Source organism: Desulfovibrio sp. Huiquan2017 (assembly GCF_017351175.1).
GTDB lineage: Bacteria > Desulfobacterota > Desulfovibrionia > Desulfovibrionales > Desulfovibrionaceae > Pseudodesulfovibrio.
In genome coordinates this window covers 115,344-165,429 of the sequence record NZ_JAFMPN010000012.1, presented here as the reverse complement: position 1 = coordinate 165,429, position 50,086 = coordinate 115,344, and the positions used below count along the sequence as shown (strand labels likewise).

The 50,086-nt window shown below is 63.1% G+C and carries 51 protein-coding genes (1 of these 51 running past the window's edge); 26 read left to right on the top strand and 25 right to left on the bottom strand.

The features are described 5' to 3' along the window. Positions 1-165 precede the first annotated feature (165 nt). On the top strand, positions 166-627 hold the full coding sequence (locus J0909_RS12125) for a DUF6790 family protein (protein WP_207263194.1): 462 nt from the start codon (positions 166-168) through the stop codon (positions 625-627). A 58-nt stretch (positions 628-685) separates the two neighbouring features. Beyond that, a complete protein-coding gene (locus J0909_RS12120) occupies positions 686-1,426 on the top strand; it encodes an NYN domain-containing protein (protein ID WP_207263193.1) in 741 nt (246 codons plus the stop codon). A 268-nt stretch (positions 1,427-1,694) separates the two neighbouring features. On the opposite strand, the gene J0909_RS12115 is transcribed toward J0909_RS12120, so the two are convergent. Next, a complete protein-coding gene (locus J0909_RS12115; RefSeq protein WP_207263192.1) occupies positions 1,695-1,877 on the bottom strand; it encodes a hypothetical protein in 183 nt (60 codons plus the stop codon). A gap of 100 nt (positions 1,878-1,977) precedes the next feature. Next, positions 1,978-4,257 (bottom strand): cysteine synthase, encoded by a 2,280-nt coding sequence (locus tag J0909_RS12110; RefSeq protein WP_207263191.1) that lies wholly within the window; start codon positions 4,255-4,257, stop codon positions 1,978-1,980. A 138-nt stretch (positions 4,258-4,395) separates the two neighbouring features. On the opposite strand from J0909_RS12110, the gene J0909_RS12105 reads away from it, so the two are divergent. The 5 genes from J0909_RS12105 to J0909_RS12085 all read left to right on the top strand — a co-directional run bounded on the left by J0909_RS12105 (position 4,396) and on the right by J0909_RS12085 (position 9,474). Then, positions 4,396-6,165: a motility associated factor glycosyltransferase family protein gene (locus J0909_RS12105; RefSeq protein ID WP_207263190.1), complete on the top strand. Its 1,770-nt coding sequence runs from the start codon at positions 4,396-4,398 to the stop codon at positions 6,163-6,165. A gap of 98 nt (positions 6,166-6,263) precedes the next feature. Further along, complete coding sequence (locus J0909_RS12100) at positions 6,264-6,461, top strand: hypothetical protein (RefSeq protein WP_207263189.1); 198 nt, start codon at positions 6,264-6,266, stop codon at positions 6,459-6,461. 52 nt (positions 6,462-6,513) lie between these two features. Continuing rightward, positions 6,514-7,134 (top strand): phosphatase PAP2 family protein, encoded by a 621-nt coding sequence (locus J0909_RS12095; protein WP_207263188.1) that lies wholly within the window; start codon positions 6,514-6,516, stop codon positions 7,132-7,134. Between the two features lies 1 nt (position 7,135). Next, complete coding sequence (locus J0909_RS12090) at positions 7,136-8,755, top strand: ArnT family glycosyltransferase (protein WP_207263186.1); 1,620 nt, start codon at positions 7,136-7,138, stop codon at positions 8,753-8,755. Positions 8,756-8,823: 68 nt separating this feature from the next. Beyond that, positions 8,824-9,474, top strand: coding sequence for a BON domain-containing protein (locus J0909_RS12085; protein ID WP_353616765.1), 651 nt, complete (start codon positions 8,824-8,826; stop codon positions 9,472-9,474). A 181-nt stretch (positions 9,475-9,655) separates the two neighbouring features. Here J0909_RS12085 and J0909_RS12080 read toward each other — a convergent pair whose 3' ends face one another. Further along, the gene (locus J0909_RS12080; protein WP_207263182.1) at positions 9,656-10,579 is read right to left on the bottom strand and encodes a Gfo/Idh/MocA family protein; all 924 of its coding nucleotides are present in this window, start codon (positions 10,577-10,579) and stop codon (positions 9,656-9,658) included. Between the two features lie 131 nt (positions 10,580-10,710). On the opposite strand from J0909_RS12080, the gene lpxB reads away from it, so the two are divergent. Genes lpxB through J0909_RS12065 form a run of 3 tightly spaced genes read left to right on the top strand, consistent with a single transcriptional unit; the run spans position 10,711 to position 13,958 of the window. Then, positions 10,711-11,859: a lipid-A-disaccharide synthase gene (gene lpxB / locus J0909_RS12075; protein WP_207263180.1), complete on the top strand. Its 1,149-nt coding sequence runs from the start codon at positions 10,711-10,713 to the stop codon at positions 11,857-11,859. 38 nt (positions 11,860-11,897) lie between these two features. Beyond that, the gene (locus J0909_RS12070) at positions 11,898-13,592 is read left to right on the top strand and encodes a glycosyltransferase family 2 protein (protein ID WP_207263178.1); all 1,695 of its coding nucleotides are present in this window, start codon (positions 11,898-11,900) and stop codon (positions 13,590-13,592) included. Between the two features lie 42 nt (positions 13,593-13,634). Beyond that, positions 13,635-13,958: a hypothetical protein gene (locus J0909_RS12065; protein WP_207263176.1), complete on the top strand. Its 324-nt coding sequence runs from the start codon at positions 13,635-13,637 to the stop codon at positions 13,956-13,958. Between the two features lie 104 nt (positions 13,959-14,062). Here J0909_RS12065 and J0909_RS12060 read toward each other — a convergent pair whose 3' ends face one another. The 3 genes from J0909_RS12060 to J0909_RS12050 are packed head-to-tail and all read right to left on the bottom strand — an operon-like array spanning position 14,063 to position 16,610. Beyond that, a complete protein-coding gene (locus tag J0909_RS12060) occupies positions 14,063-14,863 on the bottom strand; it encodes a sulfite exporter TauE/SafE family protein (protein ID WP_207263175.1) in 801 nt (266 codons plus the stop codon). Positions 14,864-14,877: 14 nt separating this feature from the next. Continuing rightward, positions 14,878-15,894 (bottom strand): alpha-hydroxy-acid oxidizing protein, encoded by a 1,017-nt coding sequence (locus J0909_RS12055; protein ID WP_207263174.1) that lies wholly within the window; start codon positions 15,892-15,894, stop codon positions 14,878-14,880. A gap of 2 nt (positions 15,895-15,896) precedes the next feature. Then, complete coding sequence (locus J0909_RS12050) at positions 15,897-16,610, bottom strand: FadR/GntR family transcriptional regulator (protein ID WP_207263173.1); 714 nt, start codon at positions 16,608-16,610, stop codon at positions 15,897-15,899. A 264-nt stretch (positions 16,611-16,874) separates the two neighbouring features. Here J0909_RS12050 and J0909_RS12045 point away from each other — a divergent pair, with 264 nt between their 5' ends. After that, positions 16,875-18,224 carry an APC family permease gene (locus J0909_RS12045; RefSeq protein WP_207263172.1) on the top strand — a complete coding sequence of 450 codons (1,350 nt, stop codon included), beginning with the start codon at positions 16,875-16,877 and terminating at the stop codon, positions 18,222-18,224. Between the two features lie 77 nt (positions 18,225-18,301). On the opposite strand, the gene J0909_RS12040 is transcribed toward J0909_RS12045, so the two are convergent. Beyond that, positions 18,302-19,495: a metallophosphoesterase gene (locus tag J0909_RS12040; protein ID WP_207263171.1), complete on the bottom strand. Its 1,194-nt coding sequence runs from the start codon at positions 19,493-19,495 to the stop codon at positions 18,302-18,304. A 143-nt stretch (positions 19,496-19,638) separates the two neighbouring features. Between J0909_RS12040 and J0909_RS12035 the strand changes: the two genes are divergently transcribed. Next, on the top strand, positions 19,639-20,865 hold the full coding sequence (locus J0909_RS12035) for a mechanosensitive ion channel family protein (RefSeq protein WP_207263170.1): 1,227 nt from the start codon (positions 19,639-19,641) through the stop codon (positions 20,863-20,865). Between the two features lie 15 nt (positions 20,866-20,880). Here the strand turns inward: J0909_RS12035 and J0909_RS12030 are convergent, their stop codons facing one another. Beyond that, positions 20,881-21,951 (bottom strand): DUF6765 family protein, encoded by a 1,071-nt coding sequence (locus J0909_RS12030; protein WP_207263169.1) that lies wholly within the window; start codon positions 21,949-21,951, stop codon positions 20,881-20,883. Between the two features lie 684 nt (positions 21,952-22,635). Here J0909_RS12030 and J0909_RS12025 point away from each other — a divergent pair. Further along, entirely contained in the window at positions 22,636-23,319 is a 684-nt protein-coding gene (locus tag J0909_RS12025) for an anaerobic ribonucleoside-triphosphate reductase activating protein (protein WP_207263167.1), read from the top strand. Continuing rightward, positions 23,267-25,324, top strand: a complete 2,058-nt coding sequence (locus J0909_RS12020; protein WP_207263165.1) for a ribonucleoside triphosphate reductase — start codon at positions 23,267-23,269, stop codon at positions 25,322-25,324. The genes J0909_RS12025 and J0909_RS12020 overlap by 53 nt, the downstream gene beginning before the upstream one ends. 112 nt (positions 25,325-25,436) lie before the next feature. Here the strand turns inward: J0909_RS12020 and J0909_RS12015 are convergent, their stop codons facing one another. Further along, complete coding sequence (locus tag J0909_RS12015; protein WP_207263163.1) at positions 25,437-25,748, bottom strand: zinc-ribbon domain-containing protein; 312 nt, start codon at positions 25,746-25,748, stop codon at positions 25,437-25,439. A 149-nt stretch (positions 25,749-25,897) separates the two neighbouring features. Here J0909_RS12015 and J0909_RS12010 point away from each other — a divergent pair, with 149 nt between their 5' ends. Continuing rightward, entirely contained in the window at positions 25,898-27,439 is a 1,542-nt protein-coding gene (locus tag J0909_RS12010; protein WP_207263162.1) for a hypothetical protein, read from the top strand. A 48-nt stretch (positions 27,440-27,487) separates the two neighbouring features. On the opposite strand, the gene purU is transcribed toward J0909_RS12010, so the two are convergent. Continuing rightward, on the bottom strand, positions 27,488-28,369 hold the full coding sequence (gene purU / locus J0909_RS12005) for a formyltetrahydrofolate deformylase (RefSeq protein ID WP_207263160.1): 882 nt from the start codon (positions 28,367-28,369) through the stop codon (positions 27,488-27,490). Between the two features lie 207 nt (positions 28,370-28,576). Between purU and J0909_RS12000 the strand changes: the two genes are divergently transcribed. After that, positions 28,577-29,200 (top strand): D-sedoheptulose 7-phosphate isomerase, encoded by a 624-nt coding sequence (locus J0909_RS12000; RefSeq protein ID WP_207263158.1) that lies wholly within the window; start codon positions 28,577-28,579, stop codon positions 29,198-29,200. Between the two features lie 107 nt (positions 29,201-29,307). Here the strand turns inward: J0909_RS12000 and J0909_RS11995 are convergent, their stop codons facing one another. Further along, positions 29,308-29,646, bottom strand: a complete 339-nt coding sequence (locus J0909_RS11995; protein ID WP_286181973.1) for a hypothetical protein — start codon at positions 29,644-29,646, stop codon at positions 29,308-29,310. A gap of 189 nt (positions 29,647-29,835) precedes the next feature. On the opposite strand from J0909_RS11995, the gene J0909_RS11990 reads away from it, so the two are divergent. Continuing rightward, a complete protein-coding gene (locus tag J0909_RS11990; RefSeq protein WP_207263154.1) occupies positions 29,836-30,258 on the top strand; it encodes a hypothetical protein in 423 nt (140 codons plus the stop codon). 9 nt (positions 30,259-30,267) lie between these two features. On the opposite strand, the gene J0909_RS11985 is transcribed toward J0909_RS11990, so the two are convergent. The 6 genes from J0909_RS11985 to J0909_RS11960 form a co-directional block, all read right to left on the bottom strand. Further along, positions 30,268-30,864 carry a hypothetical protein gene (locus J0909_RS11985; protein WP_207263152.1) on the bottom strand — a complete coding sequence of 199 codons (597 nt, stop codon included), beginning with the start codon at positions 30,862-30,864 and terminating at the stop codon, positions 30,268-30,270. A gap of 121 nt (positions 30,865-30,985) precedes the next feature. Beyond that, complete coding sequence (locus tag J0909_RS11980; RefSeq protein ID WP_207263150.1) at positions 30,986-31,528, bottom strand: hypothetical protein; 543 nt, start codon at positions 31,526-31,528, stop codon at positions 30,986-30,988. A gap of 13 nt (positions 31,529-31,541) precedes the next feature. Further along, complete coding sequence (locus J0909_RS11975) at positions 31,542-31,754, bottom strand: DNA-binding protein (protein ID WP_207263148.1); 213 nt, start codon at positions 31,752-31,754, stop codon at positions 31,542-31,544. 88 nt (positions 31,755-31,842) lie between these two features. Continuing rightward, positions 31,843-32,646, bottom strand: a complete 804-nt coding sequence (locus tag J0909_RS11970; protein ID WP_207263146.1) for a metal ABC transporter permease — start codon at positions 32,644-32,646, stop codon at positions 31,843-31,845. Continuing rightward, positions 32,643-33,467 carry a metal ABC transporter ATP-binding protein gene (locus tag J0909_RS11965; RefSeq protein WP_207263144.1) on the bottom strand — a complete coding sequence of 275 codons (825 nt, stop codon included), beginning with the start codon at positions 33,465-33,467 and terminating at the stop codon, positions 32,643-32,645. Before J0909_RS11965 ends, J0909_RS11970 begins: the two co-directional genes overlap by 4 nt. A gap of 72 nt (positions 33,468-33,539) precedes the next feature. Beyond that, entirely contained in the window at positions 33,540-34,565 is a 1,026-nt protein-coding gene (locus J0909_RS11960) for a rhomboid family intramembrane serine protease (protein ID WP_207263142.1), read from the bottom strand. A 114-nt stretch (positions 34,566-34,679) separates the two neighbouring features. Here J0909_RS11960 and J0909_RS11955 point away from each other — a divergent pair, with 114 nt between their 5' ends. Then, positions 34,680-35,777 carry a glycoside hydrolase family 3 protein gene (locus J0909_RS11955; protein ID WP_286181972.1) on the top strand — a complete coding sequence of 366 codons (1,098 nt, stop codon included), beginning with the start codon at positions 34,680-34,682 and terminating at the stop codon, positions 35,775-35,777. A 124-nt stretch (positions 35,778-35,901) separates the two neighbouring features. On the opposite strand, the gene J0909_RS11950 is transcribed toward J0909_RS11955, so the two are convergent. From J0909_RS11950 to J0909_RS11940, 3 genes are all read right to left on the bottom strand, one after another. After that, on the bottom strand, positions 35,902-36,375 hold the full coding sequence (locus tag J0909_RS11950) for an META domain-containing protein (protein ID WP_207263141.1): 474 nt from the start codon (positions 36,373-36,375) through the stop codon (positions 35,902-35,904). A 116-nt stretch (positions 36,376-36,491) separates the two neighbouring features. After that, entirely contained in the window at positions 36,492-36,983 is a 492-nt protein-coding gene (locus J0909_RS11945) for a GNAT family N-acetyltransferase (RefSeq protein ID WP_207263140.1), read from the bottom strand. A gap of 4 nt (positions 36,984-36,987) precedes the next feature. Beyond that, positions 36,988-37,719, bottom strand: a complete 732-nt coding sequence (locus J0909_RS11940) for an SIR2 family NAD-dependent protein deacylase (protein ID WP_207263139.1) — start codon at positions 37,717-37,719, stop codon at positions 36,988-36,990. Between the two features lie 157 nt (positions 37,720-37,876). Between J0909_RS11940 and icd the strand changes: the two genes are divergently transcribed. The 4 genes from icd to J0909_RS11920 all read left to right on the top strand — a co-directional run bounded on the left by icd (position 37,877) and on the right by J0909_RS11920 (position 41,792). Beyond that, the gene (icd, locus tag J0909_RS11935; protein ID WP_207263138.1) at positions 37,877-39,019 is read left to right on the top strand and encodes an NADP-dependent isocitrate dehydrogenase; all 1,143 of its coding nucleotides are present in this window, start codon (positions 37,877-37,879) and stop codon (positions 39,017-39,019) included. A gap of 297 nt (positions 39,020-39,316) precedes the next feature. Continuing rightward, positions 39,317-40,909, top strand: a complete 1,593-nt coding sequence (locus J0909_RS11930; protein WP_207263137.1) for an acetolactate synthase large subunit — start codon at positions 39,317-39,319, stop codon at positions 40,907-40,909. 102 nt (positions 40,910-41,011) lie between these two features. Continuing rightward, positions 41,012-41,566 carry a HyaD/HybD family hydrogenase maturation endopeptidase gene (locus J0909_RS11925; RefSeq protein ID WP_207263136.1) on the top strand — a complete coding sequence of 185 codons (555 nt, stop codon included), beginning with the start codon at positions 41,012-41,014 and terminating at the stop codon, positions 41,564-41,566. Continuing rightward, positions 41,535-41,792, top strand: a complete 258-nt coding sequence (locus tag J0909_RS11920; RefSeq protein WP_207263135.1) for a HypC/HybG/HupF family hydrogenase formation chaperone — start codon at positions 41,535-41,537, stop codon at positions 41,790-41,792. The genes J0909_RS11925 and J0909_RS11920 overlap by 32 nt, the downstream gene beginning before the upstream one ends. A 73-nt stretch (positions 41,793-41,865) precedes the next feature. On the opposite strand, the gene J0909_RS11915 is transcribed toward J0909_RS11920, so the two are convergent. The 4 genes from J0909_RS11915 to J0909_RS11900 form a co-directional block, all read right to left on the bottom strand. Then, positions 41,866-42,198, bottom strand: a complete 333-nt coding sequence (locus J0909_RS11915) for a DMT family transporter (RefSeq protein ID WP_207263203.1) — start codon at positions 42,196-42,198, stop codon at positions 41,866-41,868. A gap of 17 nt (positions 42,199-42,215) precedes the next feature. Continuing rightward, entirely contained in the window at positions 42,216-42,722 is a 507-nt protein-coding gene (locus J0909_RS11910) for a hypothetical protein (RefSeq protein ID WP_286181969.1), read from the bottom strand. A 400-nt stretch (positions 42,723-43,122) separates the two neighbouring features. Then, complete coding sequence (locus tag J0909_RS11905; RefSeq protein WP_207263133.1) at positions 43,123-44,841, bottom strand: nickel-dependent hydrogenase large subunit; 1,719 nt, start codon at positions 44,839-44,841, stop codon at positions 43,123-43,125. Between the two features lie 65 nt (positions 44,842-44,906). After that, the gene (locus tag J0909_RS11900; protein WP_207263131.1) at positions 44,907-45,893 is read right to left on the bottom strand and encodes a hydrogenase small subunit; all 987 of its coding nucleotides are present in this window, start codon (positions 45,891-45,893) and stop codon (positions 44,907-44,909) included. Between the two features lie 449 nt (positions 45,894-46,342). Here J0909_RS11900 and J0909_RS11895 point away from each other — a divergent pair, with 449 nt between their 5' ends. From J0909_RS11895 to J0909_RS11880, 4 genes are read left to right on the top strand one after another with little or no spacing between them, the layout of a single operon-like run. Next, on the top strand, positions 46,343-46,642 hold the full coding sequence (locus J0909_RS11895) for an MTH1187 family thiamine-binding protein (protein ID WP_207263129.1): 300 nt from the start codon (positions 46,343-46,345) through the stop codon (positions 46,640-46,642). Between the two features lie 12 nt (positions 46,643-46,654). Next, a complete protein-coding gene (locus tag J0909_RS11890; protein WP_207263127.1) occupies positions 46,655-48,619 on the top strand; it encodes a diguanylate cyclase in 1,965 nt (654 codons plus the stop codon). A gap of 55 nt (positions 48,620-48,674) precedes the next feature. Next, positions 48,675-49,331: a cyclic nucleotide-binding domain-containing protein gene (locus tag J0909_RS11885; protein WP_286181980.1), complete on the top strand. Its 657-nt coding sequence runs from the start codon at positions 48,675-48,677 to the stop codon at positions 49,329-49,331. Continuing rightward, positions 49,328-49,864: a GNAT family N-acetyltransferase gene (locus tag J0909_RS11880; RefSeq protein WP_207263124.1), complete on the top strand. Its 537-nt coding sequence runs from the start codon at positions 49,328-49,330 to the stop codon at positions 49,862-49,864. Before J0909_RS11885 ends, J0909_RS11880 begins: the two co-directional genes overlap by 4 nt. Before the next feature lie 16 nt (positions 49,865-49,880). Here the strand turns inward: J0909_RS11880 and J0909_RS11875 are convergent, their stop codons facing one another. Further along, positions 49,881-50,086, bottom strand: partial view of a UPF0280 family protein gene (locus J0909_RS11875; protein ID WP_207263122.1) — the final stretch only. Its footprint extends 541 nt past the window's final position; only the last 206 of its 747 coding nucleotides appear in the window; its start codon lies beyond the right edge, outside the window; it ends in the stop codon at positions 49,881-49,883.

Genomic DNA, 50,086 nt, shown 5'->3' with positions numbered 1-50,086 from the left:
CAAGGGTTCGCACCCTTGCATCCCATGTTGCGCCTGCGGCGCGGAGCGTTTTCGCTTCGCGGGAGAGTAGCCGCTGAGGTTGGTGCGGGCTTTGACGATTCGCGTTTTTCGATATAGCGTGAGGTAAGGCCCAGAAACCCACCATCCGAACCAAGGGAGCGAAACATGTACGTCGTCTACCTGGCCGTCATCGCCGTGGTCTGCGCTATCCTGAACTACATTTTAACTGACGCGACTTTCTTCGCCACCCTCCTGGCCTGGCTCCTCGGGGTCCAGGTCGGCCTGGGCGCGCTCTGGGCCTTCCTCGGCCATTACTTCAAATCCGACGAGGTGGCGGACTACATCGGCTGGCGGCCCGGCAGCCCGTTCCAGAAGGAAGTCGCCTTCGCCAACCTCGCCCTGGGCGTCTGCGGCGTGGTTGCTTTCCTGGTTCGCAATTCCCCGTCCCGCGACGGCTTCTGGCTGGCCACCATCCTCTTCGCCACCTGCTTCCTGGTCGGCGCCTTCACCGTCCACTTCGCCGACCTCCGGGGAAGCGGCAACCAAAGACCCGGCAACGCCGGGCCCGTATTCTTCGCGGACATCGGAATGCCCGTGGTGCTGTGGGTGTTGTATTGGCTGCGGTAAGCTAAACCCTTGCCCTATCAGATTAGAGACAATTAAGCTTTCACTCTGGAGATATCTTATGTCGAGTCCTAACGTATACCTCTTCTGGGATAATTCTAATATTTTCATTTCGGCAAAACATGTTGCGGCAAGACAAGAGGGCCTTAACGCTGAAAACTTCGTCAGAATCCATTTTGAAAATCTCTACCGACTTGCAATTGCGAATAGACCTGTTGCTAAAGCAATTGCCGTAGGCTCAATTCCCCGAGAACATGAAAAATTATGGCAGAGTCTCAAAAGAGACACCGGTATTGAGATTGAGTTATATGAGCGAGGAAGTATAAGTGGAGGAGAGCAAGGAGTTGATCAATGTCTACAAACTCATATGCTACGAGCCATAGCAGATGAACAATCCCCACAGATTGCTGTATTATTAACCGGTGATGGGAAGGGCTATGACGATGGCGTCGGATTTCATGCCGATCTCGAAAGAATGCATAAAAATCAATGGGGAATCGAAGTAGTATCTTGGGAATTATCGTGCAAAAGGACTCTTAGAGAGTGGGCATCGAGTATTGGTGAATTCGTCAGGCTAGAAGACTACTACAACGCAGTAACATTTCTTGAAGGGACAAGATATTCGACCCCTTTGAATCTCGTCCGTAGGAAATGTGCGCATATAACAGAAATTAAAAGAGAACGAGCTCCTGAGCAAGAACTCATCGCACTAAAAAAACAAATTAAAAAGCTAAAATACGGCCAAAAAATAAACAACAAAGCCTCTCGCTCAAACAAGAAAAAAAGGAAGAGGGGCTTCTAACCAACAATACAGATGCCGCCTATCCGCGCAGCCTTTTCTTTCTTATATTGGTAATGATCCCTATGTGTTGACCACCTTCAGAGGGCTACCAAAGTCTCCCACACGGTAACCCGCTGGCGATCCTATTGCGCCGCTCCTCGGACAGAGACTCCCCACTAGGAGAGGGCCAAATCAGTCTGGACGATGTCCATGACTTCAAACTCGTTCGACTGGCAAGTCCACCCGCTACCAAGGTAACTGACAATCCAAAACGGCCCAGGGCTCTCCCCTACGAGGACGGCTTGGCCTCATCCAACGCCCGGAGCATGGTGTTGAAGACGCTGGAGGGGTTTTCGTTTCCGGCTCCGGCGGATTCCAGGGCCACGATGTAGGCCAGGATGTAGTCTTGCGAAACGCCTTTCTGTTTCAAGTACGTCAATGCCGCCTGGATGCTGTCCGTGTTGACTGCCATGGGATGAAGACCTCCGTATCTTTACCGCCACCGTACCGGCAAAACAGAAAAAGGGCCACCTTTCGGGCGGCCCTTTTTTTTCACGTATCGTAAATGATTCCTATATGTTGAAGACTCGCGGTACGCCGCCGGTGTCTTCCACCCGGAAGCCCGCCGTCGCGATCCGGTCGCGCAGTTCGTCGGATCGGGCGAAGTCCTTGGCCTCGCGGGCCTTCTGGCGGTCGGCCACCAGGCCCTGGACCTCGGCCGGGAGATCGGACAGGAGCACGGGCATCTGGGCCGGGTCGAGGATGGCCAGGATGGCGTCGATGGCCTTAAGTTCGTCCAGGCAGACCCGGGCGGCCGCGCCGGTGAGCCGGTCGTCCCCAGTCCAGAGATTGACCTGTTTGATGAATTTGAACAGCGCGGGCCAGAAATGGTGCAGCTTGAGGCCGTCGTCCATGGCCGCCCTGAAGGCCGCCTTGAGGTCGAAGACAGCCTGCTCGACGTCGGTGGAAACCGTATCGCCGCGCGCGTCCAGGGCCAGTGTCAGGGCCACCGCGCATTCCTGAATGCGCCGCCAGTTGCGCGCCCACATGGCCAGATTGTCGGCGGAGGCGCAAAGCTGCTTGCGGGCGGCCACGGACAGGAGCCACAGCCGGGCCGCGCGCCAGCCGCCCAGGGTTTCGGCCACCGAGGCCAGGGTCTCGCCCTCGGCGTCAGAGGTCTGCTGGCAGGCCATCCACGCCTGAACCTCGCGCCCGGCCGTGGACCAGATGGCCCGCAGGTTCTCCAGATGCGGAAAGCGGTGCTTGTCCGAGCCGATCATGACGTCCGTGCGGCCCGCCTCGTCCAGGGCCATGGCCGCGTGCTGCAGGAACCAACTCGGGCGCACGTTGCCCCATTGGGTCTCCAACACCTCGCCGCGCTTCAGGTCCATGAGCGACGCGCGCTTGAGGAGCGTGAAGTCCAGCGGGTTGTCCTTGACGTAGGCGTCCAGATCCACGGTGCGGCCGCCCGACACCTTGTCCATGTCCACGGTGCCGATCTCGCCGTATCGCTTGTCGCGGAACACATCGAAATAGACGCTGCGCAGCTTCTCGTAGGCCAGCCCCTTGCCCAGGAGCTTCCGGCACAGATTGAGCGCGGTCTCGTTGCTGGCCGACGACAGGGGAAATTTCAGGTCGGCGGACAACCCCATGGCCCGACCACGCGCCAGGACGGCCTCGCGCCGCGCCTCGGCCAGGGAGGTTCGATCCGTTCCCGCTTCGCGGGCTGCCGCCAGAGTACGGTCGTCCATGTCCGTCAGCCCGGCCACGCCCACGGCCTCCACGCCGCGCCCGGCCAGATGGCGGATGAACACGTCGAGCAGCACAAGCCGCCGCCAGGAATCCAGACCGTCCGGGTTGTCCAGGCTCGGGCCCATGGTGTACGCGCCCAGGCCCGCCCCGGTGTGGAGCATCTTGTCCGCGCCCGTGGCCATATCGAAAATCGTCACCCCGCTGCCGGACTGCCGCCGATAGAGGTGGGTGGAAAGGTAACGCTCACCCGAATCCGGGAAAATGACCACGACGAGTCCCTTGTCCAACCGCTCGGCCAGTTGCAGGGCCCCGCCCAGGGCCGCGCCCGAGCTCATGCCCGCGAAGATGCCCTCCATGCGGGCCAGCCTGCGGCAGTTCTCGAAGGCGTCCTCGTCCTCCACGCGCAGGACTTCGTCCAGGGCGGTCTTGTCGTAAATACCCGGCGGGTAGGATTCGAGCATGTTTTTGAGCCCCTGGATCTTGTGCCCCGCGTAGGGCTCCACGGCGGCCACGTACACATCGCCCATCTCATGCAACCTTTTCGCGATGCCCATGGCCGTGCCCGAGGTGCCCAGCGTCATGACGCAGTGGGTCACCGCGCCGCCGGTCTGGTTCCAGATCTCCAGCCCGGTCCCCATGTAGTGCGCCCGGATGGATGCCGGGTTGTTGTATTGGTCCATGAGCACATACTTGTCCGGCTCCTCGCGGGCGTAGCGATAGGCCTGTTCGATGGCCCCGTCCGTGGCCAGATGGCCCGGGGTCAGCTCCAGCTCCGCCCCGTAGGCGGCCATGATCATCTTGCGCTCCTCGCTCGCCGTTTCGGGCATGAGCAGCTTGATGCGGTATCCCTTGATGGCCGCGACCATGGCCAGCCCCACACCGGTATTGCCCGAGGTGGCCTCAATGATGATCTTGTCCTTCGTCAGCTCGCCCGAGGCCTCGGCGGCCTCGATCATGGCGGCAGCCACACGGTCCTTGATGGACCCCCCGGGATTTTGACTCTCGATCTTGGCCAAAATCCTGACGTTCGGATTGGGGTTGAGGTGGCGTATCTCCACCAGCGGCGTATCGCCAATCAGCTCAAGGAGGTTCTTGTTCATCGTAGCGCCTTGAAATCATGCGGGTTGAGTTCGGAATTAATGCCCGCACCCTATGGCAAAAAGGGGTTTGGCGCAACTGGCATACAATCTGCATTTCTTCGTCGAACCGTCCATTTTTTGAGCATGCGAGGATGCGCCATGAATCCGTACCCGTTCCTGAAAGACAACATCGAATACCTGCAACGCACCGGGAATCCCATTTTCCAGTGGCTGTCCACCCGCCCGTTCAACGAGGACAAGCTCAAGACCCGGCTGTTCGTCAACCACGGCGGACTGCTCGACTGGAAGATGGACAACGACCAGGGGCTGCTCGCTTCCCTGCCCCCCCAGGGGCTGTACGGCAACTGGATTCATCCCGACAAGGCCGAGTCCTCGGCCACTTTCGTGGTCGGCTGCAACCTCGGCTACGGCATCAATCACGTGCTGTCCAACACCCCGGACACCCACAAGGTCATGCTCCTGGAACCGCGTTCCGAGATGCTGCTGGCCTGCCTGGGCCAGACCGACTACCGGCCTTTCTTCGAATGCAAGAAGTTCCACCTGCTGGTCCCGGACGAACGGTTCCTGTCCGAAGTGATCCGCAACCTCGACCTGCAATTCATCTACGGCCAGATCCACCTGAAGCGGGACATCCCCAGTAGCCAGCTCGGACCCGAATACGCCCAGTGGTCCACCTGGCTGAAGAACAAGCTCGAAAACTTCTCCCTGGAGCTGTCCACCCTGCGCCACCGCCAGGACGTCATGGTCAAGAACGAAATCGACAACTTCGCCAAGGCCATGCGCGACGGCAGCCTCAAGTCCGTGGCGGGCAAGGCCGCAGGCGTGGGCGCGGTCATCCTCGGCGCGGGCCCGTCGCTGGAAACCATGGCGCCGCTGCTCAAGGAGAAAATGGGCCACGTGCTCTACACCTGCGCCCTCCAGACCATTCCGTCCCTTCAGACGCTCGGCATCAAACCGCACCTGTGCGCGGCCATCGACTACGACAAGTCCATGCTCAAGGTCTTCGAACGGCTGGACCCCGACTTCGTCCAGGACGTGCCCCTGATCTACTCCACCAAGATCGACCCCATGATCCTCAAGCGCTACCCCGGACCGACCCTGCCCATGTGGACCGTGGGCGGCGTGGGCACCTATGTGCTCAAGGAGCGGGACCTGGTCCTGGACGCGGGCGGCAACGTCTCGGTCACCCTGTCGCGCTTCCTGCGCTACTGCGGGGTCTCCCACTTGCTTCTGGCCGGGCAGGACTACGCCTGGATCAACGGAAAGTCCCATTCGGGCGGACACCACAACCTCACCACCTCGCAGAAACGGCATCCCTGGCATCAGACCACGCGCAACATGGACGGCGAGGAAATCCTGACCACGGTCCAGTACATGACCGCCAAACGAGAGCTGGAAGCGGACCTCAAGCAGTCCGAATTCCCCGTCTTCAACCTCTACGGCGGCGGCGTGCCCATCGAGGGCACCAAAGTGGTGGACGTGGACACGGCCTACGGCAAGGGCATCCTGGCCTCGGCTCCCGGCGCGGTGGAGGGATTCCTGCGGGATCTCGCGGCTTGTCGGCGCAACGTCCCGCCCCTGCGCATGGAGCCCCGCTCCCCCATGTGGACCACCTCCATGCACAACCTGGAAAAACACCTCGGCAAGTTGTTCCGAAACATCAAGGCCAACCAGCAGGACGTCCACGCGGCCCTGAGCCGGATGGAGCAGTTCGTCAAGCAGGACCCGCTCTATTCCCCGTATCTGTTCAACGAGATCATCGACCTGGCCGGATTGACCCGGGCCAAATTCGCCTACGAGGCCAAAGACCTGGGCGAGTTCAAGCGCATCGCCAAAAACGTCTTGAAAAAAGTCCGCGAGATCGACCGCAAAGTCTGCCTGTCGCAGGACGAGCAGGCCGTGGCCTGATCCCGGGCGCGGGGCGTCAACATCCCGTCGGCACGGCCGATTCACCCGGAACAACCGGCACTTGTCTTTGCCTCGGTTCCGTGAAATAGTCCCCCGCCATGGACGAAAAGAAACCTTTCCTGACCGAGGACGGCACCTTGGTCATCCCTTTCGAATGTTCGGACAACGCCGACAAGTACTGGAAACAGGAAGGCAAGGCCCTGACCGACATCCTCAAGGAACTGAAGGCGACCCCCGAGATCTGGGCCCGCTACACCCACGAACCTTATCCCGCCAATGGAGACGGCGAGTCCTGAGACGCGCCGCGCCCCGGCTTGCCTGGGCTCTCCCGATGGCTTATAAACCCGCATGCGTTGCACTTCCCTGAAACATTGGGCGCTCTACTCCGCGCCCCTGCTTGTCGTTCTGGCCCTGCTCTGGTTCGGATTCGACAACGAGCGGGCGGTCGCCCTGTTCTTCAAGGACCACCGCGCGGCCCACACCGGGCTCAAGGTGTTCCTAACGATCGTCACCGACTGGTGCAATCCCCTGTTCTATCTCTTCTATGCGGGCATGCTCCTGGCCTCCTGGCGATCCGGCAACCGCGAACGGCTGCGCTTCGTCCTCGTCCTGCTGGTGGTCCAGGGAGTGGTGGCGGGACTGGCCTTGCACTTCACCAAATATCTCATCGGCAGGCCCCGGCCCGGTCAGGGCAACTGGTACGAGCCGCTGTCCGGCCGCGCCGCCCAGGAAGCCCTGCCTTCGGGGCACACCACTGAAATCACCGGCTGGACCCTGCCCCTGGCCCTGCGCGCCCGGCGCTTCGCCGTCAGCCTGCTGCTCGGACTGTTCCTCGGCCTGGTGGGCTTTTCGCGCGTATACCTCGGCTGGCATCACCCTTCGGACGTCTTTTTCGGCTGGCTGCTCGGCAGCGTGGGCGGCTTCGCCGCCGTGATCATCGCCGAGTCCTCGCTTTTCAGGAGATCATGACATGACCGCCCTCCGCACCCTTTGGACCCGCCTGGAAAATCACCCTTGGCTGACCATGACCGTGGCCGTATTGGCTCAGACCTGGTTCACCTTGAACAACCGCGCCCTGTGGTTCTCGGATGAGGTCCGCTACGCCGACGCCTACCGGAATCTGGCCGAGGGCGGAAAATGGATGGTCCTGGCCCTGAACGGCCAGGCCTACCCGGACAAACCGCCGGTCTATTTCTGGTTTCTCTGGCTAATCGACAAGCTGACCCCGCTCGACCCGCCGGCGGTCTTCTTCGCGGGCGCGGCGTGCTCCGGCCTGTTCTTCCTGTTCGCGGCCCACACCCTGGCCCGGACCCTCAAGTTCGACCGCACCACGTCCCTGGCCTCCTCCCTGATCCTGATCTCCTCCTTCATGGTCGCGGCCCTGCTGCACTACTCGCGCATGGACCTGCTGTTCGCGGCCCTGATCATCCTGAGCCACGCCGCCTTCTATCGGGCCTACACCGACAAGACGGAGGGCTGGTGGCCGGTCTGGGGATTCGCCCTGGCCGGGGCCGCCACCCTGGTCAAGGGGCCCCTCGGTTTCCTCTTCCCCCTGATCAACATCGCCCTGTTCCTGCTCTTCAAGGGCGAAATCAAACGCCTTTTTTCCCGGCGCACGGGACTGGGGCTGCTGGTCATGCTCGGCATGCTCGCCGCCTGGGTGGCCGGCGTGATCGTGGCCGAAGGCCCGAATTTCCTGATCAACACCGTGCTCGGCAAGCAGATCCTGGAGCGGGCCACGCACACCTTCCACCATCGGGAGCCGTTCTGGTGGTATTTCGCGGCCTTCCCCCTGGCCTGGCTGCCGTGGAGCCTGGCCGTGTTCGCGGCCCCGGTGCAAAAACTCCTCTCCCCGTTTTTCTGGGGCGACCTGTGGGGCAATCGCCGTCAGGCCGGGCCCAAAACCCTGCTCTGGATCATGTTCGCGGCCACCTTCGCCTTCCTTTCGAGCCTGTCCGGCAAGGTCTTCATTTACGTTCTGCCCATGTTCCCGCCCCTGGCCGTCCTCATCGCCGACGCCCTGCGAACCATGAACGAAACCCGCGCCCGGCGGCTGTGGACGCTGGTGGGCGGTCTGTGGATCGTCATCGGCGCAACCCTGCTGCTGGTCGGCGACCTCATCCCGGTCCCGGTACCCGTGCATGGCATGGGCCTCTGCGCGGCCGTGCTGCTCCTCGGCGGGGGGGCCGTCGTCATGGTCCGCGCCAAGGGGTTCCGCACCGCGCTCCTGACCTGCGCCCTGTCCATGATCCTCTGGATATACCCGGTGGGATTGCTGGCCGTCCCCTCCCTGGACGACGCCATGAGCCCCCGGCGCCAGGCCCTGATCCTCAAGGACTACATCGAACGCGGCTACGCGCCCTTCGCGGCTCGTGTCTACTCCGGCATCTACACATGGTACGCCGGGCACGACTATCCAGAATACGACAACTATTCGAAACTCATCGAGGAAATGGCCAAGCACGACAAGGCCGTTCTGGTCATCCGCGCCAGCCGCTGGGAGGACGTCAGGGACCGGCTGCCCGAATTCCACGTCGTGGACCGACAGTCCATCGCGGGGCTCGTCCATGTCCTGGCCGTCAAAGGATGATCACTTCGATAGTATTAGACAAGTTCTAGACATTCCACTATAGTCTCTAGTCAATGATGTCCGAAAACGTGTGCAAGACGGCATTGGCCGTCATCCTTTCCGCACTCCTCGCCGGGTGCGCACTCTACCCAGCAGTGCAGGTGGCGGGCGGAGCCATGACCGGATACGACGCCATGGTCATGGCCGACGACTACCTGCCGCGCGACAAGGTGGAGGGCGGCGGGCTGAGCGTCGTCCGCGACACCCAGTTGGAACGCCGTCTGCGCGAGCGGTTCACTCTGAACGATATTCGCCTGTCGGCCCACGTCATTGACTCCAAGGCCTACCTGGTGGGCCAAGTGAGCAGCCGCAACCAGGCGGACTACGCCATCCGCACGGCGGCCACGGTGGAAGGCATCCGGACCATCACCTGCAAATTCTACCCCGTTCCCCCGGCCAGACAGGCCGCCAGCGACGCGGCCCGCGACGAACTGCTGCACAAAGAACTGGCCGAGCGGTTCGATGAGACCAAGCGCCTTGAGGGCACGGATCTCCGCGTGGAGGTCATCCGCCGTCACGCCATCCTCATCGGCCGAACCACCGATTACAGCCAGAAGACCGCCGCCCTGGCCATCGCTTCGGAAGTGAACGGATTGGCCGAAGTGGTGGACTACATCAGCGTCAACCAACCGGAAGACGGCACGCCCCCGGCCATGCCGGTTCCCGTGGCCAGCAAGTAACGGCCCCCACCCGCTTCTCTCTCCGCAAAACGACGTCGGCCCCCATGGGCCCGGGCCGTTGTTCCCGCTCCGTGCGGCGACGGCAAAAACCCGATGGCCGATCGTGGAATGATGAAAACCGACGACGAAAAAGGGCCGCTCCCGAAGGAGCGGCCCTTTTTCGTCGCGGATGGCAGACGCGCTATTTGTTCAACCCGTCGAAGATGCGCTCGAAAGTCTTGAGCACTTCAAGGCCGTCCTCGCCGGTAATGGGAGCCGGGGTATTGTTGCGCAGGGCGTCCAGGAAGGCGATCAGCTCGGCCTTGATGGGTTCGCGGGCCACAACCGGCCACTCGCGCACGGAGTAGGTCTTCTCGGTCTCGGAAAAAGGCGAGTATTCCGTGACGCTCTGGGCGATCAGATCGGCGGCCACAAATCGGGACTTGCAGGCCACGCTGATCCGGCGGCCCCGGAACGGCGTCACCCAGTTGGTGGTGATCTGGGCCAGGATGCCGTTTTCCATCTCGGCGGTGATCACGGCGGAGTCCTCGTGCTCTCCGAAGGTGGCGGAAGCGACCGCGTGCACGGACTTGAAGTCCGAGCCGGTCAGGTACCGAATCAGGTCGATGTCGTGGGACCCGAGATCCTTGATCACGCCCACGTCCTGAATGCGCACCGGGTATGGGCTGACCCGCTCGATGTGCACGGAGATGACGTCATCGCCGAGCAGGGATTTGACCCGCTCCACGGCCGGGTTGAAGCGCTCCACATGGCCGACCATGAGGGTCGCGCCCTTTTCCCTGGCCTTGGCCACCAGGTCCGCGCCTTCGGCCGCGGTCGCCGCCAGAGGCTTTTCGATGATCGCGGAGACGCCCCGGTCCAGGAGGCGCATGCCCGCTTCGTGATGCAGAAAGGTGGGCACGCACACGGACACGGCGTCCGGCTCAAAGGCCAACAACTCGTCCAGGGTGGCGAAGGTCCGCACGCCGAACCGGGCGGCGACCGCTTCTCGCGCCTTGGCGTCCACATCGACCACACCGACGACTTCCACTCCGGGCATCTCGGTATAATTCCGCAGATGGATGCCGCCCATCCGGCCCAGTCCGACCACTCCGACTTTCAACATGTATATATCCTCGTTCCAGCGTTCTCGTTGCGAGTGTGTAGTACAGGGCTCCGGCTCCCATGGCAACCCCGGAAAGGGGCAAGGGGCCGGTTCGCCTTGCGGCCGGACGGGACATACGCTACTAACTGTCCATGTACAAAGGCAATCCATCCGGCCCCATCTGGTTCAGCGTGGGCGAGGCCTCCGGCGACCTGCACGGCGCGGAGCTGATGAAGGCGTTCCGGGCCCTGGCCCCCGATGTGTCCTTCACCGGCATGGGCGGCCCGGCCATGGAACAGGAAGGGCTGACGACGCGCCATTCCATGCGCGAAATATCCCTGGTCGGTATCACCGAAATCCTGGGCGGCCTGCCGCGCATCCTCAAGCTGCTCGGAACGATCAAGAACGAGCTTGCGGCCATCCGCCCCCGGGCCATTGTCCTGGTGGACTGTCCGGAGTTCAACTTCCGCATTGCCCGCATGGCAAAAAAACTAGGCATCCCAGTCTATTATTATATCAGCCCGCAAGTCTGGGCCTGGCGTTCGGGTCGGGCTACATTCCTGCGCGAGTTCGTCCGCAAGGTCATCTGCATCCTGCCCTTCGAGCAAGATTTCTATGCCGGGTACGGCATGGATGTGGCCTATGTGGGCCATCCACTCATGGACGTGCTCCCCTTGGACCGGCTGGATGAAATGCCGGTGCGGGACAACCGCATCGGGCTGCTGCCGGGCAGCCGAACCAAGGAAGTCTCCGCCCTGTTGCCAGTCTTCGCGGACGCGGCCCGGCAACTGGCCGGAGCCCATCCCGATCTGGAATACGTGCTGGTCCGCGCACCGGGCCTGGATGAATCCCTGCTGCGCTCCCTGTGGCCCGAGGACATCCCGGTATCCTTCGTCTCCCCGGATGAACGCTATGAAACCTTCCGGTCATGCCGGTTCATCATGGCCGCCTCGGGCACGGTGACCCTGGAAACGGCCCTCATCGGCACCCCGGTGCTGGTGGCCTACAAGGTCTCGCCCCTGTCCGAACTGATCGCCCGGATGCTCGTCAACGTCCAATACATCTCGCTGCCCAACCTGATCCTGGGGCGTGAAATCTACCCCGAATTCATCGGCAAGAAGGCCTCGGCCGAGAACCTGGCCCGCACCGCCCGGACCTGGCTGGACGACGCGACGGCCTATGACGAGATCAAAAACGGCCTCAAGGTCCTGCGCACCATGGTCGGCGATCCCGGCGCACCGGGCCGGGCCGCGCAAATCATCCTCGACGACCTCAAAGTCGCGGCCGGACCGACCGGCTGACTGGCCCGAACCCCGAATTTCTGCTAATCGGCAACCGTATGAACCGTTTCGCCTTCCCACATATCCTGCCGCCCTGCGCGCCCGTCGAGCCCGCCTTCTCACGCCATTTTTCCGGCTGGCAACTGGGCATGGGGCTGCCCGAGGCTCTGGCCGGATTGCTGCCCGGCCTGTTCATCCTGAGCGAGAAGCATCCCGGCTGCCGGTCCGCGGCCGTGGGCATGGCCCTGTGGGGCATGCAGGCCCACCCGCTCGATCCGAAGCTGGCCCGATGGGCGGTCAAGGCGGTCAACCTGGGGCTCAAGGCGGACCCCACCCTGGCCCGCCTCATGGTCTTGTCCGCCGACCTCGGCAGGCCCGAAGAGGGCGAGGCCACGGAGGTCTGGTACGATCTGGCCCGGCAGGACGACCGAGGGCTGATCCTGCGATTTCTGGCCGTGGTCCTGGGCGACCCGGCCAAAGGGCTCGGCTGGCTGCATTTCATTTGGAGGGACCTCCTCCACCTGGATCGTCCCGAGATCGCCATGGCCGCCCTGGACATGGTCAAATGGACCGGCCCAACCCTGCCCCTGCGAGCGCGCTTCGAAGCGGACCGGGCCTTCCACTGCCTGCCGCCCGAGGAAGCCCTGCCGGTCATCGAGGCCCTCGATCCGAATCTGTGGGGGCTGTGGCGGGCCTATGCGGGCGGCGAAACCTTGCTGCGCCTGGGCCGCACCGGCGAGGCCAAGGGAGCGCTGGCCGGGCTGTGGCAGGCCATCCCCTGGCACGTCAACCTGACCCTCAAGCTCCACGACATTTTCCGTCCCGCTCCCGTGGCAGCCCCGGAAGCCTGCGGCGAGGCGGCCGTGCTGGTCTACTCATGGAACAAGGCGGACCTCCTGGCCGCAACCCTGGATTCCCTGTACGCAAGCGACCTCGGCCCCGCCAGGATCTTCGCCCTGAACAACGGGTCCACGGACCACACGGACCGGGTCCTGGCCAGCGCAGTCCGACGATTCGGCGCGGACCGCCTCCTCGTCGAGACCCTGCCGGTCAACGTGGGCGCGCCCGCCGCGCGCAACTGGCTCCTGTCGCTGCCCGAGGTGCGCCGGGCCAAGTGGGCGGCCTTCCTGGACGACGACGTCGTCCTGCCCCCGGACTGGCTGCGGCGGCTCCTCGGCCCGGTGGAAGGCCGCGACGACATCGGCGCCGTGGGCTGCCGGATCACCGGCGCGGTTCCGCCCCACGGGTTGCAGTCGGCGGACTACAATCTCTTTCCCTCGCCCCCGCCGGCCCCCGAGCCCGACACCCTGCCCAACCGGGTGCAGGTCTACGACAACTGCGCCGGAAGCCCTGACTCCGGGCTGTTCACCTATACCCGGCCCTGCTTGTCCGTATCGGGCTGCTGCCACCTGGTCTCCATCGCCTCCATCGCGCGCACAGGCGGCTTCGACCTGCGCTACACCCCGTCCCAGTTCGATGACCTGGACCGCGACCTGCGCGCGGGGCTCGACGGCACGCCCGCCTTGTACGTGGGCAGCCTGGCCGTACGCCACGTACAGCATTCGTCGCTTGCCAAATCCAAGACCGCCCGGCAAATCGGCCTGATCATGGGCAACAAACTCAAGCTGGACACCAAGTATTCGGACGCGGAACTGATCCGCCTGGGTCGGGAGAACAGCGCGCTGCTCTGGGCCGACCTCGAATGCAAGGCCCGCTTCCTGGCCGACCGCCTGGGGTTGACCGCCCGAAGCTGAACGCCTACTTCAAGGTCAACACGATCCCAAGGGAGAACGACCATGGAAGATGTCCGCGTCTACGGTGACTTTCACCGCGTCAACCCGGAAATGTACGACAAGATCAAGGACCTCTGCCCCTTCGAGCAGGTGGCCTACGACGGCGACGTCCTGCGCGTGGACCACGAGGGCCATTACATCCTCATCGATGACTTCATTGAGGCCGTCCGCGACTTGCTGCCGGAAAACGGCTACGGCCATGTGGAATTCATCGACCAGCTCGAATGGACCGTGACCCGCTACACCATCAAGCCCGGCCGGATCGAGCAGAAGCTCGTCCGCGTGGACAACGTCCTCGACGCCCACCAGCAGAACAACGGCCTGTAGGGCGAAGACAAAACAGACAAACAAGAAAAAGGGACTGCCCGTGGGCAGTCCCTTTGTTGTTGCCGTCCCGAAACCATCGGGGACGAATCCGCCTGGTAGGCGGGCTACATGAAGGCGCTCCAAAGCATGCGCGTACCGACCAGAAACAGGAGAATAGCGAATATCCTCTTCAGCTTGCCCACAGGCAGGCTGTGGGCAAGCTTGGCGCCGAAAGGCGCGGTCAGGGTGCTGGTCACGATGATGCCGAGCAGGGCCGGGATGTACACGTAGCCGAGGTGCGGGCCGGGGATGCCCGACACGGACCAGCCGTTGATGACATACCCGGTGGTGCCCGCCAGGGCGATGGGCAGCCCCACGGCCGCAGCCGTGCCGATGGCCATGTGTATGGTCTGGTTGCACCAGGACAGGAAGGGCACGGTCAGGGTGCCGCCGCCGATGCCGACCAGGGCCGAGAAGACGCCGATGCCACTGCCTGCGGCGAAAGTGCCCGCGCGCCCCGGCAGGTCGCGTTCACCCTTGGGCTTGATGTTCAGAAGCATCTGTGTGGCCACGTAATACAGGAACAGACCGAAGAAGACCTTCAGGAACAGGGTGGACAGCAGGGAGGCGATCCACGAGCCCAGGTAGGTGCCGACGATGATGCCGGGGGCCAGCCGCCAGAAGGCGGCGTAATTGATGGCTCCGCGCTTGTGATGGGCGCGCATGCTGGACAGGGAGGTGAAGATGATGGTGGCCATGGACGTGCCCAACGCGATATGCTGGATATGCTCCGCCGGGAACTGCTGCCACTCGAAGGCGAAGTTGAGCATGGGCACGATGACCAGCCCCCCGCCGATGCCGAGCAGCCCGGCCAGAACACCGGCCACGGCTCCAAGGCATATGTACAGGATATAGGTGGTAATCACAGGTTGCTGCTCCTTTAGAACAGGACGTTGGTGTCGATGGAGGCGATATCCTTGCAGCCGGTCAGGACCATGGCCCCGGAAAGCTGCGACTTGATCGTCTCGAAGTACTTCTCCACCCCTTCCTGCAAGCCGCCCACGGCGGCCACGGACACGGGGCGGCCGATGAGCACGCCGTCCGCGCCCAGGGCCAACATCTTGAGCACGTCCGCGCCGGTGCGGATGCCGCCGTCCACCAGGATGGTGATCTTGCCATGGACCTTTTCCGCCACGTCGGGCAGGGCCTCGGCCGTGCCGGGGGTATGGTCGAGCACGCGTCCGCCGTGGTTGGAGACGATGATGGCGTCCGCGCCCGCCTCAACGGCCAGCTCGGCCTCGTCCGGCGTCATGATGCCCTTGAGGATGAACTTGGCGCCCCAGCCGTGGACCATGTCGATGATCTTCTTCAGCTCGGCCACGGGTTTGGGAGCCACGGGACGGCCCATCTGGCGGAGAGTGATCAGCCCGGCGGCGTCCACGTCCATGCCGAATATAGTACAGCCGGTCTTCCGCGCCTTTTCAAACTTCTCGCGCAGTTCCCCGCCTTCCCACGGCTTGATGAACGGAATGCCGTGGCCCGCATTTTTCTCGATGGCCGCAAACCCGGCCTCGTGAAGAAACGGCGGCACGCCGTCGCCGGTGCAGCCGATGATCCCGGCAGCCCGGCAGCCGCCGACAACAGCGTCGATGTAATCTTCCTCGGACACGCCGCCGCCCATGTTGAAGGACACGCCGCCGATGGGCGCGGCCAGGACCGGCATGGACAGGTCGATGCCGAGCAGGGAGGTGGAGGTATCGGGCTCGGCCGCGTCATGCAGCAGGCGCATGTTCAGGCGGAATCCTTCCAGGGCCTCGATGTTGGCCTTGAAGGATGTGCCCGTGCCCAGGCCGCCCATGCCGGGGACCTCGCCCGCGCAGGCCTTGCCGTCGCAAACCTTGCAGACCCGGCAAAATCCCTTCATCAGTTCTCGTGCTTTCTCTTTGATTTCCTTCATCGCTATCTCCTTGAGTATGCTCCTCTTTGATTATCAAAGATGATTCTTTCCACTTCATCGAGATGCTCCCGCATGGCCCGTTCGGCCCGCATGGCATGGCCGTTCCTGACGGCCTCCACGATGGCCCGGTGAGCGGCCAGGGAGGCCCGCTGCCGCTGGGAGGATTGGACATCTTCGGCCCGGCTGCGTGAAAAACCTTCGTACAGGGCCGAGACCATTTCGCGCAGCACCGGATTGCCCGAGGCCTCGGCCAAAGCCTGATGGAATCGATGGTCTATACCGCCGACGACCTCGCCGCTGCGGATGGCCTGTTCCTGTTCCATGAGAATGGCCTCCAGCCGGGTCTTGGCGTCCGGGGAGCCGTTGCGCGCGGCCAGGGCCGCGATCTCGGGCTCAAGCATCTTGCGCACCTCGAAGACGTCCTGGAGGTCATAGTCCCCGGCCAGAATCGCCTCGATAAGGGACCCTTCCCGAGCCCCGTCGTCTGGACGGCTGACAAAGGTCCCCGCGCCCTGGCGGCTGGTCAGGAGCCCGGCCTCGGACAGAACCTTGATGCCCTCGCGCAACGTGGTCCGGGACACCCCGAACTGCTCGGCCAGCTTGCGCTCGGCAGGCAGCCGGTCACCGGGTTGCAACCGCCCGTGATCAATCATCTCCTTGATCTGACTGGCGATCTCGTCGGACATACTTTTTCTGCTGACGGGTCTGGCTTCCATTATACGCCTCATGAAAATTGGTTGGACCAATTTGGTTTAGGTCATGTTGACCGTGGAGTCAAGTGACTCGGACGGAGAAGATACGGCCAAAAGGCGCAATCGCCAAGGAGGCCGAAAAGAAAAGGAGGGAAAGGGCTGGACGTAATCCGGCCGGGGCGGTAAGGGGTCCGAGGCCCGTCGCCGCAGGAGCTGCGGTTGCATGGAAGGAACGGGCCGCCAGTCACCAACCCACACGCGGCCCGCATAGGGCGACCTTATATCGTTATGGAAAACCTTCAAAAAAAGTACGGCTTTTGGACCGCGACCGCCATGGTCGTGGGCATCGTCATCGGCTCAGGCGTATTCTTCAAAGCGGACAACGTCCTTGACGCTTCGGCGGGCAGTCTGCCCACGGCCCTGCTCGCCTGGCTCATCGGCGGCGTGATCATGGTCGTCACCGCCTACGTCTTCTCCAAAATCGCCACCCGCATCCAAAAGATCAATGGCGTGGTGGATTATTTCGAACAGGCCTATGGCAGGACCGCCGGATATCTTGTGGCCTGGTTCATGACCTTCATCTACTACCCCACCCTGGTGGCCGTCCTGGCCTGGGTCTCGGCCAATTACACCCAAGGACTGATCGGCGCGGAAGAGGCCCTGTGGCCGCTGGCCTGGGGTTACCTGACCGCCTTTTTCCTGCTCAACTATTTTTCGCCGGTCCTGGCCGGACGGTGGCAGGTGACCTCCACCGTGGTCAAGCTCATCCCCCTGGGGTTGGTCGCCCTGTTCGGGACCATCACCGGACTGACCAACGGCATGACCATCGAGAATTTCACCACCGCCGCCCAGGCCGTATCCAACGGGGGCGGTGGTCTTGCGTTGGCCACCCTGTCCACCGCCTTCGCCTACGAGGGCTGGATCATCGCCACGGTCATCAACGCCGAACTCAAGGACGCGAAACGGACTCTGCCCCGCGCCCTGGTGGTCGGCACCATCGCCGTGGTCTGCATCTACATGCTCTACTACATGGGCATATCCGGAGTCCTGACCAACGACCAGGTCCTGGCCGAAGGCGACGCCGCCCCGGTACGGGTCATCTCGCTCATCTTCGGGCGGCTGGGCGGCACCCTGTTGACCGTTTTCGTGATCATCTCCTGCCTGGGCACCCTGAACGGGCTGATCATGGGCTCGGCGCGCGGCATGTTCTCCATCGCCTCGCGCGGCCTGGGGCCGCGGCCGGACCTGTTCAGCAAGGTCAATCCGCTGACCAACAGCACCACCATCTCGGCGGTCATCGGCTACTTCCTGTCCTGCTTCTGGCTCGTGGTCTGGTACGGGAACTTCGCGGGCTGGTGGGGGAACTTCATGGACATCTCCGAACTGCCCATCGCCTTTCTTTACGTCATCTACATCTCGCTCTACGCCTGGGTCATGAAGACCTTCACGGACCTCGGCCCCTTCAACCGCTACATCTGTCCTTGCCTGGCCGGGGCCGGGTCGCTGTACATCATCTGGGGGGCCATCCAAAAGGCCATGTTCCTGCACTTCCTGACCCTGTCCCTGCTCATCCTGGTGGCGGGAGTCTGGCTCATGCACGGCAACGGACCGCGCAACCGCAAGCGCAGCCGGACCTAGACGCCCGGAACGACGGCCGCAAGAAAGCCGACGCGCGCGCATGCGTGCGTCGGCTTTTTCGTTTTCGCCGGTCGCGCCTAGGCGCGACGCAAGGTGTGCAGGGTAATCTCCGGGGTGGTGCCGATGCGCATGGGCGGCCCCCAGTAGCCGGTGCCCATGTTCACGTAGAGCAACGTGTTCCCGTGCACGTAAAGGCCGCGCACATAGGTCTGAAAGAGATGGATGACATAGTTGTAGGGGAAATACTGCCCGCCATGGGTATGCCCGGACAACTGGATGTCGAAGCCTGCGGCGGCGGCCCCGTATACGGAATCGGGTTCGTGGGCCAGAAGCACGGACACGTCGTGCGGCGGCGCGCCCGCCATGGCCCGGGCCGCGGAGGATTCCTGGCCCGGCACGGTCCCGCCCATGCGCAGGTCCGTGACCCCGCCCAGCAGGAGCCGGCCGTTGCCCGTGTCGATGATCGCATGTTCGTTGACCAAAGGCCGCATGCCCAGCCGCCGCGCCTCCGCCAACCACTCGGTGACCCCGGAATAATACTCGTGGTTGCCGGTGCAGAACCACACCCCGTGCGGGGCGCGCAACTCGCCGAAGGGCTCCACGTCCGCCTTGAGTCCGTCCACGGCCCCGTCCACCAGATCGCCGGTGTGCACGATGAGGTCCGGGGAGAGCCCGTTGACCACGGCCACCACCGTGCGCGCCCAGCCGCCCCGGATGGTCGGGCCAATGTGCGTGTCCGAGATCTGGGCGATGGTGAAGCCGTCCAGGCCGTCCGACAGGCCGGGCACGGGCAGTTCGTTTCGGATCACCGAGGGTTTGCGCCGGGCATTGTACACCCCGAACCCCGCCATGGGCAGTGCCGCGGCCAGGAATACGCCGTTGGAGGCGTTAAGCAGAAAACGGCGGCGGCCAAGGTTGGGACCGAGAAAATAAGGCCGTTGGCTGCGCCGGGTGCACAGCCGTTTCAGGCCAGAGGCCATGGCCCGGAATAAGCTCGGGATGTCGCGGGCCAACATGAAAACTACCAGAATGGAAATGAACCCGAGAAAAGTGAACCCGATCCAGTCGATGGAATCGCAGGCCACCAATTGGACGCGGTCGGTCCGATGCAGCATCCAGGTCAGCCGGTGGCCGAACAGGAGCAGGGCCAGCAGGAACCAGAGCGTGACCTTGCGCCTGATGCCGACGTGCAGCGGATTGATCAGCCGCCACCCCAGGTACAAAACCAGCAGGGTGGAAACCGCCATGGCAATGATAAACCAGTAATTCATGACCTTCCCTCAGGACTTTTCCCTATGAGCATGGAGGACATCGCGGCCGTTGTCAAACCGTACCGCCCTCCCCGCAACCGGTTCTCAAGGCTCGAGAAATCTGCTATAAACAGGGCAGATCAAGCGCACAAAGGAGCCCTCCAGTGAATTTCAACCAGTCCTTCACCCTGCCCGTCACGCTCATCGACGCGGACCCGATCCTGGACCTTGCGACCAAGATCGGTATTCTGATAGTCGGCGGGCTGCTCGCCTTTTTCCTGGCCAGGGCGCTGCTGGTGCGCGGAGGACGGGCCTTTGCGGGGCGGACACGAAACGGTTTCGACGACATCCTGCTCCAGGTCGGATTCTTTTCCCGGGCCGCGCTGCTGGCACCGGCCCTGGTCTTTTTCTGGGGGTTGGAATTCTTCTCCGGGCTCAAGGGAGTCCTCGACCACCTGATCTACGCCTATCTGGCCGTGGCCGTGGTCCTGATCCTGTCCAAGCTCCTGGACGCCCTGTCGGCCCTGTACCGGACCTTCCAAGTCTCCAACCGCCGCCCCATCAAGGGCTACGTGCAGTTGATCAAGCTGTTCATCTACATGCTCGGCGGAATCTCGGTGGTGGCTATCCTGCTGGGCGAATCGCCCTGGGGGCTGCTCTCGGGCATCGGCGCCATGACTGCCGTGCTCATGTTGGTCTTTCGCGATACCCTGCTCTCCCTGGTGGCGGGCATCCAAATGTCGGCCAACGACCTGCTCCATGCCGGGGACTGGATCGAAATGCCCGCCATGGACGCGGACGGCACGGTCATCGACATCGCCCTGAACACGGTCAAGGTCCAGAACTGGGACATGACCGTCACGGCCATCCCGACATTCAAGTTCCTGGACACGCCCTTCAAGAACTGGGAAAGCATGACCCAAAGTGGCGGACGCAGGATAAAACGGGCCATCATGATCGACCAGTCGTCCATCAGCTTCGCGACTCCGGAGCTCAAGGAACGGCTGAAGAAGGTCCAAGACCTGGCCCCGTTCATGGCGCTGCGCCAGAAGGAGATCGACGCCGCCAACGCCGCGTCCGGGGCCGACCCGTCCTCGCCCCTCAACGGACGCCGCATGACCAATATCGGGCTTTTCCGCCATTACGCCTTGGAATACCTGCGCTCCCATCCCAAGATCCGCCAGGACATGACCCTGCTCGTGCGCCAGCTCCAGCCCCATGCCGACGACGGCCTGCCGCTCGAAATCTACTGCTTCACCAGCGAGACCGCCTGGGCCCTGCACGAGGACATCAAGTCCGACATCATGGACCACCTTCTGGCCGCCCTTCCCGAGTTCGGTCTGCGCGCCTACCAGCGCAACGCCCTGGTGGACAGCCGAGCCGCCGAGTAAGCGACCGCCTCCCGTCTAGACGACGAGCAGATTCACGCCCGGCAGGATATCCGTCAGGACCGCGTTGAGATAATGGCGCGCCGCCCGGCTGAAGAGGTAGGCGTCGGTCAGCGCGGCACCCGCCTTGTTTTCCATGGCCGTGAACCGCCAGCCGGAGTCGTCGTAGTCCACCTTCCCGTCCCCGGGCTGGACCGGGAAGAGCGAACCGTCCGCGATCCGCTTCCGCCATAGGTCGCAACGGCGCTTCTTATCCGGCTCGACCGTGCTCAGGATACCACGGACGGCCGCCGCCGTCTTTCGGTCGAACGACTCGTGCCCGTTGCCCTTTTCCATGGAGGACAGCCCGTTGCGATAGGCTCGGAACAAGGCGTGCAGCCGGGTGCAGGAACGATAATAGGACTTGGGATTGTCGCGGTTCTCCATGTCGTATTCGAGTTCGAGACCCGGGGCTTCCTCGTAGGAGAAACGCCATTTCAGATACGGTAGATCCGGATAGGTCGCCACCGCGGCATGCCCCAACCGCGTCTCCTCGGCGACCTTGCCGCTGAACCGTCCGGCAAAGTGCTTGTAGACGGCGTCGAACCATGCCTTGCGGGATCCCTTGTTCAGCACCTCCAAGGTCTGCTGAAAAACGCGGTTGCGGTCCGAGGCCATGCCGCAGAATCCGTAATGGGCATAGGAGTCCTGCAACACATGGGTGACCACGCCGAGCAGATGCAGGCCATAGGCCTCCCGGCGCTCGCCCAGGGCCAGGTTCAGGATCGCCTCGACCACCGGATTGTCCGGCTCGCCCCACAGGCAGATAAGCCTGCGCTCCGCATCATTGCCCCGGTTGCCGGGCAGGAAATGGAACGGCAGCCAGACCCGCCACTGGTCGATGGCGTTGGAATTCTTGGCCAGTTCGAACACGCCGTGGGATGAGACCACGGGCAGAAGAAACCCCTGCCCGCCCAGGGAAACCGGCTCGGCCAGGGTCGAATCGTCAACGAACTGGGCCGAGGTGGCCACGATCCGCGCATCTTCCGGCGAAAAACCCGAAATCCGGGCCATGGCGTAAGTTCCATAAAAATGCATATCACTCTGCATGGCGTTCCTCCTCGATTGGACGCATCGGATATTGCCCATTCTATACGCCGTTCCCGCCCCCCTGCCAAGAAACCCGGAAGGCGGCAAATCCCGTGCCGTGATTTCACCCCGAAACAGACTGCAATAGCATTGACAATGCGCTGTCCCCCGGCGGACGGGGGTTTGCCGGACACCAGAAAAATGTCGCGGATAGATTGTTCTTTTCCCTGTGGAATATACCGCCCAGCACGACATTTTGTTGTTCCCAACCCGCAGCCCTTGTGATAAGTACTTTTCAGTGCCTCGGAGCCGATCTTTTCCCGCCCGTCACATTTCCCATCTGTCGAAAACGAATCCCTCTGAAATCGGAAAAACTTTTTTCTAAACTTACTCTAGAAAAAAGCCAACTATTCTGCCGTGTTCATTTTTTGACAACAGTGGAAAACTTTTTGATATGCAGTTTAATTGCTTGTAACTGCCAATAATCGCCAAAATATACTTGAGTATCCAAATATTTTCCCGATCCACCCTGTACAAAATTATGCCGCTGAGATAGGCTACCCCTCACGCGCCCACGCCCTTTTTCTTCGAAAAACGCGTCCGCGCCCACCCCGGGAGTGGTGACGGTAACAACATCCCCGGATAGCATCATTACTTAGCCATGTGCTGCCGCCGGTGCGGTATGCCTTTTCTTGAGGAGTCGAGATGAACGAGCCGAAAGGGGCCTGGAATTTTGTCCGCGGGTTCGAGAACCTAAGCCTGTGCGATTGGCCCGGAAGGACCTCCTGCATCATCTTTCTGGGCGGCTGCAACCTGCGCTGCCCCACCTGCCACAACTTCCAACTCGCCTGGGACATGCACACGCTGCCCGTCCTCGACCCGCAGAGCATCAAAGCCTACCTGCGCGACCGGGCAGGCTGGCTGGACGGCGTGACCATCTCCGGCGGCGAACCCTCCGCAGTGCCCGGCGTGGGCGAACTGGCTTTCGAGATCAAGAAGGTCGGATTGCCCGTGAAGATGGACACCAACGGCATGCGCCCGGAAGTGGTTGCCGAACTCCTTGAGGAACGGCTCGTGGACACCTTCGCCGTGGACGTCAAGGGCCCGTATGCCAAGTATCCGTCCCTGACCGGCAACGCCGTGTCCGAGATCGCGGCCCGCGCCAATATGGCCGGAATCTTCAAAATGGCCGAAGCCCTGCCCGACGCCTTCTACTTCCGCATCACGCAGGTGCCAGGCCTGACCGAGGCCGACATCGCTGTTGCGCGAGGATATCTGCCCCCGAATCATGAACTGAAAATTCAGAAATACGTGCCCCCAAGGAGGACGCTGGAGCATGCCAAGCCAAATCATGAAGAGAGACGGCCGGCTGGAAACCTGGTCGACTGATCGCATCGCACAGGCCGTTTTCAAGGCGCTCAGCGCCAGCGGGATCAAAGATCCCCTCCTTGCCAGGCGGTTGGCCCGCAATGTCGAGAAGAAGCTCGACGGCATGGACATTCCCGAGCAGGAGCACGTCCAGAACATGGTCGAGCAGGTGCTTATGGAGGGTCGGCAGTACGACATCGCCAAGAAGTACATCCTGTATCGCGAAAAGCGCCGCCAGCTCCGCTCCCAGAAAGAGGCCTACCTGGACATCAAGGACGTCATCGACTCCTATCTGGACCAGGCCGACTGGCGCGTCAACGAAAACGCCAACATGACCCACTCCTTCCAGGGGCTCATGCTGCATCTGTCCGGCACGGTCCAGGCCCGCTACGCGCTCGAAAAATATCCCGAGGAAATCCGCCTGGCCCATGAGCACGGCTATTTCCACATCCATGACCTGTCCTTCGGGCTGGCCGGATACTGCGCGGGCTGGTCCCTGCGCGACCTGCTGCTCGAAGGCTTCAATCTCGAAGGGCGCGCCTCGGCGGGTCCGGCCAAGCACTTCGACACCGCGCTCGGCCAGATGAACAATTTTCTCGGCACCCTGCAAAACGAATGGGCCGGAGCCCAGGCGTTCAACAACGTGGACACCTACCTCGCTCCGTTCGTCCGCGAGGACGCGCTTACCTACGACCAGGTGCGCCAGTGCATGCAGAAGTTCGTCTTCAACCTGAACACCACCTCGCGATGGGGCGGCCAGTCGCCGTTCACCAATCTGTCCTTCGATCTGGTAGCCCCCAAGCACATCGCCAAGGAGCCCGCCATCGTCGGCGGCAGGTACGACGACGATCTGACCTACGGCGACTTCCAGGAAGAGATGGACATGATCAACCGGGCCTACATCGAGGTCATGCTCGAAGGCGACCACTCCGACCGCATCTTCTCCTTCCCCATCCCGACCTACAACGTCACCGAGGACTTCCCCTGGGAATCCGAGATCGGCGAAACGCTCATGCAGCTGACCGCCAAATACGGCGTGCCCTACTTCCAGAACTTCATCAGCTCGGACCTGAACCCCGAGGATGTGCGCTCCATGTGCTGCCGCCTCCAGATGGACCTGCGCGAGCTGCGCAACAAGACCGGCGGCCTGTTCGGCGCGGGCGACCTGACCGGCTCCATCGGCGTGGTCACCCTGAACCTGCCCAAGCTCGCCTACCTGGCCCAGAGCGAAGACGACTTCCTGGACCTGGTCGAGGAATACGCGGAGCTGGCCAAGGATTCCCTGGAGTTCAAACGCAAGATCATCAACAACAACCTCGAAGCGGGCATGTTCCCCTGGTCCAGGCGCTACCTCAAGAACGGCTACAAGGGCCACTTTTCGACCATCGGCCTGCTCGGCGGGCATGAAGCCTGCCTGAACCTCATCGGCAAGGGCATCGAGACCGAGGGCGGCGTGCGCCTCATGCGCCGCACCCTGAACCACCTGCGCCGCATCACCGCCCGCTTCCAGGAGGAGACCGGCAACCTCTACAACCTCGAAGCCACGCCCGCCGAAGGCACCAGCTACCGCCTGGCCAAGATCGACAAGTCGCTTTACGCCGACATCAAGACCCAGGGCAACGGCACTCCCTACTACACCAACTCCACCCAACTGCCCGTGGGCATCTCCGAGGACGTGCTCTATGCCCTGGAACACCAGAACCAACTCCAGCCGCTGTACACCGGTGGCACCGTGTTCCACACCTTCCTGGGCGAGGCGGTGACCGAGCCGAAATCCCTCAAGAACTTCATCCTCAAGGCCTTTTCCAAGACCAAGATACCGTACATCTCCATCACGCCCACCTTCTCCATCTGCAAGGAGCACGGCTACATTCTGGGCGAACACTTCGAATGCCCCACCTGCGGGCAGGAGGCCGAGGTCTACACCCGCATCGTGGGCTATTATCGACCCGTGTCCCGCTGGAACAAGGGCAAACAGGCGGAATACACCGACCGCGTGGTCTTCAGCGACTGCCTGTGCAACTAATCGAGTTCTGAAGGCCCTCTTGAGGAAGGGGGCCCGAGGATAGTGGAATGTAATGCCCGCTGCCGAACAGGTGGCGGGCATTACGCATTTCGGCGGAAGGAAAGCCCGGGCGTCAGACCCGGCGCAGCCACAGCAGAAGGACTATGACCGCGACGGTGGGATAAAGGGGCCACCAGACGCGGTAGCTTATGCAGCCGACCGCCACCCCGCCCAGAAGCAGGACATAGCCCCAAGCTTCGAGCATGCGTTTGAGGGAACGCAGGATATCGGGGGAAAGGCCTTGATGGTGAAACGGTTCCAACGGCGCGTCCGCAGAGGCCGGATTCGCGGAAACGCGGCGTGAGGACTGGAGCTTGTTGCCGCAGTGGCCGCAAACCAGAGTTTCGTCGGAGTTCTTGGCTCCGCATTTGGTGCAGATGATCACAGGAAGGTTATGGCCGCCTCAAGGTAGAAAGGTCAAGGGGCGGCGCGCCTCTTCCACTCCGGCGCGGTTGGTGATAATGCTTTTGCAGAAAAAGCGGCAATGGCACAGGATTACGCAACCATCAAGCGGCATGAAGGATCATGGAGCCCATGACAGACGCACCAGCCCGAGGCGCAAGGCCGGACAAGGAAGCCCGCCTCGACGTCTACCAAAAGAGACTGCGCGCCCTGAAGGAGCGCTCCTCCCTGCGAGAGGTCACGGAACGGGAGATGCTGCTGCAAATCCTGGAGACCAACAGCTCGGCCATCAACGAATACCCCATGCTCGAAGCGCAGCGCAGCAGCGTCCGGGAGCTGCTGTCCGGCCGTACGGGCCATCCGGGGTACGAATTCGTCCATGAACGGGTGGGCCGGTTCATCACTCTGCTGGCCCACTTCGAAAAGGCGGTCAAGACCGGGGACGCGGCGCGGCGCGAGGAACTGGAAGCGACCCTCCTGAACACCGAGGCCGTACTGATCAAGTGCGCTCAGGGCATCGTCTACGCCATGGCCCTGATCACGGACAATTTCGAAGAACTGGTCCTGCGCTATTTCGGCAAGCAGAGCCTGGAGCAGTATGGAGCGCTCATCGAGAAGCACCAGTTGGACCAAACCTTCTGGAGCGCCTTTGTGGAGGAATTCATAGCCAGCCGTGTGGCCGAATCCCACCGGGAGATCCTGGAGGGCGACAAGTACGAGATCTGCAAGGAGCGCACCTTTCTGGTCATCCGGTTCCTGTTCGACGACATCCTGTCCAAGCTCAACCCCACGGACCAGGAAATCTCCAAGACCCGCATCCAGAACAGCTATATCTCGACCCGCGAAGAGCCCGGGCTCAAGGAACGGGCCAAGCTGGTCCAGGCTATGCTGGTCAAGGGATTACAATCCCTAACGCAGTTCGACGGGCTGACGGCCGGCGAGTTGTTGCAGGCGGCGCGCATCGCCTGCGCCGACTCGGTGACCGAAGAATTCGAGAACCAGTACCGGGCGCGGGTGGCCGAAGCCGAGGCCACGCGCCGGGGCGAAGCGGAAAGGAAGCCCCCCGAGGAACGCAAAAAGGAACAGGCCTGGTTCAAATTCGTGCTCGATCAACTCGTGGGGCTGGGCGTGGGCGCGGCCATCGCCGTGGGCGTGACCGGCGACCACTTCTACAAGGCAATGGAAAACGTGGTCCCGGACCAGATCCAGGGCATCCTGCCGCTGAAGAAGGACTTCAGCCTGCCGGTGCTCGAAAAGATTCTCTTCTTCCTGCTCGAAAACCGCTTCATCCAGATTCTCAAGGAGTGCGGACGCGAGGAAGGCGGCAAGATCCAGGTGCGCAGCGCCCGCGCCCGACGGGTGCCCGCCCCAGTCGTGGACGGGTTGCCCGGCATGTCCAAAATCCGCAAGAAGCAGCTCTTCGGCAACGATGTCACCCGGGAAAGCACCCTGCTCTTCAAACACAAGACCGCCCGGCAGATGAGCGAGGCCATGTCCATGCTCACGTTGGAGCCCGAACTGCAACGGCGGCTGTCCGAATTGTGGAAGCAGGCCGTGTTCCGGGTGGATATCATGGTCCTGATCAACCTGGAGCTGGTGGCCCGGACCACTACCAACCTGACGGTCCGGCTGACCGAGATCCTGCAGAAATACGGCGTGCAAAAAACCGCCTGACCCGTTGCCGGGCGGCGGTTCCTCGCAAAATCAATCCATGGCTGCCGGCTAGCGGCGGAAGACGATGGTCTTGTTGCCGTCCACGATGACCCGGTCCTCCAGGTGCCACTTCACGGCCCGGGCCAGGACGTGGCGCTCAATGTCGCCGCCCAGCCGCTTCAGGTCGTCCACGGTGTGGCTGTGGGTCACGCGGATGACGTCCTGTTCGATGATCGGCCCCTCGTCCAATTTCTCGGTGACATAATGGGCCGTGGCTCCGATGAGCTTGACGCCGCGCTCGTAGGCCCGGCGATACGGGTCCGCGCCCACGAAGGCGGGCAGGAACGAATGATGGATGTTGATGATCCGGCTGGCGTACCGCTTGACGAAGTCCGAAGTCAGGATCTGCATGTAGCGGGCGAGCACGATGAGGTCGGTCTGGCCGCCCATGAGTTCGATCATGGCGTCCTCGGCCGTGACCTTGTCGCGCAGACTGGGCCCCACGGGCACATGGTGGAACGGCACGTCGAAATTCTCGACCTCGCGGCGCAGGGTCGGATGGTTGGAGATGACCATGGCCACCTCGGCGTCCAGATCGCCGCGCTTCCAGCGCCAGAGCAGCTCCATGAGGGCGTGATCCACCTTGGAGCAGAGGATGACCATCTTCTTGGGCACCCAGACCGGATTCAGGGTCCAGTCCATGACGAAGCCGTTCGTGACCTCCTCGGCGAATTCGCGGCGCAGTTCGTCCAGCCCGTCCATGTCCAGGCCGGGCAGGAAAAACTCGTTGCGCATAAAGAACCGGCCGCCTTCCGGATCGGTGGAATGCTGGTCCGAGTGGATGATATTGGCGTTCTTGCGGTGCAGGTAGCCGGACACGGCGGCCACGATGCCCGGCTGGTCCGGACAGGTGATCAGCAGCCTGACGGTGCTTTCCTTGGATTCGGTCATGGTCTTCGATTGCCTTGATGTGGTCTGAATGAAGTCGGGCCCGGGCAGGACACGGTCCGCGTCGGGCGCAGCATTGCGCTGTACCGCAAAACACGGTCGAACAAAAGGCTTTTCCGCGCCGAAGGCCCGGTAAGGCTTGGCAAGGACGAATTTCGGCAGTATAGGCAGGGCTGGCGATTTTCGACCACAACCATAAACGAGGAACGCATGTCTGAATCCGCTTTGCAAAAAGTGATGGATCACGCCTCGGCCGGTCTGGCCGCACGCAAGGCCTTCTTCGACACCAAGGCGGAGTTGGTGGTCGAGATAGCCAGGGCCATGGCCGTGTGCATGGCCGGGGGCGGCAAGGTCATGTTCTGCGGCAACGGCGGGTCCGCCGCGGACAGCCAGCACCTGGCCGCCGAGTTCACCAACCGGTTCCGCCTGGAGCGCCCGCCCCTGCCGGGCCTGGCGTTGACCACGGACACTTCGGCCCTGACCGCCATCGGCAATGACTACAGCTTTGAGGAAATCTTCTCCAAGCAGGTACTTGCTCTGGGGCGGCCCGGCGACATCCTGGTAGGCTTCTCCACCTCGGGCACCAGTACCAACGTCATCCGGGCCATGCGCGAAGCCAAACGCTATGAGATCGTCACCGTGGGCATGACCGGCCAGAGCGGCGCGGAAATGGCCTCCGTGTCCGACTTCCTGGTCACCGTCCCCTCGGATGACACCGCTATCATCCAGGAAATCCACATCGCCGCCGGACACATGCTGTGCCACCTGGTGGACCATTTCCTGTTCGAAGCCGTGGCCGAACTGACCCCTTTCCTGGGTGAATCCAAGGGGTAGCCCCCCCTGCGCACCGGCGAAAAAAGCCCCCGCGATCCTGTCGCGGGGGCTTTTTTCGCGCCATGCGGGCGCGTTTCCCTTCCCATCGAATCGACCGCACCCGGCGGTTAGAAATCCTCACGCTTGATGCGGATGGTCAGCCCCTTTTCCCGGAGTTTGCGGGCCAGTATGTTGGCGCGCTGGATGGAGGGAACCGTGCTGATGACCAGTTGCGCGGTGCCGTTCTCGTCCCAGACCCAGATATTTTCGGGCAGGACCAGTCCGGCCTTGCGCGTGGCCGCCAAGAGATGCTGGCGCGCCATCTCCCGCTGGTCGAAGGAGGTCGCGTCCAACGGCTCGCCGCAGGCCAGGACCCACCATCCCCGGGGCCGCAGCTTCGGGTCGGACTCCTCGCCGAAGCTCTGGGCGGTCAGGGCGGCCTGCTTGGCACGAACTACAGCAGTCATGCGCAGGATGCTTTCTTCCAATTGCCTGATATCATTTGGCATATATATTGATTCCCTCAAAGCGGCAGCAGCCGGCCGCCTCTGCGTATTGTTACCCCGGCCATCGGGGAATGGCAAGCGCGGCCCGAACATGGGGACGTTTTTTCGCCCCCCTTGCGCGACGCGGGGGGCGGATGTATTGTCTGCAATATGGTCTACTTGTCCGGCGCCACCCCCAAACGCACGCAAACGCAACGGCTGATCCGCATCCTCTTCGGAGTTGCGGCCGTTTCGCTCATCATCTGGGGACTGGCCGCCATTCCCTACGACGTCCTGCGGGCCGAACGCGCCCGACTGTATGGCGAAGAGCCCTCCTCCGGCCTGGTACTGCGCCTGCGCACGGACGAAAGCGCGGAGCATCCTCACGCCCGGGTGGTCATCGACTACACCTACGTGGATCGGGACGGGCTGGCCCGCCGCGCCCAGGCCCGGCTGCCGGACAACCTATGGCGGCGATACCGGCCGGGCACGGTCATTCCTGTCCTGCTGGTCCGAGGCCGCCCGGATCTGGTGCGCATCCGGGACGAAGTCGAACCGGCCTTCCAGGTCTGGCTCAGGAATCTGATGAATTGATCGACCGGATCAGCCGGCGTATTGCTTGGGGAATTTCTCGCCCATGAGATACTCCATGGCCTCGCGGTCCACGGTGCCCGAAGCTATGAGGAACTCCAACCCGGTGACCATGGGATGATAGGTAATCCCGTGGGGCAGGACGTCGGCCGGGCCGTACAGGTACCGTTCGGAAGGCACGGCCTCGTCCACCTTGAGAACGCCCTCTCCGGCCAGGATCGAGGGCAACACGTGATCCAGGATGATCCCGCCGGGCAAGGTCGTCCACAGATGGTACGTGCCCAGGGCGTCTTCGCCCGATTCGTTCTCGACCATTTTCCGAAAATGCGCGGGCGTGACCGGGAAACGCATCTCCCCATTCACCGCCACATTGCCCATGGTCAGCACGCCGCCCGGGATATGGAATTTCTTGGCCAGCACGTGGAACATGCCGAAGTTCACGTTCAGCCCCTGCACCGCCCGCTGCCTGAACGGGATGTGCCCGGTCGCCTCGACGGCGTTCAACACGGCCTGATCCAGGGCGACGGCCGTTTCGACGACCGTCGCCTCCCCCAGCCCCAGCTTTTTCGAGCGGGACACAGCACCCTTGAATTCCTTGAGATACGTCATACCCAGCCCTCTATCACCACCCCCCGCGTCAGGCAAGCCCGAACGGCGGGGACTTCCCGGCATTCGTGAAAAGAAGGCCCCCGCATTGCGTCGGGGGCCAGGGATGGCGATTCGATCGGCGTTATTTGGCCGGAGAGGCGTCCTGGCCTTTCTGCGGCTGGCCCTGAACAGGCTGCCCGCCTTCGGGCGGCAGGACTTCGAGGGCTTTTTTCAGGTCCTCCTCAAGCAGGTCGGGGATAGGACGATCCCAGAACTTCTCCTCCTTGACATCTTCGTCGGTCTTTTCGGAGCAGCAGACGATGGGGTCGGTCCGGGTGCACTCCGAGGAGGAATATTCGACCACGCCGCACTTGCTGGCCTTGTCGAAATCGTAAGGGATGGTCCGGGTGAGCTTGAGAAATTCCTTGCCCTGGACGCGGATCTTGTTGTTGGAGATGCCGACCACGAACCGGGCTTCCTGCTTGGCGTAGAACACGGAGAAGAGATAGATGTTGTCCTTGACCTTGGCCACATAGTTGATCTCCTGAGGGTCCTTGCACAGGATGCGTCCCAGGACCTGCTTGCCCAGACAGATATCCATATCCATGAAATCCGAGGCACGGGCCGGACCGGATACGGAGGCCAGGGCCAGGACCAGGCTCAGGGCGATGAGAATGCGTCGCATTGTCCTTCCTTGCTTATCCCAGGTCGAGGAAGAGTTGGAACCCTTCGGGATCGCGTGTTTCGCACCGCTCCTTGCAGCCACAGCAGCGGTAGTGGCCCTTTTTCAGGTACCACCGGGCCTTCCACGAGCAGTCGCAGTTGAAATATTCATACACCGAGGCGTCCACTGCGCCCCGGTATCGGGCGTACCCTTCCTGTTCGAGCTGTTCCTTATAATCCATGGTCATGCGCCAAGCCGTTGATGTGGAAAAAACATACACCCGTTGCGGGTAATAAGCAAAAGCCGTTCCATGGGAAAAAGCGCCCCCTTACGTCCTAGGCTGTTCTCTGCGGAATGAGCAGGGAAATGAAAAAGCCGATGGCGGCCACCGCGATGATGGACGCCCCCGAGGTCAGGTCCAGCGCGTAGGAAAGCATGAGCCCGATGACGGTGAACATGGCGGACAATACGGTGGACGCGATCATCATGACGTGCAGCGAGCCGGTCCACCGTTCGGCGATGAAAGGCGGGATGGTCAACAGCGCGATGACCAGGATAAGGCCGACCACGCGGATGATCATGACCACGCACAGGCCGACCATGACGATGAGCAAAAGGTACAGAAAGCTGACGGGCACGCCGCGCGACCGGGCGAACTCCTCGTCGAAGCTCATGACCGTGAACCCCCGGTAGAAGACCAGGACCAGCACGGAAACCACGACGGCCATGCAGGCCATCAGCCAGATGTCGGAACGCGGCACGGCCAGGATGGAACCGAACAGATAGCTCATCAAATCCACATTGTAGCCGGGGGTGAAGTCCAGAAGGATAATGCCGAGCGCCATGCCCGAAGCCCATATGACGCCGATGACCGTGTCCACGCGTTCCCGGGCGTGCAGGGTGACCATGGCCATGATCAGGGCCATGCACACGGTGAAAGCCGCGGTCACGGGCAGGACCGGCAGACCGAGGAGAAAGGCCAGCCCCACTCCGCCGTAGGAGGCGTGGGCGATGCCGCCGGAGATGAAGACGATGCGGTTGACCACCACCAAGGTGCCGATGATCCCGCAAAGAAGGCTGGCCAGCAGTCCGGCGGCCAGGGCATTCTGCATGAAATCGTAGCCGAGGACGTCCATCATGCCTTCCCTCCCTTGTAGGGCGCGGGGCCGTCCTGCGCGCCCTCGTGCGGAGCGAGCACCCGGTGCGGCACAAGGCCGTGGGTGACCAGTTCCACGGGGCAGCACTGGTCCCCGGCCCCGCCGTAGACCGTGGCGAACATATCGTCGGTGATCTCCGGGGCCCCGTGGAAATGCAGCGTGCGGTTGACGCAGGCCACGGATTTGACCCCCGAGGCCAGGAAGGAAACGTCGTGGCTGACCATGATCACGGTCATATCCCGATTTAATTCGTTAAGCAGGGAATACAGGGCCATGCGGCTGGACGAATCCACGCTGGCCGTGGGCTCGTCAAGCAAAAGCAGTTCCGGGGCGTCCACCAGGGCGCGGGCGATGAACACGCGCTGCTTCTGGCCGCCGGACAGCCGGGCCAGGCCGCGTCCCGCAAAGTCGAGCATGTCCACCCGCTCCAGGGCCCGACGGGCCTTTTCATGGTCGCTTTTGGAGTGCCGCCCGGCCATGCCCCGGAATCCGGGCCGAACCGTGCCCATGCAGACCGCTTCGAGCACGGTGATGGGGAATGAACCGCCGACCACGGTGTGCTGGGGCAGATAGCCGATGCGCCCCCCGGCCTCGCCCGGGGGCAGCCCGAACACGCGGATGGAGCCCTGGTCGGGCTGGATCAGGCCGAGCATGAGCTTGAGCAGGGTGGACTTGCCCCCGCCGTTGGGACCGAGCACGGCCAGGTAATCGCCCTGCTCAATGCGCAGATTGACGTCTTCCAGCACGGGCAGGCCACCCGGCGCGTAGTATAGACCCTGTATGTCAACAACGGGCTCGGCCACGTGAAACTCCTGATGAAAACGGGTTGGGGGGACATCCATACCGATCAAGGCAACGTAGCACAAGCATTGAAATCATGCCAGCCAGGCCCAGGCCCAGGCGGCACAGGGCAGGGCCAACGCAGCGACGTACAACCGGAAGTCCGTTCGCCCGCCGGGCAGACCGGAACGGGTGGCCGCCAGCCCGGTGAGCGCGCCCAGGCCCAACCCCGAAGCAAAACCGAAGATGTGCGCGCCCAGATCAATATTGCCCTTCCCGTCTCCCGCCCCGAGCATGGCCAGCAGCCCGAGCCCCGCGCCGAACGGAACGACCGCTGTCCGGGTAAATCGCCGGAACCGCACGAACCACGGGCCTTTGCCCATCCCATGCAGCCCGCCCCCCACGCCGAACGGGGCGATACCGGCCAGCACCCCGGCCGCGCCGAAGGTAGCCGTGGAAAAGCCGATGGCGTCGTGATGCACGCCCAAAACCAGAGAGTTGAACAGGTTGCCGAGCACCCCGGCGACCATGGTCAGCAACCACGCCGCGCCCGAGCCGAGGCGCCTCGCGACCAGCCAGATGAAGACCCCGCCGATGGCCGCGTTTCCGGCGACATGCGGGCCGTCCGCATGCAGGGTCAGGGCCGTGCACAGCCGCCACCACTGGCCGGACAGAATGGCCCCGGCGTCGGCACTGCCCAGCCGAACCCAAAGATCGGGATAGAGGCCGAGGGAGGGATAGGTCCGCGAATACGTCCAATAGAAAAGGACAAGCAGGGCCAGCCCGAAGAGGGTCGGCTCCAGCCCGCCCACGGGGCGCAGATCGGGCAACGCCGCCTTGGCCGGCTCCGGCCGGTTCTCCTCGAAATAGAGCTCGATTTCTTCCCCGGCCCGGTCCGCATACCACTCTTGGACCATGACCGCGTAGCCCCCGCCCTGCTCGGCGGACAGCCGCCGCAACCGGTGGGGCACGTGGCGCGAAGCCAGGACCAGCCCCCACAACTGGGCCTCCCGATGGGACAGGGGAGCGGCACCCTCGCCGCGCACCAGAGGAACGAGGTCGCCCCAGGCATGGCGCAAAACGCGGCGGAAAAATCCGGGACGAGGCGTGTGAACGGGCATGCCCCAATATATAGGAATTGCAGTCCGGAGCAAACAGGTTTCCCCCTTGCCTCCCGGGACCACCCGCCCTATGCTGACCCGGCTCCGCAACCTTTCAGCCCGACGAGTCCCGCCATGCGCATCCGTATCGCCGCCCTGTTCCTGCTGGCCCTCTGTCTGCTCCCCGCACCGGCCTCCGCCGCCGATCTGGACACCATGATCGGCCAGATGATCCTGGCCGGATTCCGAGGCTTTTCCGTGAACCAGGATTCGACCGTCATCCGCGACATCCGCGAACGCCATCTGGGCGGAGTCATCCTGTTCGACTACGACATGCTTTGGGGCAGCGGGCAGCGCAACATCCGATCGGCGGAGCAGGTCCGCACCCTCCTCCGGGACCTCAAGGCCGCCGCCGACATCCCGCTGTTCCTGGCCGTGGACCAGGAGGGCGGCAAGGTCCAGCGGCTCAAGGCCCGGTACGGGTTCCGCGAGACGCCGTCGGCGGCGGACATCTGCGCCGGGGACGAGGCCGGGGTGCGCCGGGCGGGCGGCACGGTCGGGGCCACCCTCGCCTCCGTGGGCTTCAACCTCGACTTCGCGCCGGTGGTGGATGTGAACATCAACCCGGACAGTCCGGCCATCGGCAAAATCGGACGCAGCTTTTCCAGCGATCCCGAACAGGTGGCCCGCTGCGCCGCCATCTTCATGGATGCGCTCCACCGCGCGGGCGTGCTCTCCTGCCTCAAACATTTCCCGGGCCACGGATCCGCCGGCAGCGATTCGCACAAGGGGCTGACCGACGTGACCACCACCTGGTCCGAGACCGAGCTCATTCCCTACCGGGAGCTGATCAGGAGCGGCAAGGCCGACATGATCATGACCGCCCACATCTTCAACGCGCACCTGGACCCCAAGTACCCCGCCACCTTGTCGGGAAAAGTCATCACCGGCCTACTGCGCGAGCAGCTCGGCTTCGGCGGCGTGATCATCACCGACGATATGGACATGGGGGCCATCGCCGACGAGTACGGCCGCCGGGAGGCCGTGCGCCGGGCCATCCAGGCGGGCGCGGACATCCTCCTTTTCGGCAACAATCTCGCCTACGACGAAAACATCGTGGAAAAAGTCCACACTCTCATCCGGGGCATGGTCAACGATGGGACCATCCCCGAAGCGCGCATTCGGGCATCCTTCGAACGGATCATGCGGTTGAAGGAATCGCTGCGGCGGTAGCCGTCCGGGCGCAAGTGGCGTCGCGGAACGGAACCCGGCTTCGACGCGACGGCACCAAACGAAAACCGCCGACCGCCCCTTGCGGGCGATCGGCGGCGGCAAAAGCGTTCGGAACGCGCCGAACCTACCAGAAAAACCCGGAGGATTCCCCGGAAGTGAAATGAATCTCGCTCTGATTCTCCGTCAGCAGGATAAGTTCCGAGCCCTCGCTCTCGATCTCGAGACGAACCGCCCGGCCCAGATAGGTCAGGTAGGTATATTCCTGCTCGTCCAGCCCCGGCCCGCACGACTTGTGCGAGGAAGCCAGAGGGCCAAAATCAATGGTGTCGCCGGACAGGGTGTACGTGCCCGTGAAGGCATTGCATCCGCCGAAGCCCTCCACCGTACCGTCGGCGTTGAATTTCAGGGTCCGCGCGGGATCGTCGGAATAGCTCCGGGCCACGATCTTGCGCAGGGTCCAGGTCTTGCCGACCAGGGCCTGACGGATGGCGTCCTCGTTCATGGTCGGGACCTCGTGGGTTCCTCCGCACGCGCCAAGGCCCGCCAAAGCGGCCAGAACCAGGGCCACGCAACAGACTCTCTTCCATATTATCGACATGATTGGTCTCCTACTTCAATGAATTGGGGCTCATGATTACCAGGGGCACGGGCGCGTGGCAAGGAAACACGAAATCCCGAGGCGCGCCTTTGCGGTCCGGGGCCCCGATCCGCGTCTCAGCCCGCCTTCGAACCCGGCTCGGTGAGGCGTAACACCATGGGAACGAACCGGATGCCGTCGGATTCCCGCTCGGGAGCCACGGCAACGAATCCCATCCTGGCATAGCCGCCCACCGATCCCGGCGAGGCGTTGACCGTCAGTTCGGTCAGGTCCGGGTTTTCCGCGCGGCAACGTCCCACGGCCATCCGCATGAGAGCCTTCCCCACGCCCTTCCCCCGGCAAGGGCCCGAAACGAAAAACAAAGCCACGTGTCCGCCGTCCACCACCTCGATGACGCCCACCAGGACGTCGCCCCGTCGAGCCGCAAGCGCAACCCCCCGGCCGGGTCTGCGGGAGAAGGCATGCCCGCTCAGGAAGGACTCGAAGGCGATGCGGCCCTGCGTTGAAAAATCGGGACCCACGAAGTCCGCGAACACATCCCGGACCAATCGCCGGGCCTCGGACTCCCGCTCGGGAGCCAACGTTTCGTACAGAATATCGCTGAACACCGCGTCACTCCCCCAGCCCGGCGGCCAGTTCGGGCAGGATCTCCCCGGCAGGGCCGTGCAGGGCGAAGTCCATGAACCCGGTGTTCGGGGTCGGCGCGGGGTTGATTTCTACGGTCACGGCCCCGTGGTCCTTGGCCAGTTGATAGAAGGACGCGGCGGGCTGGACCAGGTTCGACGTGCCCACGGACAGAAACACGTCCGCCTTGCCGACCGCCTCAATGGCCAGCCGGAGCACGCCCGGAGTGAGCGGTTCGCCGAACCAGACCACGCCTGGCCGCAGCAGATGCCCGCAGACCGGGCAGTCCGGCAGGTCCGGCAGATCGCTGAAATCCTCGCGGGCGTGGGTGCAGACCGTGCAGCGCACCCGCCACAGCGAACCGTGCATCTCAAGGAGTTTGTGGCTGCCCGCCCGGGTATGCAGACCGTCCACGTTCTGGGTGATCAGAAGAAAATTCGGTATTTGCCGCTCCATGGCCGCCAGCGCCAGGTGCGCCGCGTTGGGGTGGCAACCGCTCACCAGACTGCGCCGCCAGTTGTAGAATTCCCAGACCAGTTCCGGGTGGGCGGCAAAGGCGTCCGGCCGGGCCAGATCCTCGGCCCGATGATGCTTCCACAGTCCGTCGCGCCCCCGAAAGGTGGGCACCCCGCTTTCGGCGGACACGCCCGCGCCGGTCAGGACGACCACTCGCCCGCCGCCGCTCAACAAGGCCTTGACCATCTCCAATTTAGCCTGCACGCTATCTCCAATTGTCCGTTATTTTATCATTTTCAAGGCCGAAGCCCGCCCCGTTCCGCGACGGCTCCGGCCAGGCCGCTTGCAATCCGGCCGAATAAACGTCATAGTCCGTTTCTTTATTTCGCAATCACCCGACCACATTGCCCAGGAGGATCCAGTGGCTACTAGAACTGTCTACTACATCGAAGGCGACGGCATCGGCGCCGAGGTCTGGGCCGCAGGCCGTCCCGTCCTGAACAAGGCCGTGGAGATCGCTTATGGCGGAGCCAATCAACTCGATTGGCGGGAACTGCTGGCCGGAGAAAAGGGGTTTGCCGAGACCGGCGAATACCTGCCCCAGGCGACCATGGACGCTCTGGCCAAAGCCGACCTGGCCATGAAGGGCCCCCTGAATACGCCCGTGGGCAAGGGGTACCGCAGCCTGAACGTGACCATGCGTCAGGTCTTCGACCTCTACGCCTGCATCCGCCCCATCAAATATTTCAAGGGAATCGAATCCCCGGTCAAGCGGCCCGACCTGGTGGACATGGTCGTATTCCGCGAAAACACCGAGGACGTGTACGCCGGTATTGAATACCAGTCAGGCTCCCCGGAGGCCAGAAAATTGATCGCCTTTCTCGTGGACGAACTGGGCGCCAAGATCGACGTCACCGCGGGCGTGGGCATCAAGCCCATCACCCCGGCGGGCTCCAAGCGGCTGATCAAAAAGGCCCTGGACTTCGCCATAGCCGAGGGCAGACCGTCCGTGACCCTGGTCCACAAGGGCAACATCATGAAGACCACAGAGGGCGGCTTCCGCGCCTGGGGCTATGAGCTGGCCGACGAGGAGTACAAGGGCCGCGTCGTGCGCGAGGGCGCGGACGGCGAGGGCGTGATCATCAAGGACCGCATCGCCGATGCCATGTTCCAAAACGTGCTCATGTACCCCGAGCAATACTCGGTCATCGCCACCACCAACCTGAACGGCGACTACATTTCCGACGCCCTGGCCGCGCAGGTGGGCGGGCTGGGCCTGGCCCCCGGCGTGAACATGGGCGACAAGCTCGCCTTCTTCGAACCAACCCACGGCACCGCCCCGACCATCGCGGGCAAGGACATGGCCAACCCCGGCTCCCTGATCCTGTCCGGGGCCATGCTCCTGGAGCACATCGGCTGGCATGAGGCCGCCGCGCTCATCCACGCCTCGGTGGAGAAGACCCTGGCCGCCAAGAAGGTCACCGTGGACCTGGCCGCCCAGATCAGCGGAGCCACCCAAGTGGGCTGCAAGGAATTCGGCGAGCTCCTGCTGGCCAACCTCTAACCTGCCGCTTTCCCGAACCTTCCCGGCGGGCCGCGACCAATCGTCGCGGCCCGCCGTTCTGCTTTGTGTCCAACGAATCGCCGCTCCACGGCTTGACCCCCACCCCCCTCTTGGCTACCCTCGGCAATGGCGGGAACTGTTTTCCCGGCCGGTCCCGCACAGCCCGGTTCCCGCCGGGCCGACGCTCGCAGACGATTGTCCCCCCCCTTTCGGGACACCGTCGCCCCTCCGGATTTCCGTTTTCGCCTCCGGCCGGGACCGTCTCTCCACCAGACCCTGCAAAAAAGGAGTCGAATCATGTCTCAAAATACCCCTGAGATCACCCAAACCGGCCAGTGCAGCGAATGCAACGGCGCGGACAGCCTGGTCGCCACATTGGTCAACAGCGGCGTGGAGGTCTGCTTCGCCAATCCCGGCACCTCGGAGATGCATTTCGTCTCCGCCCTGGACCGCATCCCGGGCATGCGGCCGGTCCTCTGCCTGTTCGAAGGCGTGGCCACGGGCGCGGCCGACGGCTATGCGCGCATGACCGGCAAGCCCGCCTGCACCTTGCTCCACCTCGGCCCAGGCTTTGCCAACGGCATGGCCAACCTGCACAATGCCCGCAAGGGCCAATCCCCGGTGGTCAACATCGTCGGCGATCACGCCACCTATCATGAGCGCTACGACGCGCCCCTGACCTCCAACGTGGTCGGCTTTGCCGAGGCCATCTCCCACTGGGTCCGCCGCCCGCGCAGCCCCCGCACCGTGGCCATGGACGCCGCCGAAGCGGTCCGCGCAGCGCGCGTCGCCCCGGGCCAGGTGGCCACGCTGATCCTGCCCGCGGACACGGCCTGGCTTCCGGCCGAACGCCCCGCGCCCGGCCTGGATGCGCCCGGCCCCGCCCCCGTGTACCCGGACGCCATGGACGCGGCCGCCAAAGCGCTGACCAACGGCAAAAAAACCGCCATTCTCCTGCGCGGGGCCGTGCTCTGGGGCGATGGCCTCAATGCGGCCGGGTGCGTCGCGGCCAAGACCGGGGCCACGTTGTTCTGCGACACGTTCACCCCGCGCATGCGCTCCGGCGCGGGCGCGCCCGTGGTGGAACGGCTGCCCTACCGGGGCAAGGACGTCCTGGCCCGGCTCGACGAATTCGAGCAGCTCCTGCTGGTCGGGGCCGAACCGCCGGTCTCCTTCTTCGCCTATCCCGGCCAGGAGAGCTGGCTGACCCCGCCCCATTGCGCCATCCTGACCCTGGCCCACGCGAGCCAGGACGGCAACGCCGCCCTCATCCACCTGGCCGAGGCCGTAAACGCCTCGCCCGATTGCCCCATGGTCCCGCTCGCCCCGCCCGCCCTGCCCGGCGATGGTCCGTTGACCGCCGAGGCCGCCCTGCGCATCGTGGCCGCCCTGTTGCCCGAGAACGCCATTGTCACCGATGAGGGCATCACCTCGACCCTACCTTATGCAAACCTGCTCGCCCAGGCCGCGCCCCACGACTATCTGGCCCTGACCGGCGGCTCCATCGGCGGCATCCTGCCGCTCAGCACCGGGGCCGCCGTGGCCGCGCCCGACCGCAAGGTGGTCTGCCTGGAAGGCGACGGCAGCGCCATGTACACCGTGCAGTCCTTGTGGACCCAGGCCCGCGAAAATCTGGACGTGGTCACCGTGCTCTACGCCAACCGCTCCTATGCGGTCCTCAACCAGGAGCTCAAGCTGGTCAGGGCCGCGTCCAAGGGCGACAAGGCCCTGTCCCTGCTCGATCTGCACGATCCGTCCCTCGACTGGGTCCGCCTGGCCGAAGGCATGGGCGTCCAGGCCGTGCGCGCCGAGACCACCCGGGGATTCGCCGACGCCCTGCGCTCAGCCCTGAGCGCCAAGGGCCCCCGGCTCATTGAGGCCGTCATCTAGGACCACGTTTATCGGGCCGGGAGCCGCTCCCCGGCCCGATTTCGGACACGGATTTTCGTTTTAGACCTTGCGAAAACCTTGGCTCTCTACTAAGTGAAAGTCATGCCTGAAAAAGATACACGCATTCTCATTCTGGGCGTCGGCAACATCCTGTTCACCGACGAGGGATTCGGCGTTCGGGTGGCCGAAGATCTGGAGCAAAAATACGAATTTTCCGACAACGTGACCGTGCTCGACGGCGGCACCCTGGGGCTCAAGCTCATGGGGCCGATCATGGAGTCGGACTACCTGATCATCGTGGACATCGTGCTCAACGACGGCGAGCCGGGAGAAATATTCCGCCTGCTGGGCGAGGACCTGAACAAAGCCTGCGCCTTCAAGAACTCCCTGCACCAGACCGACTTGCTCGACACGCTGGCGCAGTGTAGCATCATCGGCAGCGTGCCGGATCAAGTGGTCCTGTTCGGCATCGAACCGGTCAACTACCACGACATGTCCGCCGCCCTGTCCCCCGAGCTCGAAGCCCGGCTGCCGCAGATGGAAGCCCTGGTGCTCAAGGAAGTGGAGGCCGCGGGCGGCTCCCATACCCTTCGGACGGACAAGAACCCCGCAATGGAGAAGATCTATGTGCCTCGCGATACCAGCAGAAATTCTTGAAATCAGTGACGGCGTCGCCACCTGCAAGGTGGGCGAAGGCGACACCACGGTCCAGGCGTCCATCATGCTCATGGACGAGGAAGTGGCGCTGGGTGACTACATCATCATCCATGCAGGTTTCGCCCTGCGCAAGCTCGACCCCAAGGAAGCCCAGGAGACCCTCAAGATCCTGCGCGACATGGTGGACCTTCTGGGCGGCGAGAATTATCAGCACGAAATGCTCTAGGCATTCCGCCAAGACACCAAAAGGCCCGGAACGCGTTGCGCTCCGGGCCTTTTTCATCGCCGGACGACAGGGCTCAGTGGGCCACGGTCTTTGAAAAAAGATTGATGACCGCCACCCCGGCCACAATGAGGCCCATGCCAAGCAAAGCCGGAAGGTCCAGGGACTGCTTGTAGACGACCACCCCGACCAGGCCGATGAGCACGATGCCCAGGCCCGCCCAGATGGCGTAAGCCACGCCCATGGGAATGGTCCTGAGAACCAGGGCGAATAGAAAGAAGGCCAGCCCGTACCCGGCCACCACCAGCAGACTCGGGCCGATGCGGGTGAACCCGTCGCTCACCTGGAGCGCCGTTGTGCCGATGACTTCGCAGACTATGGCAAGAGCCAGATAGACATATCCCATGATGCTTCCCATGCGCCTGTTCAGGCGCGCTGTTTCTTGCCTGGCAGGAACGAGGTGCGCAAGAACGCCGGACTGGCAAAGGCCAGCGGGTTGCGGACCACGAGATCGGGCAGGATGTGGTACCAGCGGTAGCCCCGTCCGTGGAAATAGATGCGGGCTCGGTCCAGGTGCCCGGTCTCCCGGGCCGCGTGCAGGGCGGCGTCGCGCTGGCAACGCGACCGGGCCAGGGGCTTCAGGATGCGTTCGTTGAACCCGTACCGGAGAAGCATGGCCTTGATCCGTCGGTACTCGCGATGCCGCGACACGCCGTCGGCCAGGGCAAAGAAGGCGACCGCCAGCCAGCATGCGCCCCACCACCCGAAGGCGAGCCCGACCACCACATTCCCGGCCGACCAGTGAGCCACGCCCACCCCCTTCAATCCGAAGGCGAGCAACAGCGCTCCGGTCCCGGTCAAATACGGCCACGGCGCGGCCCGCACATACCGCGCCCCGCGCTCCCAGGCACTCGATCTTTCCTTTTCCCGCATACCCAACTTCGTAGCCCACCAACCTCATGAAGGTCAAACCCGACCGACCGCCGAGAGCCCGACGTCCCGCGAAATGGCCTCTCCCACACGCGAGAACACCGCGGTCCGCCACCATGCGACGGCCGTGGGCATCGCGCTTGATCGGGCCAGACCGAACCGTTCAAGTAGCCCATCCCGCGCACCCTTCCCGTGTACGCGCGAATAAAGGCTTCGCGAAGTGGATCAGCCGTGCATTTTCGAGAAGGGATTTGACCGCAACATAGTCCGCCTGGGGGCAGATCGAAGCCCCCGCGAGAACTATGCGGATGGGCCACGATCAACCGCCGCCGATGCCGGCCCCAAAAAAGGGGGCCGGCATAAGCCGACCCCCTGTTCTTTTGCGCGGTTGCGCCTATGCACTCTACAGGACGCGGAACTTCTTGACGTTACCGGTCTTGTTGTCGATGACGTGCACGCCACAGGCGATGCAGGGGTCATAGGAGTGGACGGTGCGCAGGATCTCGACCGGGCGTTCCGGATCGGCGATCGGGGTGTTGTCCAGCAGGGCCTCTTCAGTGGGGCCGGGCAGGTTGTTGTCGCAGCGGGGACCGAGGTTCCAGGTGGACGGGACCACGAGCTGGAAGTTGTCGATCTTGCCGCCCTTGATGCTCATCCAGTGGCTCAGGGCGCCGCGGGGAGCGTTGACGAAACCAACACCCTGCGCCTCGGAGGGCATGTCCCAATCCTTGCAGATGTCGAGGTTGCCCTTGGCGATGTTTTCCTTCAGATCGTTGACCATGTCTTCGGTCTTCAGGCAGGTGATCAGGCACTCGATACCACGGGCGCCGGTGCGGCCCAGGGTGGAGAACAGGGCCTCGGGGCCGACTTCCAGTTTGCCGAGCACGAAGTTGACGTACTTGACGAACTCGGGATGACCCAGGCCGTAGTTGACCAGGCAGGTGGCCAGCGGGCCGACCTCGGTGGGTTTGCCGTCGTAGCGGGGCGCCTTCATCCAGGAGTACTTCGCCTTGTCGTCCAGGCTGGTGTACATGGGATCGGTCACGCCGGCGTAGGGATGCTTCGGAGAATCATCCTTGTACCAGGAGTGTTTGACGTGCTCTTCGATCTTGGTCGGGTCGAAGGCCTGCACGTCGGTGATCTTGCGGTCGAAGATGACGCCGGGCTTGACGTACCGGGAGTTCAGGTCGGCCTCGCCGCCCTGAGCCGGATATTCGCCGAAGCTCATGAAGTTGGTGGTGCCGCCGATGGAGGCCCAATCCTTGTAGTAGCTGGCAACGGCGATGAGGTCCGGGATGTAGCAGTCGAGGATGAAGTCCTTGATGTCCGCGTACAGAGCCAGGAAGTCATTGATGTACTTGTCGGTCAGACCTTCGTAACAGGTCACGCCACCCATGACGGTAAACTGGGTGTGCGGGTTTTTGGCACCGAACACCGCCATGGCGCGAGCGGCCTTGACCTGCAGGTGCAGGGCGTTCAGGTAGTGGTTGGTGGCCAGCAGGTTGACCTCGGGCGGCAGGACGTAGGCCGGGTGGCCGCCGAGGAAGTAGGCGTTGGTGAAAATGCCCAGGCGGCCGGAATCGACGATGCCCTTGACGGTGTCCTTGGTCTTCTGAAGGTCTTCCTTGGAGGAGACGATCTTGGGATCAGGGCGCACGGTCTTGGCGACGGCGGCGGCGATTTCAGCGGTCTTGTTGACATCGGCGGACAGACAGCCGGTGACGTCGACGAAGTCCAGGGCGTGCAGGTGATAGAAATGCACGATGTGGTCGTGCATGAACTGCGCGGCCATCACCAGGTTGCGGATGATGGTGGCGTTGTGGGGCAGTTCCTTGTCCACGCCGACGGCATTGTCGACGCAACGGATGGAAGCCAGAGCATGCACGTAAGTGCAGACGCCGCAGGAGCGCTGGGTGAAGTGCTGGGCATCGCGGGGATCACGGCCTTTCAGGATGATCTCCAGACCGCGGAACAGCTGGGAGCTGCTGCGGACATCAACGATTTTGCCATCTTCGACCACGGCCTCGATGCGCAGGTGACCCTCGATCCTGGTGACCGGATCAACTACGACATCGTGTTTCCCGTGCGCCATCGGGGCGGCTTTAGGGGAGCAACCAGACATATTGTATCCTCCTTAAGAATTCTGATTCAGTCTGCGTTTGTTGAACGAAACCATTTCCACATCGACTAGAGCTGGCTCAGGTCGGCGTAGAAGTAGGTCTCGCCATCCCAGTCGGCACCGTCCCAGAAATCGGGCTGCGAGCAGCCGATGCAGGGGTGGCCGGACTGGACAGGCCAGTTGTACTGGTTGAACTTGACCGTGGGGCAGTTGTTGAAGGTCTCGGGACCACGACAACCGAGCTTGCGCAGACACCAGCCCTTGCGGGCTTCTTCGGAACCGAAGGAAGGCGCGAATTCGTCCATGTCGAAATGCTCCTGCCTCGGGCAGTTGTCATGCACGGTCTCGCCGTAGAAGGGGATCGGACGGCCGACTGCGTCGAGTTCGGGAATACCCTTGGTGAGGAAGTGCACGATGGTGCCGACCAGGGAGAACGGGTTCGGCGGGCAGCCAGGCACGTTGATGATGGCCTTGCCCGGGAACAGTTCGCCGACGCCCTTGGCGGCGGTGGGGTTCGGAGCGGCTTTCTGCACGCCGCCGTAGGAGGCACAGGTGCCGTACGTGATGGTGGCGGCGGCGCCGGTGACAACCTTGGTGGTGGTCTCCAGCATGGTGTGCCCGCCGACCTTGCCGTGAGCACCGGCCTCGTTGGCAGTGCCGGCCGGAGCAGTGGGAACACCGCCTTCGATGACGGCGACATAGTTGCCGGCATTGACGGTATCCCACAGGGCCTTCTCGGCGGCGTGACCCGCCGCGGCCATGATGGTTTCATGGTAGTTCAGCGAGATGTAGTCCAGAATGAGGGCGTCGATGTAAGGCTCGACAGTCCTCAGGATGGATTCGGAACATCCGGTACATTCGGCGTTGTGCAACCAGACCACGTCGGGCCTGTTGTCAGCTGTGAGGGCCTCGGCGACTTTCGGGGCGAAAGCCGGACCCATGCCCATCACTGCGGCCACGGTTCCGCAGAACTTCATGAAATCACGACGGGAGACACCGCGTTTTTCCAGCCGTTCCACGGCTCCTTCCTTGCCATGACCTACGGAAAATTTCATAGAACACCTCCGTAATAGAATGAGTCTGCCATGCCGGAAACACCGTTATTCCCGCCATGACCGTCGGGCACACGCCCGAACTCGGACCTAAACCGTCTCTTTGCCACGATTAACAAAATCGTGACACGATTAACATTCTTTTTCCGAGTTCGTGCTATAACCCCCCGGAAAAATTAATTAACAAAGTCGTATCTCGCTTTACAAACAAAATCAATAGGCAACTTCAAAAAACTTTCAAGCGAATCGGCAAACTAGGCACCGGTGAGCACTCGTGACAAGAATCACAGAGCGGCCAGCCGTGGCGGACGGCGGGGGGCCGTGGACGCCCTTCCTCCCGCCACGGCGATACGAAACGGGCGTCGTGAACTATAATTGATTCCCTTCTTCCTCTCCTGGTACAATCGGGCTATAACCGGGAACAAAACATCCATTCAAGGGAGGGCTTTTCCATGGCCGTTATCGTTGATCTTTCCATTTTTCCCCTGGACAAGGGCGGCTCCGGTCTGAGCACCTACGTCTCCCGCGCCCTGAACGTCATCAAGGCGTCCGGGCTGAAATATCGCCTCTGCCCCATGGGGACCAGCATCGAAGGCGAGTGGGACGAGGTCATGAACGTGATCGACGGCTGCTACCGTGAGCTGGAAAAGGATTCGGACCGGCTGTACATGACCATCAAGGTGGACGCCCGCAAGGGCCGCCGAGACGGCATGAGCCAAAAGCTCCACAGTGTGGAGAGCAAACTTACATAAGGCATGCCCTCCATGGCAGCCCCTCCTGACAAACAGCCCACACATTACGGGAACGCCCCCCCGGCTCCGCCGGGGACGTTCAACACCCGGTCCCTGACCTTCAAGTTCCTGGTGCGCATTCTGCCGCCCCTGCTGGTGGGCACCCTGCTGCTCATGCTTGTCGTCGGGCACTTCTCCCGCCGCGAGGCCATGTCCAGGATCGACACCGATGCCGGCGTCTTCGCCACGGCCACCAGCCGCGTGCTGGCCGGGCTGCTGTGGAACTATCAGACCGAGGAAATGGTCAGTGCCCTGGCGACCATCTCCAGCAACCAGGCCATGCTCGGGGCCGAAATCCTCGACGAAAAAGGCAACCTATTCCTGGCCTACGGCATCACCCCGGCCGACCGGGTGGACGGTCTGCGGACCCTGTGGCGGGACATTTACCGGCGCATGCCCGACGGAAGCCGCGTGGACATGGGTAGGCTGGGCATCCACTACACCCATACCTTTGCCGAAAAACGATTCCGCCAGCAGTTCCTCTGGCAGATGCTTTCCTATGCGCTGATCATTGCCGTGACTCTGGCCGGAACGGTCTACGCCTTCAACCGGACCGTGAGCCGCCCGCTCGAAGCGTTGCTCCAGGCCATCCGCACCACCGGGGACACCGGCCGTTGGGCCCAGGCCGATTGGCACAGCGACGACGAGATCGGCGAAGTCATCGACGCCCACAACGCCATGCTCCAGCACATCGCGGCCAAAGAGGAGGCCCTGGCCGACAGCGAAAAACGCTACCGCCAGCTCTTCGAAAACGCCCTGGTGGGCATCTATCTCATCAACTCCGACGGCGCCGTCGTCGAGGCCAACCGGACCGTGACCGACATCCTGGGCTACGATCCCACCGAACCGGTGGACACGGCCAGTATCCAGAACCACTACGTGCATCCCGAGGACCGGGAACGGATATGGGCGGCCCTGGAGCGGGACGGCGCGATATCCCGCTTTCGTCTCCAGTTGCGCCGGGTGGACGGCAGCCGCATCTGGGCCGAGCTCTCGGGACGGCTGACCCCGGACGGGTCCTTCAACGGCGTCATGCAGGACATAACGGACCAGGTGGAGGCGGAACGGGCCATGGCGGAACGCGACGAGCTGTACCGCGCCTTCTTCGAGGAGAACAAGGCGATCATGATCCTGCACGACCCCCTGGACTCGTCCATTCAGTTCGTCAATCCGGCGGCTTGCCGATACTACGGCTACACCGGCGAAGAAATGACCTCCATGACCATTCGCCAACTGGACTGCATGAGCGACGCGGAAATCTATGGAGAGCTGAGGACGGCGGCCGAGGAACGGCGCAATTACTTCAAACACGTGCACACCCTCAAGGACGGCACCCGGCGTGACGTGGAAGTCTTCACCGGGCCGGTCTCCCTGGGACGCCGCCAACTGCACTACTCCATTATCCACGACGTCACCGAGAAACGGCGGCTGGAGGCCCGGCTCGAACGCATGGCCACCCGCGACCAGTTGACCGGGGCCTACAACCGCCACGCCTTTTTCCAGCGGGCCAAAAACGAACTGGCGCGGGCCAAGCGGTTCGGCCGCCCCCTGACCGTACTCATGTGCGACCTCGACCACTTCAAGGCGGTCAACGACTCCCACGGGCACGCCGTCGGAGACGAAGTCCTGCGCGCCTTCGCCCTGCGTTGCCGGGCCGGATTCCGGCAAAGCGACATCTTCGCCCGCCTGGGGGGGGAGGAATTCGCCGCCCTGCTGGTGGAGACCGACGCCGAACAGGCCATGGAAGCGGCCGAACGCATCCGGAGCATGACCATATCCCGACCCATCCCGACCGAGGCCGGACCATTGACCGTGACCGTTTCCATCGGAATGGCCGCCATGGACCCCGAGGACTCCGTCAACGACCTGCTCAAACGGGCCGACAAGGGCCTGTACAAGGCCAAGCAATCGGGCCGCAACTCGGTGGTCAGGCAATAACCGCGCCCCGGACGGCGATCATCCTCAGCGAAAACGGAGCAGCCACACCGTGTCCATGATCACCCAACAAAACATCCAGTTGAAGCAGGTTTCACGCGGCAACTACCTGATGCGCAACGTGCTCAGGCACAACATGGTCTTCGAGGAAGGCGGCAAGGGCGACGCCGCATACATCCTGACCGAGGGCAAAATCGAGATCTCCGGGACCGTCGAAGGCCGCAAGAAGGTCTTCGCCGTCCTCAAGCCCATCTCCATCTTCGGCGAGATGGCCCTGTTCCTGGATGACGGCGTGCGCACGGCCACGGCCATCGCCCTGGAGGACTCCAAGGTCATCGTGGTCACGCGGGACGACCTGGAGGAATTCATGCGCGAATCCCCCAAGGTCATCGCCTCGATCATCACCGTGCTGGTCAGCCGCCTCAAGTCCACCACGCGCAAGGCCATGAAGGTCCCGTCCGTGGGGCTTGGCGTGGTGCGCATCCTCGATCTTTTCTCCACTTGCGGCACGCTCGAACTCAAGTATGAGGCCACGGTCAAAACCCTGGCGGAAACCTTCGTGACCACCCCGGACCGCATCGAGGGCTATATCCACGGCATGGCCGGACAGGGGCTGGTAGCCATTGGCCGGGACGCGGCCGACATGCGCGTCCTCCGCATCCGCGAACGGGAACTGCTCGCCGCCGTCATGCGGCAACGGGAGCCGACGGAATGAATGATTTTTCACGAACCGAACGCACCACCGCGCGCTGCCTGCTGCGTCCATGGAGGATGGCGGACATCCCCTTGATCCCGCCCGTAGCGAATACCCGGGAGATATCCTGGAACACTTCGTTCCGCTTCCCCCACCCCTTTGACAAGGCGGCGGCCGAACGGCTGGTCCTGTGGGCCCGGGACGGCGCGGGCGAGGACAAGTGGCAGTTCGCCATCTTCCTCGACGGGGAGCTGGTCGGCAGTTGCGGAGCTATCCGGGGCGCCGACGTGGAGGCGCACACCGCCAGGGTGGGCTATTGGTTCGGCCCGGCATATTGGGGCAAGGGACTGGCTACCGAGGCCGTGAACGAACTGGTCCGGTACATGCGCGAGGAGACGGCCGTCGAGCAGCTCTCGGCTTCCTGTTTCGGCTGGAACCCGGCCTCCCGCCGGGTGCTCGAAAAGACCGGGTTCAGGCAGGAGGGGCTGCGCCTGGGCGTGGTCCGCAAGTGGGGAAAACTCACGGATCTGTGGATCTACGGCCAATTGCTCTAACCCCGGACGGACGGTCCTAGTCCAGGGCCACCAATTCCAGATCGCCCCAGGCGGCCACCTTGGCGTCGAACTGGGCAAAAACCCCGTCCAACCCATGGGGGGCAAGTTCGCGGGCCCGCTTCAGGACCCGATCCATGTCCTTCTCCGAACATAGCAGATTGCCCAGGGCCGTGGCCGCGGCGTCTGCCAGCCGGGCATCCCCGGAACGCACGGCCACCAAGT

Coding starts and splice junctions, on each gene's coding strand:
- J0909_RS12040 (WP_207263171.1), bottom strand. CDS start 19,495: ATGAATTACTGGTTTATCATTGCCATGGCGGTTTCCACCCTGCTGGTT.
- J0909_RS12080 (WP_207263182.1), bottom strand. CDS start 10,579: ATGTTGAAAGTCGGAGTGGTCGGACTGGGCCGGATGGGCGGCATCCAT.
- J0909_RS12105 (WP_207263190.1), top strand. CDS start 4,396: ATGAATCCGTACCCGTTCCTGAAAGACAACATCGAATACCTGCAACGC.
- J0909_RS12070 (WP_207263178.1), top strand. CDS start 11,898: ATGAACCGTTTCGCCTTCCCACATATCCTGCCGCCCTGCGCGCCCGTC.
- J0909_RS11960 (WP_207263142.1), bottom strand. CDS start 34,565: ATGCCCGTTCACACGCCTCGTCCCGGATTTTTCCGCCGCGTTTTGCGC.
- J0909_RS12025 (WP_207263167.1), top strand. CDS start 22,636: ATGAACGAGCCGAAAGGGGCCTGGAATTTTGTCCGCGGGTTCGAGAAC.
- J0909_RS12125 (WP_207263194.1), top strand. CDS start 166: ATGTACGTCGTCTACCTGGCCGTCATCGCCGTGGTCTGCGCTATCCTG.
- J0909_RS11985 (WP_207263152.1), bottom strand. CDS start 30,864: ATGACGTATCTCAAGGAATTCAAGGGTGCTGTGTCCCGCTCGAAAAAG.
- J0909_RS11975 (WP_207263148.1), bottom strand. CDS start 31,754: ATGACCATGGATTATAAGGAACAGCTCGAACAGGAAGGGTACGCCCGA.
- J0909_RS12115 (WP_207263192.1), bottom strand. CDS start 1,877: ATGGCAGTCAACACGGACAGCATCCAGGCGGCATTGACGTACTTGAAA.
- J0909_RS11955 (WP_286181972.1), top strand. CDS start 34,680: ATGCGCATCCGTATCGCCGCCCTGTTCCTGCTGGCCCTCTGTCTGCTC.
- J0909_RS11990 (WP_207263154.1), top strand. CDS start 29,836: ATGGTCTACTTGTCCGGCGCCACCCCCAAACGCACGCAAACGCAACGG.
- J0909_RS12110 (WP_207263191.1), bottom strand. CDS start 4,257: ATGAACAAGAACCTCCTTGAGCTGATTGGCGATACGCCGCTGGTGGAG.
- J0909_RS12020 (WP_207263165.1), top strand. CDS start 23,267: ATGCCAAGCCAAATCATGAAGAGAGACGGCCGGCTGGAAACCTGGTCG.
- J0909_RS11980 (WP_207263150.1), bottom strand. CDS start 31,528: ATGCGACGCATTCTCATCGCCCTGAGCCTGGTCCTGGCCCTGGCCTCC.
- J0909_RS11925 (WP_207263136.1), top strand. CDS start 41,012: ATGCCTGAAAAAGATACACGCATTCTCATTCTGGGCGTCGGCAACATC.
- J0909_RS11885 (WP_286181980.1), top strand. CDS start 48,675: ATGATCACCCAACAAAACATCCAGTTGAAGCAGGTTTCACGCGGCAAC.
- J0909_RS11995 (WP_286181973.1), bottom strand. CDS start 29,646: ATGACTGCTGTAGTTCGTGCCAAGCAGGCCGCCCTGACCGCCCAGAGC.
- J0909_RS12045 (WP_207263172.1), top strand. CDS start 16,875: ATGGAAAACCTTCAAAAAAAGTACGGCTTTTGGACCGCGACCGCCATG.
- purU (WP_207263160.1), bottom strand. CDS start 28,369: ATGACCGAATCCAAGGAAAGCACCGTCAGGCTGCTGATCACCTGTCCG.
- J0909_RS11890 (WP_207263127.1), top strand. CDS start 46,655: ATGGCAGCCCCTCCTGACAAACAGCCCACACATTACGGGAACGCCCCC.
- lpxB (WP_207263180.1), top strand. CDS start 10,711: ATGTACAAAGGCAATCCATCCGGCCCCATCTGGTTCAGCGTGGGCGAG.
- J0909_RS11910 (WP_286181969.1), bottom strand. CDS start 42,722: ATGCGGGAAAAGGAAAGATCGAGTGCCTGGGAGCGCGGGGCGCGGTAT.
- J0909_RS12030 (WP_207263169.1), bottom strand. CDS start 21,951: ATGCAGAGTGATATGCATTTTTATGGAACTTACGCCATGGCCCGGATT.
- J0909_RS12055 (WP_207263174.1), bottom strand. CDS start 15,894: ATGAAGGAAATCAAAGAGAAAGCACGAGAACTGATGAAGGGATTTTGC.
- J0909_RS12000 (WP_207263158.1), top strand. CDS start 28,577: ATGTCTGAATCCGCTTTGCAAAAAGTGATGGATCACGCCTCGGCCGGT.
- J0909_RS12100 (WP_207263189.1), top strand. CDS start 6,264: ATGGACGAAAAGAAACCTTTCCTGACCGAGGACGGCACCTTGGTCATC.
- J0909_RS12065 (WP_207263176.1), top strand. CDS start 13,635: ATGGAAGATGTCCGCGTCTACGGTGACTTTCACCGCGTCAACCCGGAA.
- J0909_RS12095 (WP_207263188.1), top strand. CDS start 6,514: ATGCGTTGCACTTCCCTGAAACATTGGGCGCTCTACTCCGCGCCCCTG.
- J0909_RS11895 (WP_207263129.1), top strand. CDS start 46,343: ATGGCCGTTATCGTTGATCTTTCCATTTTTCCCCTGGACAAGGGCGGC.
- J0909_RS11950 (WP_207263141.1), bottom strand. CDS start 36,375: ATGTCGATAATATGGAAGAGAGTCTGTTGCGTGGCCCTGGTTCTGGCC.
- J0909_RS12010 (WP_207263162.1), top strand. CDS start 25,898: ATGACAGACGCACCAGCCCGAGGCGCAAGGCCGGACAAGGAAGCCCGC.
- J0909_RS11920 (WP_207263135.1), top strand. CDS start 41,535: ATGTGCCTCGCGATACCAGCAGAAATTCTTGAAATCAGTGACGGCGTC.
- J0909_RS12090 (WP_207263186.1), top strand. CDS start 7,136: ATGACCGCCCTCCGCACCCTTTGGACCCGCCTGGAAAATCACCCTTGG.
- J0909_RS11930 (WP_207263137.1), top strand. CDS start 39,317: ATGTCTCAAAATACCCCTGAGATCACCCAAACCGGCCAGTGCAGCGAA.
- J0909_RS11880 (WP_207263124.1), top strand. CDS start 49,328: ATGAATGATTTTTCACGAACCGAACGCACCACCGCGCGCTGCCTGCTG.
- J0909_RS12050 (WP_207263173.1), bottom strand. CDS start 16,610: ATGGAAGCCAGACCCGTCAGCAGAAAAAGTATGTCCGACGAGATCGCC.
- J0909_RS11900 (WP_207263131.1), bottom strand. CDS start 45,893: ATGAAATTTTCCGTAGGTCATGGCAAGGAAGGAGCCGTGGAACGGCTG.
- J0909_RS12120 (WP_207263193.1), top strand. CDS start 686: ATGTCGAGTCCTAACGTATACCTCTTCTGGGATAATTCTAATATTTTC.
- J0909_RS11905 (WP_207263133.1), bottom strand. CDS start 44,841: ATGTCTGGTTGCTCCCCTAAAGCCGCCCCGATGGCGCACGGGAAACAC.
- J0909_RS11970 (WP_207263146.1), bottom strand. CDS start 32,646: ATGATGGACGTCCTCGGCTACGATTTCATGCAGAATGCCCTGGCCGCC.